Raw genomic sequence first — 50,286 nt, 5'->3', positions numbered from 1 at the left:
GGTAATGACAATAACGAGAATAGAGCATCTACAACCATGGCATTACTGACTGAACACGAGCAGCGCCAAGTCGCCGAAGCGATCGCCCGGGTCGAGAAAACCACCGACGCGGAGTTGGTCACCGTGCTGGCGGCGCGCGCCGACGACTACGCCTACATTCCGTTACTGTGGGCGAGCTTGATCGCGTTGGTGGTGCCGGGCGTGGTGCATTACCTGTCGGGTTACCTGACCATGTACACCTTGCTGGTGGCGCAGTGGGCGACGTTCATTGTGCTGTGCCTGGTGTTCCGCTTGCCCAAGGTCACTACTCGGCTGATCCCGCGTTCGGTACGCCACTGGCGTGCGTCCAACCTGGCGCGGCGGCAGTTTCTGGAGCAGAACCTGCACCACACGGTGGGCAGCACCGGGGTGCTGATTTTTGTCAGTGAGGCTGAGCGTTATGTGGAGATCCTGGTGGATGAGGGGATTTCCAAGCGCCTGGATGACAGCAATTGGGACGCTATTGTCCAGGCGTTTACCCAGCAAGTTAAACAGGGGCAGACGCTGGCCGGGTTCATCGCCTGCGTTGAAGCCTGTGGCGAGTTGCTCAAGGTGCATGTGCCCGTTACCCAAACCCGCAACGAACTGCCCAATCGCCTGGTCGTACTCGAATAACTGCTTTTTTGTAGGAGCGAGCTTGCTCGCGAAAAACTCATCGACGCCGCGTTCATTCAGGACACCCGCGTTATCGTTGACGTTTTTCGCGAGCAAGCTCGCTCCTACACAAGGCAGCATCCTTATTCGGGTTGATTGACCGTTGATCAAATAACCCCGTGCCCTGAACCCCCATCCCGCCTAAAATGCCCGGCATTCTTTACCCGAGGCGTTTTTGTTCATGTCCGTCACCGCTCAACCTGCCCGCCCTGCGCCGGATCATCATGCCCAGTTCACCGAACTGTTGAGCGCAAGCTTGGCCCAGAACGCTTTTATCAAGCTGGTGCTGGCCAAGTACGTCGGTGAGGAAGCCGAGTTGCAGCGGCTGATCATCAAGCCGGTGGTGGTCAAGGAGCAGCCTTGCCTGTCGTTCGTCTATCGCTACAAGACCCGCGACATCACCAAGAACTTCCCCTTGGCCGACGGCGTGGCGGCGATCGCCGAGCTGTTGCCCAGCTCGTTCAAGAACGCGCACTTGCTGGCGCTGACCGACGAAGCCCAGTTGGAATACAGCAAGAAGAACAAAAGCTCGCTGTTCAAAAGCAAACCGCAGCAACTGCGCGAAGCGCCTTCAGCCGAGCATAACCGTGAAAAAAATCGCTTCCTCGACCTGAGCCGGCCGTTTCTCTCCGACCTGGGCGTGACCGACGCCAAGCAGGCGCTGATCCCCTCGATGTCGCGCAAGTGGAAGCAGATCAACAAGTTCATCGAAGTGTTCAGCCATGCGCTGACGTCGTCGCCGTTGCAACTCGACCGCCCGGTGCGTGTCGCCGATTTCGGCTCGGGCAAGGGTTACCTGACCTTCGCTATTCACGATTACCTGCGCAATACCCTCAAGGCCGAGGGCGAGGTCACCGGTGTCGAGTTGCGTGAAGACATGGTCACCCTCTGCAACAGCGCCGCCGCACGCCTGGAGCACCCGGGGCTGGTGTTCAAATGTGGCGATGTACGCAGCGTGGCGCCCAGTGAGCTGGACGTGATGATTGCCTTGCATGCCTGCGACATCGCCACCGACTACGCGATCCACACCGGCATCCGTTCCGGTGCGTCGATCATCATGTGCTCGCCGTGCTGCCACAAACAGATCCGCCTGCAGATCCAGAGCCCGGCGTTGCTCAAGCCGATGCTGCAATACGGCCTGCACCTGGGCCAGCAGGCGGAAATGGTCACCGACAGCCTGCGCGCATTGTTCCTTGAAGCCTGTGGCTATGAGACCAAGGTGTTCGAGTTCATCTCGCTGGAACACACCAACAAGAACAAGATGATCCTGGCGGTCAAACGTGCCGAGCCTGTGGACAACGCGCAGCTATTGGCAAAAATCCAGGAGCTCAAGGCGTTTTATCACATCACCGAACACTGCCTGGAAACCCTGTTGCGCGGGGATGGCTACCTGGCCTGAAATGGGCGCGGTTCCCTGTGGGAGCTTGCTCCCGTGACGGCCCCGGCGGCCAGTGCATATCTACCTGACGCCCCGCGATTCAAATGTGGGAGCTGGCTTGCCTGCGACGGCGGCCTCCCAGCCGACACCTATCCACCTGACACCCCACAATCCAACTGTGGGAGCGGGCTTGCTCGCGAAGGCGGCCCGGCAGTCGACACAGTTGGATTGTGTACATATCCATTCCTGCGGTAACGGCCACTTAGGGTTCCGCTCTGACAGCGGGTCACTTTTGGAAAAGAGCCCCAAAAGTAACCAAAAGGGCTCTTGCCCCACCACTTGGCACCTCGCCTAGGCTCGGTGTGCCCGTAATCCGCCAGTGATTTGGGGGGCCGCCGCCACGCGCCCTCCATGGCGCGGGGCGGCTAAACTGGCATCCCTGCCGGTTTACCCCCCAAATCCCTGTCGAATTCCGGCCAGCGTGGTTTGACGGGGCGCCTGAGATCAAGATCACAAGCAGATCAAGATCAAGAGCGGCTCGCTTCGCATCGTGGTTACCGGTGGCTGCGGCGAACTGCACAGTTGTGTAGATACCTATGGCTATCGCAGGCAAGCCAGCTCCCACATTTGGAATGTGTGTGTGCTTAGAAGAACCGCGTCACGCTGATCTTCGCATCACGCCCTTTCGTGTAGGCACGGTCGCCGCTCAAGGCCGGGCGGAAGTTTTTGTTGAACAGGTTGTCCACCGTGAAGTTCACCTCGGTGCCTTTGAGATATGCCTGCTGCGGCGCCCATTTGGCGAACAGGCCCTGGGTGTTGTAGCGCTTGTTGCCGTACTGGTCGTAGAACACATCGCCGATGCTGGAGCCCGGGCCGCCCGAGTATTTGTCGCTGGGCAGGCGGTCGGTGGCGCCGATGAATTGGCCCATCCAGCCCACCTGGGCATCCCAGGCCGGGATGTGAGTGCCCAGTACCAGCACCCATTTGGTCGGCGGAATATCCCGTGCGGCTACGTCCGGGCCCCAGGGATTGGTGTAGGCGCCTTGGTGCTGGCCCTTGGCATAGGCGAACGACACCGAGCCAAACAGGTAGGTGGAGTTGTAGATCGATTCGAGCTCAACGCCCTTGATGGTCAGGCTGCCGATATTGCGGTAGTTGGACATCGGCCCAGGCGGGCAAGCTGAAGCGATGCTGCCGCCATTGACAGCCTGGTTCTGGCAACCCACGCCTGTGGCCTTGAAGATCTCGTCTTCGACTTTGTTGTGAAACAGGGTGGTGCGCAGTTGCAGGTTGTCGTCCTGGGCGAGCAGGTTATCGAAGCTGGTGATGTTGCCCACGGTGATCGAGGTGATGCGCTCCGGGTCCAGGTCGACGCTGGTGGCGGTGCGACTGCCCACGCCCTGCACTTCGTATTGTTCGTCGATCACCGGGGCGCGCCAGGTCTGGCTCCAGTTGGCGAACAGCCCCACATTCGGCGTCACGGTCCAGAATAGCGCCAGGCGTGGCGACCAGCCGGTGTAGGTGCGGTCGCTGTAGTCGTGACCCACTGCCGGGTTGGGGTTGTTGTAGTAGGGCGCATCGTTGCCTTCGCCGCGGTTGCGCACATGGTCGTAGCGCAGCGACGGCGTGATCGTCACGTCGCCCAACGTCACCGCGTCCTGGATAAAGAAGCTGTTGGTATCGACTTTGCCGTGGGGCATGAAGCCCGGCTGAAAGTGCCCGTAGTTGTAGCGCGGCGTGTTGTAGGTGGCGCCGGGCATCCACATCTCGGTTTCGCGGGTGTGCTTGCGGATTTGCCCGCCGACCGTCACGGCATGCTGCAAGGGGCCGGTGTCAAACAGGCTGACGTTACGGATATCCAGGAGCTTGTCGGTGTAGGCGGTGTCCATCTTGCGCCCGCCGGTGGCCAACTGGAAAAACGCCGTGGCGTCACGCTCATCGGTCTGTTCGGTGTTGGACTGGGAATACTTGATGGTCAAGTCCACCAGCGGGTTGTCCAGCGGCTGGTATTCATACTTGCCCGACCAGGTGGTGTCGACCGTGTCACGGTGGGCGAGGAAGCGCTTCAACGCGCCTTCGTAGCCGTAGCGGTCGATGTTGAACTGGGTCGGTGGCGTGGGGTAGCTGGCGGCGGAAAACGGGGTCCAGCGGTTGCTGTGGGAGCGCGAGTACGACAGCCCGACACTGTGCTCATCGGTAAAGTGCGCGTTGACCTTGAACAGCTTGCCGTCCACATCCTGGGCGCTGTTGGGCAGGCGCTGGGGGTTGATCGGGTACTCATTGTTGTCGTTGGGCAATTTGGCGGCCACCTTCATATCGCCGCCGTCGCGTTGGGTCAGGTAGGCCAGCGCATCGAAACGGCCGTCGTCGGTACGGCCATAGACGGCACTGCTGTAGACCTGTTCATGGTCGTTGCTGGAGTAGCCATATTTGAGCATCGCACCGCTGTTGCGGCCGTCCTTGAGCAGGTCCGGAGCGTCCTTGGTGACCATGTTGACCGTGCCGCCGAAGCCGCCATTACCGGTGAACGGCGAGTTGGGGCCTTTTTCCACTTCAATGCGCTTGATCAGCTCGGGCTCGATAAACACCGTGCCTTGCTGGTAACGCTCAAAGCCTGTCTTGGTGGCACCGTCAACGGTCAGCGGCACGTCTTCGGCATCGCCGAAACCACGGATGTTGATGGTCTGGCCGCCGGGCTTCAGCGAGCCGCCCTGGCTGACACCGGGCAAGGTCTGCAACAGGCTGGGAATGTTATTGGACTGGTAACGGTCGATGTCGGCCTGGGTCAGGGTGGAGCGGTTGACGGTGCTGGCGTTTACCTCATTGCCGGTACCGATCACGCTCAGGGTGTCCAACTGGATTGCACCACCGGTGGTGGTTTTGCCCTCGTCGGGGCGCACCACATAGGTACTGCCGACCTTGATCAGGTTGAGCTCACCGTTTTTGAGCAGGGAACGGATGGCCACTTCCGGGGTGTAGTCACCGTCAAGCGCTGGGGCCTGCACGTTCTTGAGCAGGGTTTCATCGAACAGCAGCTGGATTTTCGCTTGCTGGGCCACCAGGCTCAGGGACGTGGCCAGCGACTGGGCCGGCAGGTGCAGCTTGAACGACTCGGCTTCGGCGCTGAGGCTCAAGGCCAGGCACGTAGCCATGAGTGTCGGTCGAAGAAACAGGTGCGAAGCGTGGCAAGGCGCGCGAAACATGAAATCCCCCGGAGCGGCTAAATAGCCAAAAAGGTGTGCGTATCAAACACAGACAGGAGGAAGACGGGGCAGGCAAAAAAAACCACACATGCGAATGAAAAATATTCTCATGTGTGGTTTCTGCCGTTTATTTGCTCGGCTCGATTCTCATGATGCCATCCGCCGAGAGCACGGTTTTCACTGGCAACAGCGCGGGCAAGGCGTTGAGCAGGGCGTCCGGGTCGCTCACATCAAGGTTGCCCGACACCTTGAGCTGCGCGACGGCCTTGCTGACCTGCAACGGCGTCTGTGGACGGTAGAGGCTAAGTTCGTCGATCAGGCTGGCCAGCTCTCGATTGCGAAACGACAAATGCCCGTTGCGCCAATCGGCGATCTCTTCGGCGCTGAGGCTTTGCGATTGCACGGTGCCTTTGGCGTAGTTGTATGAGGCCCGTTGCTGGGCGTCGAGCAGGGTGACCGGGCTATTGCCATTTGGCGCGAAAGCGACCTGGCCATGGGCAACGCTGACCACCAATTGCTGCTGCCCACGGCGCACATCGAAAGCCGTGCCCACCACCCGTACGCTCGACTCGCCGGCCTGCACGTAGAGGGGGCGTTCCTTGTCGGCGGCCACTTCGATGTACAGCTGGCCTTTGTCCAGGTGCAGCACCCGTTGATGGGCGCTGAAGTCCACGCGGATATGGGTGTTGGCATTCACATACATGGTACTGCCATCTGGCAGATTCAAAGTGCGCATGCCCTTGGCATGGGTGGCAACCTGGTTGTGATACAGCTCGCGCGGTGCGCCGATAGAGGTCGCCAGCACGGCGCAGAGCAGAGCAGCCGCCATCGCCAGGGCAGGGCGCCAAAGGCTGGGCTTGCGCTTGGGCAGTGCCAACGGTTTGTTCAGTTGTTGCAACTGGGCGAGGTCGGCCCACAGCTGTTCGAATTCGGCATAGGCGCGCGCATGCGCGGGCACCGCCTGCCAGTCGGCAAAGGCTTTACGGTCGGCGCGGCTTGCTTCGTTGCGGTTGCGTGCAAACCAACTGGCGGCTTGGGCGTCGATGCAATCGCTCGCTTGGCTGTCCAGCGCGTCTGTGTCGCTCGGGCGGTTCATTCTGGCTGCTCCGTGCCGGGGGCGGGTTGAAGGCGGCGCTTGCAGTGCAGCAGGGCAAAGGCGATGTGCTTTTCCACCATGCTGGTGGAGATGCCCATGCGCGTTGCTATCTGCGCCTGGCTCAAGCCTTCGAAGCGGTGCAGCATAAGGGCTTCTCGTCGGCGCGGCGAGAGTTCGGCAAGGACTTCTTTCAACTGTTCCAGGCGTTGCAGGCGAAGGGCGGCGGCCATGGGGTCGTTGTGCTCGTCGGTGACCGGCTCGGCATCCATTTCGGCGTGATCAGGGTGGACGGTTTGCCGTACCTTCTGTTTGCGCCAGTGATCGCGCAGCAGGTTGCGCGCCATCTGGAACAGAAACGCCCGTGGCTGCTCGACCTTGGCACGGTCGCGGTAGCCCAGCCATTGGGTAAACACATCCTGGGCCATGTCCGCAGCGTCGCTGGCGTTGTCCGTGCGTTTACGCAGGAAATACAGAATGTCTGCATAAAACCCGCGACAGGCATCGGCCGCCGACGGGTCGGGCTGGGGACGAGACATGGATACCCTTCTTGACGAAGTACGACGTGGAAAAGTCGCGAATGATATCGAGAATTATTGTCATTTGTCTCCAGCTAAATAGATCTCCCGTGTTTGGCTGGAAAAAATTGGGGCATGGCCTTTAATCCTACAAGTTTGGGAGCGATATCCCACTCAAAGGAGAAAGTCATGGCTGGATGGTATGAGTTGAGTAAAAGCAGTAACGGGCAGTTTCGTTTCGTGCTTAAGGCGGCGAACGCAGAAACCATATTGACCAGCGAGCTTTACACCACCCGCGGTGCCACTGAAGCCGGCATTGCTTCAGTGCAGACAAACAGCCCACATGATGAACGTTATGAGAAAAAAGTGGCCAGCAACGGCCAACCCTTCTTCAACCTCAAGGCGGCCAATCATCAAGTAATCGGCAGCAGTGAGCAGTACACCTCTACAGCCGCACGAGACAATGGCATTGCCAGCGTCAAGACCAATGGTCCCAGTGTCACTATCAAGGACAAGACCTGACAGTTGTGCAAGAAGACCTGCACCCGGCTCGCGAGAGCCGGGCGTTTTTTTTATACCGATGACAGCAACGCTTTGAGCTGTCCGATCCCTGCCTCACCCAACGGGAACACCGGCAAGCGCGGATTACCCACCTCCAGCCCGGTCAAGCGCAACCCGGCCTTGATCGTCGCCGGCAGCCCGCCTTTGAGGATGAATTGCAGCAAGGGCAACTGTCGGTAGAACAGCTCCCGCGCCTTGTTCAAATCATCGGCCAGTACGGCCTGATACAAGCTCAGGTTCAGTTGCGGGATCAGGTTCGGCGCCGCGGTGCACCAGCCTTTGGCGCCAGCCGCGAAGGCTTCCAGCGCCAGCGGGTTGCAACCGTTGTAGAACGGCACGTCACTTTGCAGTTTCAACTGGTGCATGCGCTGGATGTCGCCAGTGCTCTCCTTGACCATGGTCACGTTCTCGACCTGCTTGAGGATACGCAGGATCAGCTCCACCGACATGTCGGTGCCGCTGGTGGCCGGGTTGTTGTAAAGCATGATCGGCACGCCGATGCTGTCGCCGATGGCGGCGTAGTGAGCGAGGATTTCCGCGTCACTGAGTTTCCAGTACGAGGCCGGCAGCACCATGACCACATCGGCGCCGTGCTCTTCGGCGTAGCGGGCGCGGCGCACGGCCTTGGCGGTGGTCAGGTCGGACACGCTGACAATGGTCGGCACGCGCTTGGCGACTTTCTTGATGCTGTAGGCGCTGACTTCATCCCACTCGGCATCGCTCAGGTAAGCGCCTTCGCCCGTGCTGCCCAAGGGCGCAATGGCGTGGACGCCGCTGTTGATCAAGCGGTCGATGGAGCGCCCGAGGGCGTCGAGGTCAACGCGCTGGCCGTCGGCGCTGAAGGGCGTGATGGTGTAGCCGATGATGCCGTGAATGGTTGGGTTGGACATGGGGGAAACTCCGGTCGAAAAGGGGGGCAATCAGTTCAAGCAATCGGCGTGCTTGCGCAGGTTTTGCCGGGCGTAATAGTTGAACGCGGCGCCGTGGCGTTTGGGCTTGGAGATCCAGTCGTGGGCCTCGCGCCCCAGCTCCGGCAGGATCGGTTTGACGGTACCAGCAGACATCGCCAGCAACTGCAACTTGGCAGCCCGTTCGATCAACTGCGCAATCACGCAGGCTTCTTCGATGCTGGCCCCGGTGGACAACTGGCCGTGGTGCGAGAGCAGAATGGCGCGCTTGTCGCCCAGGGCCGCGGTGATGATTTCCCCTTCTTCATTGCCCACCGGCACGCCGGGCCAGGCCTCCAGGAACGCGCAATCTTCGTACAGCGGGCAAAGGTCCATGTGCGACACCTGCAACGGCACTTCCAGCATCGACAGCGCGGCAATGTGCGTGGGGTGTGTGTGGATGATGCAGTTTACATCCGGGCGGCCGCGGTACACCCAGGTGTGAAAACGGTTGGCGGGGTTGGGAATGCCATGGCCTTCCAGTACTTCGAGGTCTTCGTTGACCAGCAACAGATTGCTGGCCGTGATTTCGTCAAAACCCAGGCCCAGTTGCTGGGTGTAGTAGGTGCCGGGCGTCGGCCCACGTGCGGTGATCTGCCCGGCCAGGCCGGAGTCGTGGCCGTACTCGAACAGGATTCGGCAGGTCAGCGCCAGCTTTTGCCGGTCGGTCCACGTATTATCTGCCAGGCTGTTTTGCATCTGGCTCAGTGCTTGCTTGACCAGTTGGTCTTTTGGGAGTGCTAATGTCTTGGCCATATCGGTGTCCTTTGGGTGGTTCAATGGACGTCGGATTTGCTGGTCGCCCGCTGCTCGCAAGGTCGTTGGGTGAATGCAAATGACACTAAAGATGCTATATGACACTTTGTGTCATTGGCAAGCCTGTCTCATCGCTTTCTGCAGGGATTAACCGCAGCACATGTCTATCCGCTTGAAAATATTAAGAAAAAAACTTGGCGTGACCCTGGAGGCCTTGGCCGAAAAATCCGGGATGACCAAGAGTTACCTGTCGAAAGTCGAACGCGGGCTTAATACGCCATCCATCGCTGCGGCGTTGAAACTTGCCAAAGCGTTGAACGTGAAGGTCGAAGAACTGTTCAGCGAAGACAACGTCAGCCTCGACAGCTACAGCCTGGTGCGTAGCCATGAGCGGCCCGACACATCGCCGGGTTATGCGGTGCTGGCCCACCAAGTCAGCGAGCGCAGCCTGCTGCCGTTCATCATTTATCCGCCGGCGGAGTTCACCGACAAGACCTTCAAGGAGCACCTGGGGGAGGAGTTTTTATTCGTGCATGAAGGCCAGGTTGAGGTGGATTTCATGAACGAGCGCGTGCTGTTGGCGCGCGGTGATGCGCTGCATTTCAACGCGCAGAAACCCCACCGGATTCGCTCGGTGGGAGAGGTGCAGGCGCAGTTGCTGGTGGTGGTGCACAGCGCTGAGGAGTGAGACTGAGCCCGACTTGAAATGCATTCAATGTGGGAGCTGGCTTGCCTGCGATAGCGGTTTATCGGTGCCCAATCTGTCGCTGACCCACCGCCATCGCAGGCAAGCCAGCTCCCACATTTTGCTCAGCGTTCTACAGGGACGGACAATGCCGGATTGCCCAGTGGGTGCGTACGCGCGGTAAAGAACCTCAGTTCCACATTAGAGCCCTCGAACAGCTCCATATACCGCCGCTTCTGCTGACGAACAAACCCATCACTGCGCCCCGACACCGAGATCGCCAGGGTGCTGATGCTGGCCTGGCCGATAGCATCCACCAGGTGTTTATCCTGCGGCCCCAAGTCATGGCCGAAGATGCACAGCGCGCCTTCATGGCTCAACAGCTGTTCATAACAGAACGACAGATAATCCGAACTGCGGATACTTTTGAGTTTCTCCTGCACCTTGCCTTCACTGACAAACAGCGGCACATCGTCGAGGGTCTTGATCGTGTTGTTGATGGCAAAACTGCTGAGCAGGGTGCTGTCGGTGGACGGCAATTTGCGCGCCGTGCCGTCGAGGTTGCGCACCAGGTGCAGGCCTCCGTGCAGGTACAGGATGCGGGTGATGTCGGTGCGCGTATTGCGCAGGTCGAAGCTTGAGTCGGCGCTGCGAAACAGGTCGTCGATACCCGGTGCGTGCAGGGTCGCCCAGTAGTTGAGCAAATCGTAGTTACTGGTGAAGACGGTGGCGTAGGTGGTCAGCTCCGCGTTGATCGTCGCCAGCGTCGACGGTTGCACCAGGCGCCAGGGAATGTGCACGGCATGGATGGTGTTGATCAGTGCTTCCTTGATCGCGTAGTAACGGTTACGCGGCGCCGCCGAGCTGACCGCCAGGGCCTTGTTGACCCGGCTGGTGGTTTTCAAGGCGCCCAGGGCTTGCTCGAAACTGCGGGTCTGCAAGGCATCGAACACGCTGAGTTCGGAGGGGCTCAGGGGTTTTTCTTCGACGGTACGGGCGTTTTCGAACAGCGAGTCGTAGGCAAAGTCTTCCCAAATCGTACGGCTGGCGCCGTTGCCGATCAGAATCCCGCTGAAGTCGACGGCAGCGCGCAGGGCGCTCCAGTCTTCAAGGTGGGCGTCAATATCCTGGAAATCCTTCATTGCGGCGGGTCTACTCGAAATCGGCTGGGGGGTGACTTTATCACGAGCCGGCATTGATCCTGATCAAGATGCGCCACGCGGTACAGGTTGATTCTGTCGGCATAAAGCCTTTGAGGATTGATCATGAGCAGCACGTTCTTCATCCCCGCCGTCAACATCATGGGCATCGATTGCCTCGACGAAGCGATGACCGCCATCCGCAACTACGGCTTTGGCAAGGCGTTGATCGTCACCGACGTCGGCCTGGCCAAAGCCGGTGTGGCCGGCATGATCGCCGAGAAGCTGGCGATGCAGGATATCGACTCGGTGATCTACGACGGCGCCAAGCCCAACCCCAGCGTGGAAAACGTCGAAAAAGGCCTGGCGTTACTGCAACAGAGTGCCTGCGATTTCGTCGTGTCCCTGGGCGGCGGGTCGCCCCATGACTGCGCCAAGGGCATTGCCCTGTGCGCCACCAACGGTGGGCGTATCGGCGACTATGAAGGCGTCGACCGATCGAGCAAGCCACAACTGCCGCTGGTTGCCATCAACACCACCGCTGGCACGGCCAGCGAGATGACGCGTTTTTGCATCATCACCGACGAAAGCCGCCACGTAAAAATGGCCATCGTTGATCGCAATGTCACGCCGTTGCTGTCGGTCAACGACCCGTCGCTGATGGTCGGCATGCCCAAGGGCCTCACCGCCGCCACGGGCATGGATGCGCTGACCCACGCCATCGAAGCCTACGTGTCCACCGCCGCGACACCGATCACCGACGCCTGCGCGATCAAGGCCATCGAGTTGATCAGCGCCAACCTGCGCCTGGCGGTCCGCGACGGCACTGACAAGGCCGCACGGGAAAACATGGCCTATGCGCAGTTCCTCGCCGGCATGGCCTTCAACAATGCGTCCCTGGGTTTCGTGCATGCCATGGCTCACCAATTGGGCGGCTTGTACGACCTGCCCCACGGCGTGTGCAACGCCGTGCTATTGCCCCATGTACAAAGCTTCAACGCCAGCGTCTGCGCCAAACGCCTGAGCGACGTGGGCCGCGCCCTTGGTGCGGATATCAAGGGCATCACCGCCGAGGAGGGCGCCCAGGCTGCCATCGCGGCGATTCGTCGGTTGTCACAGGACGTGGAAATCCCTGCGGGCTTGCGTGAGCTTGGCGCTAAGTTGCAGGACATTCCGTTGCTGGCCAGCAATGCGTTGAAAGATGCCTGCGGGCTGACCAACCCGCGGCGGGCGGACCAGCGTCAGATTGAGGAGATCTTTCGTAGCGCTTTTTGATAGGGGCAGCCTTTGGCAGCACGCGGTAAGCTACACGCTCAATGCATTCAAGCATCACGCGTGCGGCGTGCCGCTGAGGTCCCTTCATGAGAGTTCTGTTATTCGGCGCCACCGGCATGGTGGGCCAGGGTGTGCTGCGCGAGTGCCTGCTGGCGGCCGATGTGCAGGAAGTGGTAGCCGTCGGCCGCACGCCCCTGACTCAGGAGCACGGCAAGCTGCATCAGGTATTGCACAACGACATGCTGGATTTCCAACCCCTGGAAAACCTGCTGCAGGGTTTTGATGCCTGTTTCTTCTGCCTGGGTGTTTCGTCGGCGGGCATGAAGGAGGCGCGCTATACCCACCTCACCTATGACCTGACCCTCGTGGCGGCCAGCACCCTGGCGCGGCTCAATCCGCAGATGACCTTTATCTATGTGTCCGGCGCCGGCACGGACAGTTCCGAAGCCGGCCAGTCGATGTGGGCGCGGGTCAAGGGCAAGACCGAAAATGCCTTGCTGCGCTTGCCGTTCAAGGCGGTGTATCTGTTCCGCCCGGGGATCATCCAGCCGTTGCACGGTGTGCGTTCGAAGACGCCGTTGTACCAATCCTTCTATAGCGTGCTCGGGCCGGTGCTTTCGTTTGTGCGGCGACTGAAACCGGATTGGGTGGTGAGCACCGAGACCGTCGGCCGTGCGATGTTGCAGGCGGCCAGCCAAGGCGCGCCGCAGCCCGTGGTGGAGCAGGCCCAGATCAATCGCCTGGCGGCTGAGCGCCGCTGAACTGAATCAGCACAACGCCGCTGATCAGCAGTAACGCGCCTGACGCCCGGGAGGTTGTCAACTGACGTTCCACCAGGCCGAACAGGCCGAAATGGTCCAGCAGCAATGACGCGAGAACCTGCCCGGCCATGGCCAGCGCAATGAAGCCCGATGCGCCGAGCTTGGGCAGCAGCATCAGCGCCAATGAAATAAAACACACGCCAAAGGCACCGCCGGCCCACATCCACAACGGTGCCTTGCTGATAAAGGCCAGGCTCGGCAGGGGTAAACGCATCGCCACAATCACCGGCAGCAGCACGATGATGCTCACCAGTAACGACGCCAGGGTGGCCTACAACGGATGGCCGAGCCCGCGCCCGAGGTTGGCGTTGATCGCACTCTGAAACGGCACTACCGCGCCGGCTAACACCGCCAGCGCTAACAAACCTACCCAATGCAACACAGTCATCTCGACGCTCCCAAAGGTTTTGCTGGACTCTAGGGTATTCGTCGCGCAAATTTAAATTCCAAATTCTTATGCTGGACATGCAGTTGATGAATGATCTGCGCCGCGTCGACCTTAACCTACTGGTGATCCTCGACGCCTTGCTCAGCGAGCAACACGTCACCCGCGCCGCCGAGCGCCTGCACCTGAGCCAGCCGGCGGTCAGCCATGCGTTGGCACGGCTGCGCGATATGCTGGGCGACCCGCTGTTGATGCGTCAGGGCGGCACACTGGTGCCAACCGCCCGCGCCCTGGAATTGGCGGCGCCATTGACCGAAGCTCTGGCCCAGGTGCAGGCATTACTGGCGCCGAATCGTTTTGATCCCGCCTCGGCCAAGCGCCGCTTTCGCGTGGCGATGTCGGACTACAGCGCGGCGATATTCCTGCCCGGCCTGGTTCGTGTCCTACGCCATGAAGCGCCCGGTATCGACTTGCAGATCATCCAGGCCAGCCGCGAAGGCATGGTTGAGGGTGTGCTCAATGGCGATCTCGATCTGGCTGCGGGCGTATTCCCCGACATGCCCGCCGAACTGCGGACTACGCCGCTGTTCGAAGAGCATTACACCTGCCTGGTCGACCCCACCAGCCTTGCGCCCAACGGAGTGCTGGACCTGCCGACATATCTGTCACGCCCCCATGTGCTGCTGGAGATGCGCGGCAGCGGCACGCCAGAAATCGAACGGGCGCTGACGGCCATTCGTGAACGCCGCCATGTAGCTATAAGCCTACCGCACTGGGGTGTGGCGCCGCAGTTGATCCAGGGCACGGACCTGATTTTGACGGTGTCGTCCCGGGGTTTGATGAATATTGACGCTCGGCAATTGCTGGCCGTGCCACCGCCGTTTCATATTCCGTCGTTTGCCTTTGAGCTGGCCTGGCATACGCGGCGGGGTGGGGATGTGGGTTTGCAGTGGTTGATTGGCAGGGTGGTGGGTGTATTGTCCGCAGACCCACGATAACGCGAGAACACCTAGATGCTCAGCGGTTTCAACCACCTGACCCTGGCCGTCACCGATGTGCCGCGCAGCGTCAGTTTCTATCACGACCTGCTGCGCCTGCAGCTCGACGCAACCTGGGATAACGGTGCCTATCTCTCATTGCCTGGGCTTTGGCTGTGCCTGTCGCTGGACCCGTTGCGCTCGGCTGCTCCGGCGATGGATTACACCCACTATGCCTTCACTGTCGATGCTGCTGATTTCACTGCCTTGGTCGAACGCCTGCGCGCCGCCGGCGTACAGGAGTGGCGAGACAACCGCAGTGAAGGCGCATCGTTTTATTTTCTCGACCCTGACGGCCATAAGCTGGAGGCCCATGTCGGCGATCTGGCCTCGCGGCTGCAAGCCTGTCGTGCCAAGCCCTATGCTGGAATGAAGTTTTACCCACCGCGCTGAAACATGCAGAATCGTTCACCCTCAAGCGTCTGTCGGAGCGTCTACCATGACCCCATCCTTGCTGTTCGCCGTGCTGGCGTCGGGTTTTATCTACGGCATTACCCCAGGCCCCGGTGTCCTGGCCGTATTCGGCATCGGTGCGGCCCGTGGCCGGCGTGCCGGGGCAGGATTCTTGTGCGGTCATTTGCTCGGCGATGTGGTGTGGTGCAGCACGGCGCTGATTGCCATCGTTGGTGCGCGGGAAGTCGGCAGCAGTGCCTTTGACGTACTCGGTGTACTCAGTGGAATGTATTTGTTCTGGCTCGGCTGGCGTGCGATCCGTACCCAACGCCGCAACAGCGACGCTCCTCAGGGCGCGGCGCGCCATCCGTTCTGGCACGGTATTCTGTTTGGCTTGACCAACCCCAAGGCCTACCCGGTTGCCGTGGCGACGTTCACCGCGTTGCTGTCCAGCCGGGCCGAGTTGTTGACTTGGTCGATGCTGCCGACCTTGATCCTGCTGAGCTTTATCGGTGGTTTGCTGGCCTACGCGATCCTGATTGGCGTGGTGGGTGCCCAACGGGTGCGCACGCTGTATCAACGCCATGAAATCCTGATCACCAAGCTCTGCGGCGTGATGTTTATCGGCTTCGCCCTCAATGCCCTGGCGCACGCATTGCCGGGCCTGTTCGGCAGCAAAGCGGCCTGAGGCGACGACGACCGTTCGTCGCCCAGGTAAGTTTTTTCTAAACCTTTACCGTCCTGAAAATTCGAATTCAGGGCGGGTTGTATGCTCCCGCGCCTATTTTTGCCCTGGAGGAACCCATCATGAGCCGCATGGCTATCCGGTTACGCACCGCCAGTTTCGCGATGCTGCTGGGCCTCGGCGCCAGCAATGCTTTCGCCCAGTCGCCTGCAGAATTCATCGAGCAGGCTTCGGCCAAAGGCATGGCCGATATCGAAACCAGTCGCATGGCCCACGCCAAGACCTCGTCCCAGGAAATCAAGGACTACACCATTGAGGTCATCAACGAGCGCACGCTGGCCAACCAGCACTTGGCGGCGATCGCCAAGAAGCTTGATTTGCCAGTGGCCCCACGGGAGAAGATCGTTGATAAAGCCGAAACCCTGATGCCTGAACTCAAGGACGGCGATTCCTTTGACGCTGCCTATACCGCGCAGCAGGTCAAGGAAAACGAAGACGCCATCGCCCTGTTCCAGAAAGAAGGCGCGGCGTCGGATGTGCCAGAGATAAAGGCACTGGTGGATGAGACGCTACCCAAGCTTGAAGAGCGCTTGCAAAAAGCCCGGGCCCTGGCGTCGACCTACGGTAAGGGCCATCAAGGCGACGGTTGAGGCCGCTGCCCGATCTGAAAAACGGCGGTGGGAGGGGACTCCCACCGCCGTTTTCATGCCGGGTTTCAGACGGGGTATGGGTCAATGCCGCCTATAACGCCAGTTCCGTCTGGCCTGTGCCTTCAAGTGCGAGTAAATACCGCTTGGCTGCCAACCCGCCCGCGAACCCGGTCAGTCCGCCGGAGGCGCCGATCACCCGGTGACATGGCGCAATGATTGAAATGGGGTTGCGCCCATTCGCGGCGCCGACGGCGCGCACGGCTTTGGGGTTGCCGATCTGCTGTGCGATCTGGCTATAGCTGCGGGTTTCGCCGAAGGGAATGGTCAGCAGTGCTTGCCAGACTTGCTTCTGGAAGTCAGTGCCGGTGAAGTCCAGTTCCAGTTCGAAGTGGTTACGCTTTCCGGTGAAGTATTCCTGCAATTGGCGCTCGGTTTCCAAGAGCACTGGGCTGTCGTCGGCTTCGATCAATTCACCCAGGCGCACGCGATTGGCACGTTCTACTTCCCAGAGGATGGCGTTGAGTTTGCCATCCCGTGCCACCAGGGTGAGTTCACCGACAGGGGAAGGCATGAGCTTGTACTGGTAGTCCATGAGCAGTTTCCTTGAAGGGCGTTGATGGGGACCACGCCACTGTAGTTCCACCAAGGGGGTTGGGAACTACGTTTCTTGCGGTCAAATTCTTGTCCAACTAGACATTCCAGTAAACCCAGCTGGAATAATGGGGGGACCAGTAGAGCCAGGCGATAATGTAAAGGGCCTTGAGTACTGACGCTGTACCTAACATGACCATAGAAATGACGTTGAGCAGGGTGACAAACAAAGCGAACACAGCCACGCGTGGGGTTGCGTGACGCCAGGCAAACCTCACGCCATACGCTGAGGAGGCAATCACTCCTGACTCCAGCAATAATCCGAGGGGGAAGGGCAGCCGTACAAACGAGACCAGCAGCGGCAAAACCAACACCCAGCCGGCTACTTGGCACAGGATGATTTTGGGTGTGGCTTTTTTGGTGTCCAGCATTGCCATGTTTCCGAACTCTGGGCCGATGAGCCTACATTATCGTGAGGTGTTGCCGGTCTTCCTGTAAGACTTTGCTTAGGCGTACCTATCGCTCCTGCTGTAATACTTTTCGCGCTGCGAATGCCAGAAACCCCGAGCAGCTTTTTCCTGTGGATGATTCAACACGTATTCAACGATGCGATTCAACAGATAGCCGAGCAGCAGATGAGTGCTGGAGACTAAATTTTAGGCATAAAAAAACCGGTCACCAAGGACCGGTTTTTTGTGCAGCCTCCGCCAGAAACCCCCTGACGCAAGTGCAAATCTGAGTGGAGCGGGTAGAGGGAATCGAACCCTCAACTAAAGCTTGGGAAGCTTTCGTTTTGCCACTAAACTATACCCGCTCAGAGCGGCTGACTTTGTACCAGATGTTCAGCTGGATTTGAAGTTTTTCTTTGAAAAATGTGAGAGTTGCGTGTGGCGACAGAGCTTGCTCACCACAGTGTCGGGCCTGATTTCAAAGCGTCCATGCATGCTGCGCCTGGCCCTGGCTATACCGTAACGGGCTTGCGGGCCGCTGCCCTTTCAAGAAGCCCACCACGGCCTCACGGCTGTCGCGGCACGCGGCTTTATGTTCCATGTCCAGGAAGTGTCCCGTTGCCTGAATGGTGCTGAAGCTGCTCTTGGCCACATGCTGGCCAAACAGCTTGGCGTCGTCTGCACTGGTGTATTCGTCCCATTCGCCGTTCAAGAACAGCACTGGAATATCGATCTGCCTGGCTGCCTTGAGGTAGCACTGCCGGTCGCTGTTGAGCACGTGGCTGATGTGAAAGTGCATCTGCCCGTATTCGTGTGCGGCCAGGTTGCTGACATGGCGGTAGTTGAAGCGTTTGAACAGCGAAGGCAGGTGCTTGCCGATGGTGCTGTTGACCAGATGGCCGACGCGGTCGCGGTCGAGGTTGCCCAAGTAGTCGACGCCGCGTTCGAGGTAGTCACGCATCGGCGCATTGATCACCGGCGAGAATGAGCTGATCACGGCTTTTTCTACCCGACGGGGGCGCTGTGCGAGGGCAACCAACGTGGCGGCCCCGCCCCAGGAGAAGGACAATACGTGTTCAGCGGCGAAGTGGTCGAGCAGTTCAAGGAGGATCTGGCCTTCGACTTCCTTGGTAAGCATCTGCTCATGACGGTTATGGATTTTGGAACGGCCAGCGTAGGGCTGGTCGTACAACACCACATTGAATTGCGGGTACAGGCTTTTCACGGTTTGAGCGAAGGACGCTGTGGTCGCCATTGAGCCGTTGACCAGGACGATGGTCTTTGCCGCCGCGTCCGCGCGATAGAACTCCGTGTACACCCGATACTGACCCTGTATATCCAACACAGCGATTTCTGGCCTCATGTCGTAAGACTCCTGGCAAGCGGGTAGTGCGCGCAGATCACTCTGCACGAGCTTTATGACAGGTAGGCATACGCCTGGAAAATGAGGGCCCATGTCGGTCCGATGACGGCTGGCCGGCGGGTGTTGTTATGGCGGGCGGTTTGCCGGGAAGACCCATGGATCAAGCGCGGGCGAGGCAAGGTGTTTCTTGGAGGTTATAGGCGACTCATCAGTCATTATCTGGCTGAAGCCCTGATTCAAGCAGTACGGAACGCATGTCGCAAGGCGAGCGGCTGGTTTTTTGCCATCATCGGCTGAACGGTCGTCAGACTTTTAGGATCTCTTCGTCAGTCAGTGGTCGATACTGACCCGGCGCAAGCGACGCATCGAGCACTAAGGGCCCCATTCGCTCGCGGTGCAGGCCGATCACCTTGTTATCAAAATGACCGAACATGCGTTTGACCTGGTGATATCGGCCTTCGATGATGCTCAACCGCGCTGTCCTGGGACCCAGCAGTTCAAGTTCGGCAGGTTGGGTAGTGAGATCTTCGAAAGCGAAATACACGCCCGCCGCGAACGTCACCGCGTACTGCGGGCCGATGTCCTGTTCGGTTTGCACCTGGTACACCTTGGGCAACTTGGTCTGCGGTTGCGTGAGGCGCCGCGACCATTGGCCGTCGTTGGTGATCAGCATCAGGCCGGTGGTGTTGAAATCCAGGCGCCCGGCGATATGCAGTTCGGCTTTGTCGGGTTCGTCCAGCAGGTCAAGGACCGTGGAGTGTTGCGGGTCCGACGTGGCGCTGACGCAACCCCGGGGTTTGTGCAGCATGAAATAGCGCGCCGGCTTGCCCGCTTGCAGGATTTCACCGTCAACGCAGACCTGGCTGAATTCACGTACGTCATGGTGAGGATCGCTGACCGCAACCCCTTCAACGGTCACCCGGCGTTCCACCAGCAACAGGCGCACTTGCTTGCGATTGAAGTGTGGCAGGTTGCTGAGGAAACGATCAACGCGCATTGCGGTTACGCAACTGTTCGTCCACCTGGGCGCAGCGTGGGCACAGGCAGGCTTTATCACGCAACTCATCCGGCAGGGCTTCAAGTACCGCCGGGTCGATGATGACGCCGTAGCACCAGCAGGCTTGATCGGCAGTGCGCGGATCGGCTAGGGAGCAGTCGTTGCGGGCACCACAGGCGGGGCAAAGGGTCGGTGTGGTCATGGGTCGGTTCAGAAGGAAATCGGGTAGGGCGCGTTAGTTGTTGCACGATACAGCGCGGCGGCGCGGCATTCCATCATCATGGCGTTTTGACGGGCTTTCACTTCGTCTGAAACAGGTGTTTCCACTTGTGTCACGAACGCACCAGATTCGGTTTTTGATGTCAGATGTTTCGTCATTCAGTGAAAGCTGAATGCCGCTCGCCAGCGTCGCTGGAGGAGCTCTTCCGCGGTCCAGGAGGCCGCCATGTATCGACGACTGCTGCTCATCGCTTTGCTCGGCCTGACCCTTTCAGCCTGCGTGCCCTATTACGATGGAGGCGCTTCCTACTATCGCTCCGAGGTCTACACCGCGCCGGCGCCAGCCTATTACTACGGCGGCCCGCGTTATTACCCTTCTGGGCGCAGCTATTACGCGCCAGCGCCTCGCTACTATGCGCCACAGCCTCGCTACTATTCGGCGCCGCGCTACTACCAACCGGCCCCGCGCTATTACCCCCGCGCCGGGTACCGGCCCTACCCAAACCAGGGGTGGGGCGACCGCTGGGGCAATGGCGGGCGTGGACGCGGTTCCGACCACGGAGGTGGCCGCGGCGGTCACCGTTAAATATCTTGAAAAACAAGCGGCGCATCATGCGCCGTTTTTTATAGGTACCGTACGTCCGTACTGTCAGATTTAACAGCTATCTTTGAATTGCTAGCTGTACTTCACTAGCGCAAAGCCTGTGCTTTTGCGTGGTGAGACTGAACAGATGGAATCCCTATGTTCAAACAATTGATTTGCGTGCTCCTGCTGATGAGCTGCTTCATTGCATCGGCAAGAGCGGAGCAAGGCTGTCCTTATCCGTCGCAGGTCGCGTACGCCGACGGCCATTATCGCGCCAAGGACAATGGCCTGCGCTGGCAAAGCCCGAAGGTTGCGTCTCGTGGTGTTATCGACGGGTTCATTGGTGCAGTCTTTATGCCGGGCGAGGGCGAGGAGAGAGGAAACGGCTACATGGACAAGTGCATCTACCGCACCAGTTGGAACGGGGTGGTAGCGTTGAGGCCAAGCAGCGGCAATGAGGTTATCAACATGTCGTTGACCAGCACCTTGTATTGGAGGCTGCAGCCCGATGCGTTCGAGTTGCCGGTGTATACGTGCGTGGACAGCCAGCCGGACAACTGCGCTTTCAAGGTCAACGAAAAGCGTACAGACCTGTCAGTAATCAGATAAATCTGCCAGAGGATTCCTACCTTCCCAGGCTTTGTCAAAGTGCGCCTGCACCACCGTTTCCGGGAGTGTGTTGATATCCGGCCAGTGCCAATGAGGCGCCTGGTCTTTGTCGATCAGGCGCGCCCGAACCCCTTCGGCGAATTCCGGATGACGGCAGCAGTTGAGGCTCAGGGTGTATTCCATCTCGAACACCTGGGCCAATGAGAGGTGACGGGCACGCTGGAGCTGTTCCCACACCAGGTGCGCCGTCAGTGGGCAGCCCTCACTGAGGGTTTTGCCGGCCCGGCTCAATAGCGGGTCGCTGTGGTCGCGCAGCAGGCTCAAGGCGCGCCAGGCACACCGCACATCTCCTACATCCAGCCATTCGTCGATCTGTGCGCGGCGCGGTAGCCATTGCGTTTCGGGTTGATCACTGATTGCCTCCTGCGCCAGGGCCTTGAGCAAGCTGTTGAGTTGCATCGCCCTCTGTTCCTGCCAATTCAGCTGCAGCAGGCCATCGAGCAGATCGTCTTGCTGGTCATCACGCAGGAAACGGTCGGCCAGGCCCAAGTCCAGCGCGTCGCGACCGTTGATATGGGCGCCGGTGAGGCCCAGGAACAGGCCGAGCTTGCCCGGCAAGCGGGACAAGAACCAACTGGCCCCCACATCCGGGTACAAGCCAATGCTGATCTCGGGCATGGCCAAACGACTGCTTGGCGTAACGATACGCACGGCGGCGCTTTGCAACAGGCCCATGCCGCCGCCCAAGACATAACCGTGGCCCCAGCAGATCAACGGCTTCGGGTAGGTGTGCAGGCGGTAGTCAAGACGATATTCGGCGGCAAAAAACTGCGCGGCCAGGGTCGGAACTTCGCCCGGCTGTTCACGGCAAGCCTGAGCCAGGCTGCGCACTTCGCCACCGGCGCAAAAGGCTTTGGGGCCGTTGCCGCGCAGCAGCACGCAGACGATCTGCGGGTCTTTGGCCCAAGCCTCCATGCGCTCATCCAGGGCTACAATCATCGGCAGGGAGAGGGCGTTAAGGGACTTTGGCGCGTCCAGGCTGGCGATACCGATGCGAGCGCCGCCATTGCCGGTCAGTTCTTCGAAATGCAGGTTCATCGTGGCCTCAATCGAGAAGGTGAAGGATGAGTATGATCCCTTCGTGAGAAAGTGCCGGTGCTGTGTCAGATCAATTGACAAGCGGGGTCGGCTTTCCTAGGGTTCGCCTCATTCTTTTTTACAAGACAATTCAACTATGACCGATGGCGACCGTATCAAACTCGAACCCAGCTGGAAACACGCCCTGCGGGAGGAGTTCGAGAAGCCCTATATGGCGCAATTGCGCGAATTTCTGCGCCAGGAACATGCCGCTGGCAAAGAGATCTACCCGCCCGGCCCGTTGATTTTCAACGCGCTCAATTCAACGCCGCTGGACAAGGTCAAGGTCGTGATCCTCGGACAAGACCCGTACCACGGCCCTGGCCAGGCTCACGGCCTGTGCTTCTCGGTACAACCGGGCGTGCCGGCGCCGCCATCGCTGGTCAATATCTATAAAGAGCTCAAGCGCGACCTGAACATCGACATCCCCAACCACGGCTACCTGCAAAGCTGGGCCGACCAGGGCGTGCTGATGCTCAACACCACCATGACCGTGGAGCGCGCCAACGCCAATGCCCATGCCGGCAAGGGCTGGCAGTTCTTCACCGATCGGATTATCGAAGTGGTCAGCGAGCATCAGCCGCACCTGGTGTTCCTGCTGTGGGGCGCTCATGCTCAAAGCAAGCAGAAGCTCATTGATGCCACCAAGCATCTGGTGCTGACCTCGGTGCATCCGTCGCCGTTGTCGGCGTATCGCGGGTTTCTGGGCTGCGGGCATTTCAGCCGGGCCAACAAGTTTCTCGAGCAGAATGGCGAGGCCCCCATCGAGTGGCGTTTGCCACCGGTGTGAGGCCTGGCACATTCAACATGTGGGAGGTTTTAGAGGGGGGCTGGCTGACGGTTCCAGTGCCGAAACAAAGGCTCGGCAAAAAACAGCACGAACAACAAGCGCATCACCTGCATCGCCGTCACCAAGGGCACCGACAGCTGCAGGGTTTCAGCTGTCAGACTCATTTCAGCGATACCGCCTGGCATCATGCCCAGGGTCAGTGATCGCAGGTCGAGGTGAGTGAGGGCGCTCAAGCCCACCGCCGCTAACGTCGCCAGCAGCATGGTCAATGCCGTGCCAATCAAGGTGCGGCCCATGAACGATGGCGCGCGACGGAAGAACTGCCGATTGAAGTGGCAGCCCAAACCGCTGCCGATCAACCATTGGCCGATCTGACTGCCGCCGTCTGGCAGGCCGATGTGTAAATCCCAGGTCACACTGGCGATCGCGCTCACCAGCAATGGCCCGAACAGCCAAGGGTTGGGTTGGCGCAAGCGTTGCCAGCCCCAGGCAACCAGCGCACCCACCGGAAACAGCAGGGCCAGCCAGGCCCAGTCCACGGGCGCCGGATGGAACTGCGGCGTGCCGCCTCCGAGCAAATACTTGAAGATCGCCGGCACACACAGCACCACCACCAGCACACGCAGGCTTTGCCCTGCCGCCACTCGGCTAAGTATTGCGCCATTGCGGGCGCCGAGGTTGACCATCTCCCCGGAACCGCCCGGCATGCTGGAGAAAAACGCCGTGGCGCGGTCTTCACCGCTGCGGCGCATCAACCACACGCCCACCACGCTCGACAAGCTGGTGACCAGTGCACCGAAGAAAATCAGGCCGAAGTGGCTCATCACCTGCTCGATCACCACCGGGGTGAAGTGCAGGCCGATGCCGATGCCCACCACCCATTGGCCGCATTTGCGCCCGCCGGGAATCTCTGCCAATTGCCAGGGCGTCAGGCAGCGCACCAGGATGATCGCCAGCAACGAGCCGACCATGTACGGCAAAGGCCAGCCGACCAGGCTGGCCAGGTAACCGCCGGCCAGGCCGACCAGCGGTGTTCCCCACCAATGTTTAAAGGTGACCTCAGACATCGGCCAGGGCACGACGCTGTTGCACGCGTTTACGCCAGATACGCAGCAGCGGTACAAGCAGCATGATTGCGGTCAGCACCCAGACGCCAAAGGTGATCGGGCTCGACCACAGGATTTCCAGCGCACCGTTGGAGATCGACAGCGCACGGCGCAGGTTCTGCTCCATCAGGCCGCCGAGGATAAAGCCCAGCAGCAGCGGCGACAGCGGGAAGTCCAGCTTGCGCAGGATGTAGCCGAAGATGCCGATGGCGATCATCAGGAACAGATCGAAGGTGGTGGCATGCACGGCGTACACGCCAATCGCGGTAATGATGGCGATCACCGGCACCAGCGCCCAGTTCGGCACGGCGAGGATACGGGTGAAGATGCGGATCATCGGGATGTTGAGCACGACCAGCATGATGTTGGCAATGAACAACGACGCGATCAGGCCCCAGACAATGTCCGGTTGCTGTTGGAACAGCAGTGGGCCGGGGGTGATGTTGTACAGCGACAGGGCGCCGATCATCACCGCCGTGGTGCCCGAGCCAGGAACGCCGAGGGTCAGCATGGGTACCATGGCGCCGCAGACCGATGCGCCGATCGCGGTTTCTGGGGCGGCCAGGCCGCGCATGTCGCCCTGACCGAATTTGCCGCTAGCGCCTGCGATGCGTTTCTCGGTCATGTAGGCAACGGCCGAGGCCATGGTTGCACCAGCGCCCGGCAACACGCCGATGATAAAGCCCGACACGCCGCAACGAAGATTCACAGTGAGCACCGACAAGGCTTCCTTGGCGTTGAACATCATGCGCCCGGTGGCTTTCACTGCTTCCTGGCCACGGTGGGTTTTTTCCAGCAGCAGCAGGATCTCGCTGATGGAGAACAGGCCGAGTACCAGCACCACGAACTGGATGCCGTCGGTCAGGTGAATATTGTCGCCGGTAAAGCGGTATACACCGCTGTTGGCGTCGATGCCCACGCAGGAAAGGAACAAGCCGATCAGCGCGGCAACAAACGTCTTCAGCGGTTTGTCACCGGCCATGCCGCCCAGGCAGACAATCGCAAACACCATCAGGACGAAATATTCCGCCGGGCCGAACGCAATTGCCCACTTGGCCAGCAGCGGGGCGAACAGCACCATGCCGCAGGTGGCGATAAACGCACCGATGAACGAACTCCAGGCCGATAACGACAGTGCCACGCCGGCCAAGCCTTTGCGGGCCATCGGGTAGCCGTCGAGGGTGGTCATCACGGTGGAGGCTTCGCCCGGGATGTTCAGCAGAATCGAACTGATGCGGCCACCGTATTCGCAGCCCAGGTACACGGCTGCCAGCAGGATCAGCGCCGACTCCGGCGGCAAGCCCAGGGCGAAGGCGATGGGGATCAGCAGTGCCACGCCGTTGATCGGGCCCAGGCCCGGCAACAGGCCGACCACGGTGCCAATCAGGGTGCCGCACAACGCGGTCACCAGGTTATAGGGGCTCAGCGCAACGCCGAAACCCTGGCCCAAATAGCCAAAAGTATCCATATCAGTTCTCCAGAACGTCGAGCAGGCCGAGGGGCAACGGTACGTCCATGGTTTTATCGAACAGCAGATAAAGACCGACGCTCATCAAGGTGATGATCACCACGCTGGGCAACCAGCGGCCGCCGTACAGCCGTGCCATCGGAATACCGATCAGCATGCTGCTGAGAATGAAACCCAAGGATTCGAATGTGCCTGCAAACACCAGCAGCAGGGCCACACAGATGCCGATCTTGATCAACGTGGGTTGATCCAGCGCGGGTTCATCGTCAGTGTGTTTGGTCGCCTGCGGGCGAATCATCATGTAGATGAGCGCCAGGCCCATCAGCCCGAGCAACAGCAGGGGGAAGGCTCTTGGCCCTACGGGTTCGTAGGAAAAAGCCGCCTGATACGGCCAGGCCATCAGCGCCAGGCCTATACAGGCCAGCAATAGCACGGCAGCGAAAATGCGTTGTAAGAGCATAGAAAACTCCAAGGCCCCTCTTGTAGGAGCGAGCTTGCTCGCGAAAAACGTCAACGATAACGCGTGCTCTCTGGACGCACGTGGATGTCCTTGGGTTCTTCGCGAGCACGCTCGCTCCTACAGGGGCATTACACAAAAGAGGGGCGATTACTGGATCAGGCCGAACTCTTTGGCCAGCACTTTGTAGTCAGCCACCTGTTTCTTCACGTAGGTGTCCAGCTCCTGGCCCGTCATGGCGAACGGGAACAGCTCGCGCTGGTCACGCAGCTTGGCGAACTCCTCGGAAGCCAGCAGTTTGTCGAAGGCGTCTTTCCACCAGGCGTAGTCGGCATCGCTGACCTTTGGCCCCAGGTAGAAGCCACGCACCACCGGCCAGACGATGTCGTAGCCTTGCTCTTTGGCGGTCGGGATATCCTTCATTTCCGGCTCATCCAGGCGTTGCTCAGAGAACACCGCCAGCAGGCGCATATCGCCGCTCTGGATATGCGGCATGGAGTCGGAGATGTCGGTACTGCCCACCTGGATATGCCCCCCCAGCAGAGCCGTAGCGATTTCACCGCCACCCTCAAGGGCGACGTAACGCAGTTCGCGCGGGTTGATCCCGGCGGCCTTGGCGATCAGTGCGGTTTGCATCCAGTCCTGGCTGCCGACGGTGCCGCCGGAGCCGATCACCACGCTGCCTGGGTCTTTCTTCAGGGCTTTGACCAGGTCGTCGAGGGTTTTGTAGGGCGAGTCGCTTTTCACCGCGATGGCGCCATAGCTGGTGCCCACTGCCGCCAACCAGCGCACGGCGCTTTCATCAAAACGGCCGAACTTGCCCTGGGCCAGGTTCAGCAGCGAACCGCTCGACCAGGCGACCAACGTGCCCGCATCCGCAGGGCGCTGGGCGACGACCGCGTTGTAGGCTACCGCGCCCACGCCGCCTGGCATGTAGGTCACACGCATCGGCTTGGTCAGCAGCTTTTGGTTCACCAGCGCGCTTTGCGCCAGTTTGCAAGTCAGGTCAAAACCGCCGCCTGGGGAGGCCGGGGCGATGCATTCCGGACGCTTGGGTTCGTCGGCGGCCAGCAGTTGGCCGGCGAACAGCATGCAGCCAGCGGCGAGGGCAAATTTACGCAGTGAAAGGGTCATGGTGATCTCCATCGTTTTTGTTATGAGGGGGTTACTACCAAAGTGCGACGCTGTAGCTGACCAGCAAGCGCATTTCATCTGCGTCACGGGCCGAATAGTTGGAACGATAGGTGGCGTTACGCAGGCGCACGGCCACATCTTTGAACGTGCCGCTTTGCACCACGTATTTGATCTCGCTGTTGCGTTCCCACTCCTTGCCGGTCTCGCCGTTCTTGAGCTTGATGTTGTCACCCGAGAGGTAACGGCTCATGAAACTCAAGCCAGGAATGCCCAGCTTGGCAAAGTCGTAGTCGTAGCGTGCCTGCCAGGAGCGTTCTTCGGCGCCGGCAAAATCGTTGATCTGCACGAAGTTGACCAGGTACGGGTCGCTGCCATCCACATACGGGAAGGCGCTGTCGCCGGACATGTGCTGGTAGCCGGCGCTGAGCTTATGGCCATTGAGGGCATAGCTGAACAGGCCGTTGAGGGACGTGTTGTCGATATTGCCGCCGCGGGCCGAGCCGGTGTCATCGCTGATTGCCAGTCGCAGGTCGGCGGCGAAAGTGCCAGGGCCCATCGGGCGTGAGGCGACCATGCCGAGGAAGTGTTGGCGATACACGTCGTCGAGTTGGGCGAAGTGGTAGCTGCCGGTGATCTTGTCGGCGAACTTGTAGTCGACGCCACCGAAGTTGAAGTGCTTGCCGGTGGCACCGCTGAGGAAGCGGCTGTTCTTGTTATTGAGCGCGATGTCTTCGTAGTTGGTGTCGTCGCGGTCCTTGGCTTTGTCCAGGCGACCACCCGTGAATACCAGGTTCTTGAGTTCCTTGGAGGTGATCAAGCCACCGTTGAAGGTCTGCGGCAGGATGCGCCCGTCGTTGGGCTTGAGGATCGGCAGTTCGGGGATCAGCGAGCCGATCTTCAACTCGGTGGCGGAGATTTTCACTTTGCCGGTCAGGCCCAGCTTGGAGTACTCGTTGGCGGCGCGCCCGTCATCGTGGGTCGGCAGCAGGCCGGTGCCGGTGCGGTCGGGGCTGGAGTCGAGCTTGACGCCGAGCATGCCCAGCGCATCAACGCCAAAGCCGACGGTGCCGTCGGTGTAGCCCGATTGCACGTTGAGCATGAAGCCCTGGGCCCATTCGTCGCGCTTGGATTGCTGGGCACTGGTACCGTCGCGAAAGTCGCGGTTGAAGTACATGTTGCGGGTTTCCAGGGTCGCGCTACTGTCTTCGAAGAAGGCAGCCTGGCTGAGCGGCGAAAAGCCGGCAAGGGCAGCGGCACTGGCGAGGGCGGTGTGGGTCAGGCGGGAAGAACGAACAGGCGGGCAAGCCTGTGGCTGGGTCGACAGCATCGTGGTGTACTCCGTTATTGTTCTTATTCTGGCGAAAACGCTTCGAGGCGTTTTTCGGGCGCTACGGGTCAGGCAACTCGGCGGGCATAGACCACCGTGGTTGGATGCTAAAGGGCGAAGCTTTCACTAACCTTTCAATCGCCTTTCAATGTTTTCGGGCTTCACAGGCCAGGTTGCGGCTGTAAACTGCCGGGCAAAGCGTGGCGTCGACCACCCCTGAACGAGGTAGAAATCCATGCGTGTCCTCCTGGTTGAAGACCATTTGCAGCTCGCCGAAAGCGTGGCCCAAGCGCTCAAGAGCATGGGTTTGACCGTTGATGTGTTGCATGACGGCGTGGCGGCGGACCTGGCCTTGAGCAGCGAGGAATACGCCGCGGTGATCCTGGACGTAGGGTTGCCGCGCCTGGATGGTTTCGAGGTGCTCGCACGTTTGCGGGCACGTGGAAAAAACCTGCCGGTGCTGATGCTGACTGCTCGCAGTGATGTAAAAGACCGCGTGCACGGCCTGAACCTGGGCGCCGATGACTACCTGGCCAAACCGTTTGAACTCACGGAACTCGAAGCACGGGTCAAGGCACTGTTGCGGCGCAGCGTGCTGGGCGGCGAGCGTCAGCAAACCTGCGGTGTGCTGGTGTACGACCTCGACACCCGGCGCTTCACGGTCGCAGGCGAGCTGATGACCTTGACCTCCCGAGAACAAGCGGTGCTCGAAGCGTTGATCGCCCGGCCGGGGCGCGTGATGAGCAAGGAACAATTGGCGTCCCAGGTATTCGGCCTGGACGAGGAGGCCAGCCCCGACGCCATCGAAATCTACGTGCATCGCCTGCGCAAGAAGCTCGATGGCCAACCCATCGCCATCGTCACCTTCCGCGGCCTTGGCTATTTGCTGGAAGCCCGTGATGCATAAGCCCAGCAGCCTGCGCTGGCGCTTGCTGTGCAACCTTGCGTTATTGCTGGTGTTGTTGATGCTCGCTAGCGGCATGAGCGCTTATTGGAACGGTCGCGAAGCCGCCGACACCGCTTATGACCGCACGCTGCTGGCCTCGGCACGCACCATTGCCGCCGGCTTGACCCAGGTGGACGGCACCCTCAGCGCCAATGTGCCCTATGTGGCCTTGGACACTTTTGCCTACGACAGTGCCGGGCGCATTTATTACCAAGTCAATGATATTGATCAGAAACTGATTTCCGGTTACGAAAACCTGCCTGGCCCGCCGCCCGGCACGCCCCGCACCGACGATTATCCAGCCTTGGCGCGGTTCTATAACGCCATGTACCTGGGCCAGCATGTTCGCGTGGTGAGCCTGCTCAAGGCCGTCTCGGAACCGAACATGAACGGCATGGCCGAAATTCGTGTTGCGGAGACCGACGAAGCCCGGGTGGCCATGGCCCGCAGCCTGATGGCCGATACACTGCTGCGTCTGGGCATGCTCGCCATCGGTGCGTTATTGCTGGTGTGGTTCGCGGTGAGCGCCGCACTGCGCCCGCTGGAACGCCTGCGTACGGCGGTGGAAGAGCGCCAGCCTGATGACCTGCGGCCTCTGCCATTAGTGGAGGTTCAGGATGAGTTCGGCCCACTGGTGCGCTCGCTCAACCATTTCACCGAACGTTTGCGCGGGCAGTTCGAGCGCCAGGCGCAGTTTATTGCCGACGCTGCCCACGAGCTGCGCACCCCCCTGGCGGCGCTTAAGGCCAGGCTGGAACTGGGCTTGCGTGCCGAAGAACCCGCCACCTGGCGCAACACCCTGGAAACGGCCGCCCAGGGCACCGACCGGCTGACGCACCTGGCAAATCAATTGTTGTCCCTGGCCCGCATCGAAAACGGTGCCCGCGCCATTGCCGAAGGCGGTGCGCAACTGCTCGATTTGAGCCAATTGGCCCGTGAGCTCGGTATGGCCATGGCGCCGCTGGCCCACGCGCGGGGCGTGGCCCTGGCGCTGGAGGCCGACGAGCCGGTATGGCTGCGCGGCGAACCAACGCTGTTGAATGAGCTGCTCAGCAACCTGGTGGATAACGCCTTGGCCCATACCCCGCCTGGCGGCAATGTGATTTTGCGAGTGACGGCCCCGGCGGTGCTGGAAGTCGAGGATGACGGCCCTGGCATCCCACTGGATGAGCGGGACCGGGTGTTTGAACGCTTTTATCGACGCAGCCAGCAGGGCATGGGGTCGGGCTTGGGGCTGGCGATTGTCGGGGAGATTTGCCGTGCGCACCTGGCGCAGATCAGCCTGCATGATGGCGAGCTGGCGGGGCTTAAGGTGCGCGTGAGTTTTATCGCGGGTTGATCAGTAAAACATCGACCGCGCTTCGTCCAGTTCGCTGCGCAGGGCGTCGCTGTGCAGGTCTATGCGCAACTTCATGAGGGCCGGCAAGGCGGTAATCGGCACGGTTCCCAGGGGGTGGTCGGTGCCGCGGTGGCAGTACAGCGCGGCGACCTGCACCAGGTCGACGTAGTCCAGGCTTGCAGAGTCGCGTGTCAGGTCCAGGTATTGGCCCGGCACGTTCACCAGCATCTCAGGGAAGTCCCAGACCCGCAGCAGCTTGTCCCCCAGCACCGGGTGGATGCTGTCGATGACGTGGTTGAGGCTGACGGGGTCGGCCAGCAGCTCATAGTGATCCTCGGCATACGTGAGGATCGGCAGCACGCCGATCTGATGCACCAGGCCACCCAGCGCCGCCTGGTCTGGCTTGAGCTGGCTGTGGCGACGGCACAAGGCGTAGCTCACGCCTGCCACCTCCAGGCTGCGGCGCCACACGTCGCGCATTTTCTGTTCGACCACCTCGGAGCGGGCGTGGAAGATCTGCTCCATCACCAGGCCGATAGCCAGGTTGCTGCTGTAGTTGGTACCGAGCCGGGTGATGGCGGTGTGCAGGTCGGTGACTTCCTGGCTGGCCCGTAGCAACGGGCTGTTGACCACTTTGATCAGGCGCGCCGACAGGGCCGTGTCACGACTGATCACTTTGCTCAGGTGGCTGATGCTGATGTCCGGGTCTTCGGCGGCCTGGCGAATTTTCAGGGCCACCTCCGGCAATGTCGGCAGAACCAGGTCATCGTTGTCGATGGCCGTTACCAACGCTTGTTGGACTTTTTCCGCCAGCTTGTTCATTCATGCTCTCTAGGGTGCTGCAAAAAGTACGGCGATTAACGCTGGATCTCGCGGTCACGGTCCAGTTGGTAGGGTAGGTCAAGCAGATTCAAGCCCGGGCCCTCGAGGGTGCCCAAGCGCACGTCGCCACTGTCGGCAGCTTCGGCTTGCAGCACGGCGAGAAGTTCAATCGACTGGTCGGCTTTTGCTGCGATGACCACTTCGCCGATCGCGCTGTTATGGCTCGGGGAAAATAACGGAGTGCCTGGCTCGGGAAGCTCGTTGGCCTCCAGGCCCAGGCGATACAGGCGCCGCTTGAGTTTGCCCAGGTACTGCATGCGCGCGACGATTTCCTGGCCGGTGTAGCAGCCTTTCTTGAAGCTGACGCCGCCCACAGCCTGCAGGTTGAGCATCTGCGGAATGAACAGCTCGCGCGTCTGGGGCATCACCTGGCCGATACCGGCACGGATCTGACCAAGCAACCAGGCATTCAAGTCAGCCTGTTGCAACTGCGCGGCCAATTGGCTGCGCACGGCGTCGGCGTGTTCGGCAGGTACCCAGAGTTCGGCCCGGCCCGGGGAAACGCGGACGGCAATCGATGCCTCGTTGCGCGCCACGCTATCGGTCTCGACCGGCAGCGCGAGGCCCAGGGCGCTCAGGGCCGCGTCTGCGTTCGCCAGGCCGAAGCGCGCCCAGGCAGCGCTTTCGTCGGTGAGCTTGGATTTGGAGAACACCGCGTACTTTTTCAAATCCGCCAACTGCGGCTCAAGCAACTCGGTGGCCATGGCCAGGAGCACGCCATCACCCTGCAGCAGGATGCGGAAGCTCGACTGCATCCGGCCTTTTTGCGTGCAGCGCGCGCCCAGGCTGGCCTGGGTATCACTCAGGTAATTGAGGTTGCAGGTCAGTTGGCCCTGCAGGAACTTGGCAGCATCAGAGCCGCGGACGGCGAGAACGCCTTCGTGGGACAGGGGGCAGAAAAAAGCGGAGTCAGCCATGGGTCATCGCAGGTCAAAAAGTCATGGGTGCATCATAGAGGGGCGTCCGGCAAATGCATAGTTTCCATATAGGGCGACCAAAGCCGACTGTTCCAGTGTCGTCGGGGCTGTATACTTGCGCTCTATTTTAGGAGGGCTCCATGGTCGAAGATGTAGAAATCAATCGCCTCTACTGGCACAGCCGTCGCGGCATGCTGGAGCTGGATGTGTTGCTGGTGCCTTTCACCAAGGAGGTGTACGCGACGCTCAATCAGGTGGACCGCGACCTCTACGTCAGGTTGCTCGAGTGCGAAGACCAGGACATGTTTGGCTGGTTCATGGAGCGCGCCGAATCCGAAGACCCGGAGCTGCAGCGCATGGTTCGGATGATCCTGGATCGTGTCCAGCCAAAGTAATCGTTTCGAATGCCGCTGGCAGGCCTCGCGGCTGTTGCTGGCGGCCTATGTGCTTGCCCAGCTGGTCGCGCTGAGCAGCCTGCTGGCTCTCGACCTGCCTTATTCAAGCCTTGGCATCCTGCTATGCCTGGCTCATTGTGCCTGGGTATTGCCGCGGCAAATCCTGCTCACTCACCGTTCGTCGATTCGTGGCCTGCGCCGTGACGACGATGGTTGGCAATTATGGAGCGCCGCACGCGGGTGGCACCCAGTGCAGCTGCGGCCCGACAGCCTGGCGTTGCCGCTGATCGTGGTGTTGCGTTACCGAGTGCAGGGTGAGTGGCGGGTGCGGTCCATCTGCGTGCCAAAGGATGCGCAGGCGGCCGATGTGCACCGGCGCCTGCGGGTACGCCTGAAGTTCAGCCGCCGTAGGTGGTTGGCACCAGGATAGTGTCCCGGGCTTCGGGCAGCATCTGTGGGTAGTCGAGGGTGTAATGCAGGCCGCGGCTTTCCTTGCGCTCCATGGCCGACCGGATCATCAGCTCGGCCACTTGGGCCAGGTTGCGCAATTCGATCAGGTCGCGGCTGACCTTATAGTTGCTATAGAACTCGTCGATCTCATCCAGCAGCAAGCGCACCCGATGTTGCGCCCGTTGCAGGCGTTTGTTGGTGCGCACGATGCCCACATAGTCCCACATGAAGCGCCGCAGCTCGTCCCAGTTGTGGGCGATGATCACATCCTCGTCCGAATCGGTGACCTGGCTCGCGTCCCAGCGAGGCAGGGCGGCGGGTACCGGGATGCGCGCCAGTTGTTCAAGAATGTCCGCTGCCGCCGAGCGCGCATACACGAAGCATTCGAGCAATGAATTGCTGGCCATGCGGTTAGCGCCGTGCAGGCCGGTGAAGCTGGTTTCGCCGATGGCATACAGGCCCGGTACGTCGGTGCGGCCATGCTGATCGACCATCACGCCACCGCAGGTGTAGTGCGCGGCCGGTACCACGGGGATCGGGCCCTTGGTGATGTCGATATTGAAGGTCAGGCAGCGTTCGTAGACGGTCGGGAAGTGGGTCTTGATGAAGGCTTCGGGCTTGTGGCTGATGTCCAGGTACACGCAGTCGATACCCAGGCGCTTCATTTCGTGGTCGATGGCGCGGGCGACGATATCGCGTGGTGCCAGTTCGGCGCGTGGGTCGAAGCGCTGCATGAAGCGTTCGCCATTGGGCAGCTTCAAATGTGCGCCTTCGCCGCGCAGGGCTTCGGTGATCAGGAAGCTCTTGGCCTGCGGGTGATACAGGCACGTGGGGTGGAATTGGTTGAACTCCAGGTTGGCGACCCGGCAGCCCGAGCGCCAGGCCATCGCTATGCCGTCGCCGCAGGCACCGTCGGGGTTGCTGGTATAGAGGTAGACCTTGGCGGCGCCGCCCGAGGCGAGAATGGTGAAGCGTGCGCCATAGGTATCGACTTCACCGCTGGTGCGGTTGAGTACGTAGGCGCCCAGGCAGCGTTCGCCCGGCAGGCCCAAGCGTTTTTCGGTGATCAGGTCGACGGCGACGCGCTGCTCCAGCAATTGGATATTTGGACGTTGGCGGGCCTGGTCGAGCAGGGTCTTGAAAATCGCGGCCCCGGTGGCATCGGCAGCGTGAATGATTCGGCGATGGCTGTGGCCGCCTTCGCGGGTCAGGTGGAACTCAAAGCCACCGTCGTCGCTGCCGGCATGTTCATCGCGGGTGAAGGGTACACCTTGGTCGATCAACCATTGGATGGCTTCCCGGCTGTGCTCGACGGTGAAGCGCACGGCGTCTTCGTTGCACAGGCCACCGCCGGCGTTAAGGGTGTCTTCGACGTGGGATTGCACGGTGTCTGTGTCGTCCAGCACCGCAGCAACGCCGCCCTGGGCCCAGAAGGTCGAGCCGTTGGCCAGGTCGCCTTTGCTCAAAACCGCTATACGCAAATGGCTGGGCAGGGTCAGGGCCAGGCTCAAGCCGGCGGCGCCGCTGCCGATTACGAGGACATCGTGTTGAAACTGTTGGCTCATTTGACGGATTCCGCAAAAAGCGATCCAAAGGGGGGCGCAAACAGGACGCCTGGATCGGCGAATCAAAGGGTCACACGGGCCACTAGTATATAGAGGGGTGGAGCGGCACAATAGCCACGCCTTCGTGGCATTGTGAGATTATGCTGCGCAGCTTTGGGAAACGGCCGGTTGGCGGGACGGGAACTTTTTGCATAAGCCCCGACTCAATAGCAGGTTGCCCGAAAGCTGGGAAAACGTTGAGTTTATTGGCCCGTCGGGAGCATTGGACGCGTCACGAAACCGGCGACAAGATTATTCGCGCAGCCGGCACCGACCGTGCTGCGTTTTTCGTGTGTGCCAAATCAGTGCATGCCGGAAACTTGCTTGAAGGGGGAGAACTTTTGCGAAAAGCCCGAGTCTATGTTTGCAAGCCTGATCGTTTAGTTATGCAAGCCTCCTTCAAGTACAACGAGGAGTGTTCATGCTAACCCAGGAAGAGGATCAGCAGCTGGTCGAGCGCGTACAGCGCGGTGATAAGCGAGCATTTGATCTGCTAGTGCTGAAATACCAGCACAAAATTCTCGGGTTGATCGTGCGGTTTGTGCACGACACCCATGAAGCGCAGGACGTTGCGCAGGAAGCCTTTATCAAGGCTTACCGTGCACTTGGAAATTTCCGCGGTGATAGTGCGTTTTACACGTGGCTATACCGCATCGCCATCAACACGGCGAAAAACTATCTGGTGTCACGCGGTCGCCGCCCACCAGACAGTGATGTCAGTTCAGAAGATGCTGAATTCTATGATGGTGATCACGGCCTCAAAGATCTCGAGTCGCCGGAGCGTGCATTGCTGCGCGACGAGATCGAAGGCACCGTCCATCGCACTATTCAGCAACTGCCAGAAGATTTGCGTACGGCGTTAACTTTACGTGAATTCGATGGTCTGAGTTACGAAGACATTGCGAGCGTCATGCAATGTCCGGTGGGGACTGTGAGGTCGCGGATTTTCCGGGCCCGGGAAGCCATCGACAAAGCCTTGCAACCGTTGTTGCAGGAAAACTAAAGACAGCGGCGACAGCCAAGAGAGGAACCGCCATGAGTCGTGATGCCCTGCAGGAATCGCTGTCCGCAGTGATGGATAACGAAGCGGATGAACTGGAACTTCGTCGAGTGCTCAACGCATTTGATGACGCCGAAACCCGTGATACCTGGTCTCGTTACCAAGTCGCTCGGGCGGTGATGCACAAGGATCTCCTAATCCCTCGTCTGGATATTGCTGCGGCCGTTTCTGCTGCACTGGCTGATGAAGCCGTTCCGGCAAAAGCCTCGCGTGGTCCGTGGCGCAGCCTGGGTCGTCTGGCAGTGGCCGCTTCGGTGACCGTTGCTGTGTTGGCAGGTGTTCGCCTGTACAACCAGGACGAGATCGCAGGCAACGAGCTGGCCCAACAGACTCAGCAACCGGTCATGGCCGGTCCGCAAGTCAAAGGTCCGGCCGTGCTGGCTGGCTACAAGGAAAGCACTGATACCACCGGCCCTATGGCTAATGGTGTACTTCAGGGGCAATCCGGCTGGCAGGATCAGCGCCTTCCAGGCTACCTGCGTCAACATGCGCAGGAATCGGCTGCCAAAGGCACTGACAGCGCTCTGCCATACGCTCGTGCAGCAAGCCAGGAAAACCGCTGATTCGCTAAGGAGCCCTATGCGCGCCATACCGCTCCTTACGCTTTTGCTCAGTAGTTGGTTTGCACTATCCGCCCATGCCGATGAAGCCCAAGACTGGCTGACTCGACTTGGGCGTGCAGAGCAGCAGCAAAGCTTTGAAGGTACGTTTGTCTACGAACGTAACGGCAGTTTTTCTACCCATGACATCTGGCACCGTGTCCAGAATGGTCATGTCCGTGAACGCTTGTTGCAACTTGACGGCTCCGCCCAGGAAGCGGTCAGGGTTGATGGTCGGGCACAATGTGTCAGTGGCACGTTGGCGGTTGGTCTCGGTCAGTCACCTGAGGCACCCTCGCGTATTCTTGATCCAAAAAAACTCACTTCATTCTATGACCTGGCCGTTATTGGCAAATCGCGCGTGGCCGGTCGTCATGCGGTGATTGTGTCGATCAGCCCGCGTGATCCCTACCGTTATGGGTTTGAATTACACCTGGACCGTGAAACTGCGCTGCCGCTTAAATCCTTGCTGCTGAATGACCAAGGGCAGTTGTTGGAGCGTTTTCAGTTCACCCGTCTGGATGCTTCGGCCATTCCTTCTGACCAGGACTTGCAGCCCAGCGGCGACTGTTCGCCGGTAACGATGTCCGCCGCTAAAGCACCTGAGCTGTCTGCCACGCAAAAGTGGCATCTGGACTGGCTACCGCCTGGTTTCCAACAGATCAGCAGCGCTACGCGCAAAGATGCCCAAACGAAATCTACCGTCGACAGCCTGATGTATGACGATGGGCTCGCGCGTTTTTCGGTGTTTCTTGAGTCAGCCAACGGCGCCGATGTGAATGAAACCCGCGCTCAGCTTGGGCCGACCGTGGCAGTATCCCGGCGTTTGAATACGGTAGATGGCGAAATGATGGTCACGGTGGTGGGCGAAATTCCCATTGGCACTGCTGAGCGCATCGCGTTGTCGGTGCGTGGTGAAAAGGCCGCCGCCAAGCCCTGAGATTGTTAATCTTATGTTCATCCTGGTCTATCAATCTGGGCCCGAATTTCGTTGGGTGCTGGGCGTATGAAATCTCTGGATCAGCATTTTCACTTGCAAAAACTTCCCATGTTTTTTATAGGTCAGGGTTTGATGGCTCTGGCCTTGTTTGTTCGCGGAACAAAAATGCCGCTCGCAGTATCCGGCGTTTATTGAACCCTGTCGCTTAACCCTGCTCGTCGTAACGGGAGCTGTATGTCGATACCACGTTTGAAGTCTTACTTATCCATAGTCGCCACAGTGCTGGTGCTGGGCCAGGCCTTACCTGCGCAAGCGGTCGAGCTGCCTGACTTCACCCAACTGGTGGAGCAGGCCTCGCCTGCCGTGGTGAACATCAGTACCACGCAGAAGCTGCCGGATCGCAAAGTCTCGAACCAGCAGATGCCCGACCTGGAAGGCTTGCCGCCCATGTTGCGCGAGTTCTTCGAACGCGGGATGCCGCAACCTCGCTCTCCTCGTGGCGGCGGTGGTCAGCGCGAAGCCCAGTCCCTGGGCTCCGGCTTCATCATTTCGCCTGACGGCTACATCCTCACCAACAACCACGTGATTGCCGATGCCGACGAGATTCTCGTGCGCCTGGCCGACCGCAGTGAACTCAAGGCCAAGTTGATTGGTACCGATCCACGTTCCGACGTGGCTTTGCTCAAAATCGATGGCAAGGACTTGCCGGTGCTTAAACTGGGCAAGTCCCAGGACCTGAAGGCCGGTCAGTGGGTGGTCGCGATCGGTTCACCGTTCGGCTTTGACCATACCGTTACCCAAGGCATTGTCAGCGCCATTGGTCGCAGCCTGCCAAACGAAAACTACGTGCCGTTCATCCAGACCGACGTGCCGATCAACCCGGGCAACTCCGGTGGCCCGCTGTTCAACCTGGCCGGCGAAGTGGTGGGGATCAACTCGCAGATCTACACCCGCTCCGGTGGCTTCATGGGCGTGTCCTTCGCGATCCCGATCGATGTGGCCATGGACGTCTCCAATCAGCTCAAAAGCGGCGGCAAGGTCAGCCGCGGCTGGTTGGGCGTGGTAATCCAGGAAGTGAACAAGGACCTGGCTGAGTCCTTCGGTCTCGACAAGCCGGCCGGTGCCCTGGTTGCGCAGATTCAGGACAATGGCCCTGCGGCCAAAGGCGGCCTGAAAGTCGGTGACGTCATCCTGAGCATGAACGGCCAGCCGATCATCATGTCGGCGGACTTGCCTCACTTGGTCGGCGCGCTCAAGGCCGGCGGCAAAGCCAAGCTGGAAGTGATTCGTGATGGCAAGCGCCAGAACGTCGAACTGACCGTTGGGGCAATTCCGGAAGAAGGCGCGACCCTGGACGCCCTGGGCAACGCCAAGCCAGGCGCCGAGCGCAGCAGTAACCGCTTGGGTATCGCCGTCGTTGAACTGACCGCCGAGCAGAAGAAAACCTTCGACCTGCAAAGCGGTGTCGTGATCAAGGAAGTGCAGGACGGCCCAGCCGCCTTGATCGGCCTGCAACCGGGTGACGTGATCACCCACTTGAACAACCAGGCAATCGATACCACCAAGGAATTCGCCGACATCGCCAAGGCGTTGCCGAAGAATCGCTCGGTGTCGATGCGCGTCCTGCGTCAAGGCCGTGCCAGCTTCATCACCTTCAAACTGGCCGAGTAATCCGCTAGACCTATAAAAAAGCCCCGCTGCCGGTTAACGGCAGCGGGGCTTTTTTGTGGGCGGCGGGTTCAGCTCATCATGCCTTTCACCAAGCGCTCCTGTTCGATCAGCTCACGCTGACGGGCGTCGATGCGTGAGGACAACGGGAAGTTATTGCCGGCGCGCCGCTTGGCAAAGTCCAACTGCTGGATGGCTTGCTGGAAATCCCCCACCAATGCGAAATATTCGGCGCGAGCCTGATGCAGGCCAATGATGTTGCCGGACAAGCCGCGAGTCTCGGCGACCTGATACCACACGTCCGGATCGTCCGGTCGCGACTTGAGCAGCCCATCCAGTGCCTTTTCTGCATCGGCGGTACGGTTCTGTTTAAGCAGCAGGTCTACCCGCACCTGGTTCAGCGGATAGTTGCTGGGGTACTGGGTGAGCATGCGGTCGGTACGTTGCTGCGCATCCGGCATGCGGTTGCTGGTGATGTCCAGTTCGATTTGGGCCAGGTTGTAGGTAATGTCGTTGGGCGCCTTGGCCAGCAGCGGCGCCAGGCTTTCCCGCGCTTCCTTGAGTTGAGTACCCTTGATCTGAGCGATGGCCAGGCCATAACGCGCAACGTCATTTTTAGGGTTCTCATCCAGCTGGGCCTGGAAGCGCTTGGCGGCCAGACCTGGTGTGTCTTCGTACTTGAGCTGCACCCGTGCGCGAATCAGTTGATAGCGCAGGCTGTCTTCCTTGCCGCCAGGTTTGGCTTGTTCGGCGCGGTTGCGGGTGTCGGCGATACGCGATTCGGTTACCGGGTGAGTCAGCAGGAACTCCGGTGGCTTGGCGTCGAAGCGGTATTGGCGCATCAGCCGTTCGAACATCGTGGGCATGGAGCGCGGGTCGTAGCCGGCTTTCTCCAGGTTGAGGATGCCGATGCGGTCGGCCTCTTGCTCGTTCTGGCGAGAGAAGCGGCGCTGTTCCTGGATCGCGGCGGCTTGTGAGCCGGCAATCGCGGCGATACCGGCATCGCCGGCACCCGCAGCGGCGGCGATAATGCCGCCAAGCAGGGCCGCCATCATCGGCAGTTGCATGCGTGATTGCGCTTCTACGCCTCGGGCGAAGTGACGCTGGGACAAGTGCGCCAGTTCGTGGGCCAGTACCGACGCGTATTCACCTTCGGTCTGTGCATTGAGAAACAGGCCGCCGTTGACCCCGACGATCCCACCGGGAGCCGCAAAGGCGTTGAGCTGTGGGCTGTTGATCAGGATGAATTCCAGGCGCCGGTCATTGACCTGGCTGGTCTCCACCAACTTGTACACGCTGGTTTCAACGTAATCCTTGAGTTGCGGATCATTGAGTTGCGAAACCTGGCCGCGCAGGTAGGCCAGCCAGGCGCGGCCCAATTGGTATTCCTGTTGCGGCGAGACTATGGCAGAGCTGGCGTCACCAAGTGACGGCAGGTCGTCAGCAAAGGCCGGGGAGGCCAGCAGGCAGGCCAGCGTCAGCAGGGTAGGGCGCAAAAAAGTCATGCACAAAGCCTTTCGACAAAGAGCTTACTGTAGCCGGACACTGAGCTTGGGACCAGATATTCTAAGCGGCCCGAATGTTTGCCTGGAGTAGCACCATGACCGACGCTGTAGCCTGTGACGCCGAACTCGACGCCAGCGGTCTTAACTGCCCTTTGCCGTTGCTCAAGGCCAAGCTGGAGCTCAATAAAATGGCCAGCGGTGCCGTGCTCAAGGTGACTGCCACCGACGCCGGCTCCCAGCGTGATTTTCGCACCTTTGCCAAGCTGGCCGGCCACACCCTGGAGCATGAAGACGCCGCCGAGGGTGTGTACCGTTATTGGTTGCGCAAGGCCTGAGGGCCTTTTCGACGCAGGATCAGGCCTTATTCAGCGCCTGCGCTGCCGCCAACACGGCATCAACATGCCCCGGCACTTTCACTCCGCGCCATTGCTGACGCAGCACGCCTTGGCTGTCGATCAGGAATGTGCTGCGCTCCACACCCAGGTATTCCTTGCCATACAGCTTCTTCAACTTGATCACATCAAACAGCTGGCAGACCGCTTCGTCCTTATCGCTGATCAGCTCGAAAGGAAATGCCTGTTTGCCCTTGAAGTTCTCGTGGGACTTCACGCTGTCACGCGACACGCCGAACACTTCGGTATTGGCGGCCTTGAATGCGGCGTACTGGTCACGAAAGCCTTGGCCTTCGGTAGTGCAGCCTGGGGTGCTGTCCTTCGGGTAAAAGTAGATCACCACTTGCTTGCCCTTGAGGGCCGCGAGGCTGAAGGTCTGGCCGCTGGTGGCCTGGGCCTCGAAATCGGCCACGGATGTGTCGATGGCTACCGGCATAGAGAGGTACTTCCTTACATGGGGTTCTGTGGGCGCCATGGTTCGATCAAGGCGTCGAGGTTCAGGGCATCGGCGAAATCGAGGAACTGGTCGCGCAGCCAACTGATCTGTACGCCGGCCGGCAAGGTCACGGTAAAGGTGGCATTGAGCATGGTGCCGCCGGTTTGTGGCGCCTGGTAGGTGTCACAGGTCAGGTTTTCCAGCTCGACGTTATGGTCGATAAAGAACTGGCACAGCTCGTTGACGATGTCCGAACGGTAGGCCGAGCTGACGTAGGCCACGTAAGGCAAAGCCTGTGGGCGATTTTCCAGGGCGGCGCTGCGTACCACGTTGACGGTAAAGTCGTGCTTTTTGGCCAGGCCCGGCAGGCCGGTTTCAAGGCGTGCCAAGGCATCCCAGGAGCCAGAAATCTGCAGGACCAGCGCACTGCACTCGCCGTGGCGGGTCAGGCGGGAGGTCACGACGGCGCAGCGGTTCTCATGGCTGGCGCGGCACAGGACGTTGGTCAGCTCCATGGGGTTGGCGCCGAGGGCACTGATAACAAGGAATTGTTCGCGAACTGTGGGGGTGGACATGCAGCCTTCCTAAAGCGATGAGCGGTCGATACCGTGTGGGCTGTATCGATCAAAGGATCAAGGGTAGCGAAAAGCGTCGCCAAGGGCTAGGAGGTGGCGTTTTCATTGCGTGATCAGCCGGCTTCGGGCGGTGCTTTGGCCCGATGATGTCATTGCCCGACGTTTAGTTGCGCCAGAACGCATCCTCACGCGGTACTTCGCTTGTACAAGCATCTTGGCGCCAGTACCATTACGGCTCTCTTTTTCCGGCAGGAGCGGTTGCATGATTGCGGGCAGTATGGTGGCACTGGTCACACCCATGGATGCACAAGGTCGTCTCGACTGGGACAGCCTGGGCAAACTGGTGGACTTCCACCTGCAAGAGGGCACCAACGCCATTGTGGCGGTCGGCACCACAGGTGAATCGGCCACCCTCGATGTGGAAGAGCACATCCAGGTGATCGAGTTCGTGGTCAAGCGCGTTGCGGGCCGCATTGCCGTGATCGCCGGTACGGGCGCCAACTCGACGCGTGAAGCGATCGAGCTGACCAGGAACGCCAAGAAGGCTGGCGCCGACGCTTGCCTGCTGGTAACCCCGTACTACAACAAGCCGACCCAGGAAGGCTTGTACCAGCACTTCAAAGCCATCGCCGAAGCCGTGCAGATCCCGCAGATCCTCTACAACGTACCGGGTCGCACCGCGTGCGACATGAAGGCCGAGACCGTGATCCGCCTGTCCACCGTGCCGAACATCATCGGCATCAAGGAAGCCACTGGCGACCTGCAACGCGCCAAGGACATCCTGGCCGGCGTGAGCAGCGACTTCCTGGTGTATTCCGGTGACGACGCCACCGCTGTCGAGCTGATCCTGCTGGGTGGCAAGGGCAATATCTCCGTGACCGCCAACGTGGCCCCGCGCGCCATGAGCGATATGTGTGCCGCCGCCATCGCGGGCGATGCAGCCACCGCTCGCGCCATCCACGAAAAGCTGATGCCGCTCAACAAGACACTGTTTATCGAATCCAATCCTATTCCCGTGAAGTGGGCGCTGTTTGAGATGGGCCTGATGCCGGACGGTATCCGTCTGCCGCTCACCCCCCTCAGCGAAGCCTATCACGAACCGCTGCGACAGGCCCTGCGCCAGTCCGGCGTCCTGGTTTAATTGAGGAAGCACTACGCATGAAGCGATTGGCCGGACTTTCCGCACTTGCCTTGATTATCTCCAGCACCAGTGGCTGCGGTTGGGTATGGGGCCCGGAAGGCTACTTCCGTGACCGCGGCAGCGATTACCTGGAAGCGCAAGCAACCAAACCGATGCAACTGCCGCCTGATGTCAATGTCGCCAAGCGCCTTGACCCATTGTTGCCGATTCCACGCAACGTCGCCGACGACACGGTCAAGGGTGAGTACGTAGTGCCACGCCCACAGCCGATTATGGCCGTGGCCGATGCCAGCGACTACAGCCTGCAGAAAAGCGGCGACAACCGCTGGATCGTGGCTCAGCGTCCGCCTGCCGAAGTCTGGCCGGTGGCGGTGCAGTTCTTCCAGGACAACGGTTTCCGCCTCGACCAGCAACGCCCGCAGACCGGTGAGTTCACCACCGCATGGCAGCAAGGTCGCGAGCTGTCCGCCAACATGGCCCAGCGCCTGCTGGCGGGCGGTGTAGCCGCCGACAGCGAAGCCCGTGTGCGTGTGCGCATCGAGCCCGGCGTGCAGCGCAATACCAGCGAAGTCTATGTCGTCAGCGCCGAGCGGCCTGCCGGCAGCACGGCTGACGTCGACTTCACGCCGCGCTCGGTTAACACCGGCGTCGACGCCGCGCTGGTCGACGAGATGCTGGCCAGCATGAGCCGTATCTCCGAGAAGGGCGGTTCCGTATCCTTACTCGCCGCCCGTGATTACGACACCCCTAGCCGCGTCAGCCTCACCGAAGACGGCAGCGGCAACGTCGTGCTGAACCTGGGTGAAGACCTCGACCGCGCCTGGGCTAGTGTTGGCCGCGCGTTGGAGCAGGGCCCTTGGCGCGTTGAAGACATCAACCGCAGCCTGGGCCTGTACTACATCAACGTGGCTGAAAAGGCCGAGAAGAAAGACGACGAGCCAGGTTTCTTCGGCAAATTGTTCGGCAGCGCGCCGACCAAGGAAGAGATCGAAACCCGCGCCGAGCGTTACCAGGTTCGTTTGAGCAAGGTGGGCGAAAGCGTGCAAGTCACCGTCGAGAAGAACATCAACACCGTCGCGCCAGCTGAAACAGCGCGCAAAGTGTTGGGCGTGATTCAAGACAACCTGGGCTGATCCGATGCGTTTTGCCGTTCTCGGCAGCGGTAGCCAAGGGAACGGTACGCTGGTCGCCCATGATGACACGTACGTGCTGGTCGATTGTGGTTTCTCCTTGCGGGAAACCGAGCGGCGCCTGTTGCGCCTGGGGGTTCACCCCACGCAACTGAGCGCGATTCTGGTAACCCACGAACATGCCGACCATGTGCATGGCGTGGGTTTGCTGTCTCGGCGCTACAATCTGCCGGTGTACTTGAGTCGTGGCACGTTGCGCGGGATGCGCAAACCCGTTGAGCCGGCAGGTTTTCTGGCCGGTGGCGAGCAACTGCAAATCGGTGCCCTAAGCATCAATGTCGTCGCGGTTGCCCACGATGCCCAGGAGCCCACGCAATACGTATTCAGTGACGGCCAGCGGCGTTTCGGCGTGCTGACCGACCTGGGTTCCTACTGCGCCAGGGTGCTGGACGGTTACCGGGACCTCGATGCCTTGATGATCGAGTCCAACCACTGCAGGGATCTACTGGCACGCGGTCACTACCCTTACTTTCTCAAGCAACGGGTGGGCGGCGAGCTGGGACATTTGAACAACCACCAGGCCGCATACCTGGTGTATGAGTTGGGCTGGCAAGACCTGCAACACCTGGTCCTGGCTCACCTCAGCAGCAAGAACAACCTGCCGACGCTTGCCCGGCAATGTTTTGTCGACACCCTCGGGTGCGACCCGGACTGGCTGCAACTGGCCGATCAAGATTCAGGGCTCGACTGGCGACACATCGCCTAGCCCACCTTACTCAAAGCGGAGCCCATCATGGAAAAACGTGAAGAACTCTACCGCGGCAAAGCCAAGTCGGTGTACAAGACCGACGACGCCAACCGCCTGATCCTGCTGTTTCGCAACGACACCTCGGCGTTCGACGGCAAGCGCATCGAACAGTTGGATCGCAAAGGCATGGTGAACAACAAGTTCAACGCCTTCATCATGCAGAAGCTCGAAGCGGCCGGTATCCCGACCCAATTCGACAAACTGCTGGGCGACAACGAGTGCCTGGTCAAGAAGCTCGACATGATCCCGGTGGAATGCGTCGTGCGTAACTACGCCGCCGGCAGCCTGGTCAAGCGTCTGGGCGTGGAAGAGGGCCTCAAGCTCAACCCTTACACGTTCGAACTGTTCCTGAAGGACGACGCCAAGGGCGACCCGTTCATCAACGAATCCCACGTCGTGGCGTTCGGCTGGGGTACCGCTGAGCAACTGGCGCGCATGAAGGAGTTGTCCCTCAAGGTCAACGACGTGCTGACCAAGCTGTTCGACGACGCCGGCCTGTTGCTGGTGGACTTCAAGCTCGAATTCGGCGTATTCCACGACGGCTCCATCGTCCTGGGCGACGAGTTCAGCCCGGATGGCTGCCGCCTGTGGGACAAGGACACCAAGAAGAAGATGGACAAAGACCGCTTCCGCCAGGGCCTCGGTGACGTGATCGAAGCTTACGAAGAAGTCGCCAATCGTCTCGGCGTACCGCTGTAATCGACGCAAGCGTCTGATAGCACGGAAAAAAATCGCTTCTGCGCTTTGCATCCATCAATCATGCTGTTATGATGCGCGCCGTTGGAGAGATGCCAGAGTGGCCGAATGGGACGGATTCGAAATCCGTTGTACCTTCACCGGTACCTAGGGTTCGAATCCCTATCTCTCCGCCATTACATAGAAAAAGCCCCGTAGCTGAATAAGCTGCGGGGCTTTTTCGTTTCCAGCCGTTATTAACGGCTGCTTCAGGGATTTATTGTAGTCCCGCCTAGCGCTGTTCAAGGCGCTCAGACGCTTTGCGATAAGCTTGATCACGCTCACGTTTATCAACGGCGACCACGAACACCGTAATTTCCTGATCGATCACTTGATACACCAGCCTGTACCCGCTACTACGCAGTTTGATCTTGTAGCAGTCAGGCAGGCTATGGAGGCGATTAGCTTCAATACGTGGGTTGTTCAGAATTTCGACTAGCTTCTTTTTGAGTTGCTGACGGAGGGTGTCTCCGAGTTTTTGCCATTCCTTCAATGCACGCGCATCAAAATCAAGGCTATAGGTCATCCAAAGAAACCCTCACGCGTTGAGGCGATGCAAGACGCTCACGTACGGTCGCCATCAAGGCTTCATCCTCTTCAGTCATCAGCACAGGCTTAAATGGCAACTGGCCGCGCTCGGCAACATATTGCAGCGCCTGGCGTATTAGTTCGGAAGGGGTGACACCGAGCTTCTCCAGCTCCAGGTAGGCGCGAGTTTTCAGGTCGTCATCGATACGGATGTTGATAGATGCCAAGGGATAGCTCCTTGTGTAATGACGTTGGTCATTACATTGGAGCAATCGGGTTTCATTGGCAAGTCTGTCTGGACATACGGCAGTCGCTCTCATCTGTTAATCCTACTTCTTGGCCGTCGGCTTTGCCGGGCGCTTTTTATCGGTTTCCTTCACCGTTTCCCTTGGTCTTCTCTTCGCCTCTTGCTCTGTTACGTATTCACCAGTGACCGCATCGCGATATCTCGTTGGCATATCAGCACCCTTGACAGTATGTCGCCACGGCGGCGACCTTTTGAGGCTAGCTTGCAGGCTTATGCACACAAGGTTCCTGGTGGGGTTCTGGTTACCAAGCTTTTCCGAAACAGGTGCTTACGTTGTGCAGGTTCGGCAGTTTTCGTGCAGGGTTGCGTTGGCTGGGGTTACATCATGAATAAGATCACCGCTGATTCTACCGAAGGGCATGCACGCAAAATCTTTTGCGTAGCCGATGATGTCGGCACCGAAGAAACCCTTATAAACGCCACCGAAACCCTCTCATCCGCCCTTCAATCCGCCTACCAATGCGCCGAAGATCCAGTCAGCACGAAGTCGCCCGTGATCATGGCCCTGGCTCAATTGATCGAGAACGCGCAAGCCTTGGTGGACGCTGTCTTGGAGCGTGATTTCCCCACGGCCAAATAAATACCTGCTCCCTGAAACGAAAAAAGCCTGCTGAACTCAACGCTCAGCAGGCTTTTTTGCGCCTACAACTCGGTCAGGCAGGCTGCGCCACCAAGCTGTTGCTCACCTTGCGGCCCAACACCAGCACGGTCGCAAACCCCAACCCCACCAACACAGTGGCCAGGCTCAACAACACCGCGCTGCCCATTTGGTCGACGATCCGTCCACCAAAGAACGAGCCCAGGGCAATGATCACCTGAAACAGCGCCACGAACAGCGGCATGCCTCGTTCCACATCCTTGGGCGCCACCACGAACATCCAGATGCTGGCGCAGGCCGGGAAAGCGCCAAAGGCAAAGCCCCAGAGCGCGATCAGCACCACGGCGCCTGTCATACCGGTGGCGAAGTAGGGGAACAGTGCAGTGCTGGTACCGATCATCAGCGCGACCAGCAGCAGGGTGTTGCGTACGCTGCGGTTGGCGGCGAAGCCGGCGAACACATTGCCCAGCACGCCCGCCACGCCATACAGCAGCAACAATGAGCCAATCGTTGGCCCGTCGAAGCCGGAGCTGTGTTTAAAGAACGGCGCGACATAGGTATACGCAGCAAAGTGCGCCAGGCCGATCAGCAGTACGGCGATCAACCCGACCCGCGCTTGTGGGTTGATAAACAAAGCTGGCAGGTCACGGATCTGAATGGCTTTCTCAGGGGTGAGTCGCGGCAGCAGGAAGATTTGCGCCAACAGCACCGGAATGCCCACCAACGCCGTGACCAGGAAGGTCATCCGCCAGCCCATCAGGCCGCTGAGCCAAGTACCCACAGGCACGCCCAGAACGGTGGCCAGGGTCACGCCCATCATGATGATCGAGGTGGCCTTTGCTACGCCCACGCCCTTGGGCGCCAGCCGCCCGCTGAGGGCAATGGCCGTGGCCCAGAAGCCGCCGATGCTGATGCCGAGCAATACGCGGCCGAACAGCAGCAGGCTGAAATCATTAGCGAAGGCCACCACCAAGTTGGCGATGATCATTACCAATGTCAGGCCGATCAGCAAGTAACGACGGTCCATGGCGCCAATGCTGACCGACAGAAACGGCGCGGCGAGGGCAGCCATGATGCCGGGCAATGTCACCATCAATCCGGCGTGACCGGCACTGATGCCCAGATCGCTGGCGACGTCGTTGAGTACGCCCACCGGTAGGAATTCACTGGTCACCAGGGCAAAGGCACCCACGGCGACCGAAAGAATCGCCAACCACTGCTGTTTGACGCTTTGTTGATTATGTTCAGGATGCCCGCTAGGGGCCTGGCTCGCGCTTGGCATGGGATTGGGTTCCGGGAGGAATGTCGCCTGAAGCCAGGCGAGGAGGGAATGTGGGGCGATTATAGGAATCAGTGTCGGCAATCGTTCAGGCGCTCGTTTCGATAGTAATCATCAGTGCTATCGATGTGAGCAATCATTTTTCGGCCAACCGTTCCAGAAGGCACTCAATAAACACCCCCTCCGCCCGACTCAACTTCTGCTCCCGGTTCCACAACAGATGAATATCCACATCCGCAATCCCCTCATCCGGCGGCAACCGCCACAGCAGCCCGCGCTCCACATCGTCCGCCACCACATGAGTGGGTAAGCAGCCCAAGCCAAACCCGGCAATGACCAATCGCCGCACTTCTTCCAGGCTGGAGGATGACGCCACGATCCGCCCGCCAAACCCTTGCTGATCACGGAAAATAGTCAGCGGCGACAACATGCCGCCAATCTGGTCGCTGGTAAAACTCACGAAATTCTCCGATTGCAGATCCCCTTCGACTAACCCTGTGCGTCCGAACAATGGGTGGTGTTTTCCACAAAAGAACGCATAACGCTGACGCAGAAACAGATGCTGTTCCAGGCGCGGTTGTGGCCGGCGATTGAGGCTGAGCCCCAGGGTCGCGGTTTTTTCAAGCAGCGCGGCGACAATGTCGGAGCTGCGCATCACTTCGACTTCCAGATCGACCCGTGGATGTTCGCGATGAAAACCCGCGAGAAAGTCATCGAAAGTGTCGGAATTAATCCGGCTGATCATCAGCAAGCGCACTTTGCCGATCACTTCATCACCCGGCTTTTGCAGGGCGTTGCTCATCTGCGAGACCTGGCCGTACATCTCTCCGGCAATGGCGAAGATCTGCTCACCGGCTTCGGTGAGCACGAAGCGCGGGCCTCGGCGCAGGATGAGCTGGCAATCCAGCTGTTCTTCCAGGCGCTTGAGCGCCTGGCTGATGGCCGGTTGCGTCAGATGCAGGCGGGCGGCGGCGCGGCTGATGCTCAGTTCCTGGCCGATCACGCGGAAGGTGCGCAGCAGGTTCCAGTCCAGGCGGTCATTGAGCAGAGGGTGAATATCGCGGCGGAATTCGGGCATGGCGGCGCTCGATAATAAGCAGTTCTTATAATCAAGATAATAAATAGAAAATTGACTAATCATAGCCCCTGGCCGAAAAATCGGGTTTAACGAGCGCCACCAGAGCGCACCGGTTTGACTTTCTCCTGCCAAAAAAATAAACAAAGGAGCCAGCCCCATGAAGCCTTCCGCTTCGCCGCAGCCTCGCCGTGCTGCGGCCGCCGCCTTTATCGGCACCATGATCGAGTGGTACGACTTTTACATCTATGCCACCGCTGCAGCGCTGGTGTTCGGTCAACTGTTCTTCCCCTCCGACGATAAATTGTTCAGCACCATGGCCGCGTTCGGCACCTTCGCCGTCGGCTTTTTTGCGCGGCCGTTGGGCGGCATCGTGTTCGGTCATATCGGCGACCGCATCGGCCGCAAGAAATCCCTGGTGATTACCCTCGTGATGATGGGCGTGGTCACGGTGTGCATCGGCCTGTTACCGACCTATGCCCAGATCGGCGCTGCCGCACCGGTGCTGTTGATCCTGTTGCGGGT

The 50,286-nt window shown here is 59.9% G+C and carries 56 protein-coding genes, 2 tRNA genes and 2 pseudogenes (1 of these 60 cut by a window edge); 29 read left to right on the top strand and 31 right to left on the bottom strand.

Annotated features, from left to right (window positions below):
- Positions 1-36: 36 nt before the first annotated feature.
- Both GIV26_RS18360 and GIV26_RS18355 read left to right on the top strand, forming a co-directional pair.
- On the top strand, positions 37-654 hold the full coding sequence (locus GIV26_RS18360; RefSeq protein ID WP_044272726.1) for a TPM domain-containing protein: 618 nt from the start codon (positions 37-39) through the stop codon (positions 652-654).
- A gap of 220 nt (positions 655-874) precedes the next feature.
- A complete protein-coding gene (locus GIV26_RS18355) occupies positions 875-2,092 on the top strand; it encodes a class I SAM-dependent methyltransferase (RefSeq protein ID WP_198863296.1) in 1,218 nt (405 codons plus the stop codon).
- A gap of 623 nt (positions 2,093-2,715) precedes the next feature.
- Here the strand turns inward: GIV26_RS18355 and GIV26_RS18350 are convergent.
- From GIV26_RS18350 to GIV26_RS18340, 3 genes are all read right to left on the bottom strand, one after another.
- Complete coding sequence (locus tag GIV26_RS18350; RefSeq protein WP_329610244.1) at positions 2,716-5,274, bottom strand: TonB-dependent receptor; 2,559 nt, start codon at positions 5,272-5,274, stop codon at positions 2,716-2,718.
- A gap of 127 nt (positions 5,275-5,401) precedes the next feature.
- Positions 5,402-6,370, bottom strand: a complete 969-nt coding sequence (locus GIV26_RS18345; protein WP_236281758.1) for a FecR family protein — start codon at positions 6,368-6,370, stop codon at positions 5,402-5,404.
- Positions 6,367-6,906, bottom strand: coding sequence for an RNA polymerase sigma factor (locus tag GIV26_RS18340; RefSeq protein ID WP_034126541.1), 540 nt, complete (start codon positions 6,904-6,906; stop codon positions 6,367-6,369). Before GIV26_RS18340 ends, GIV26_RS18345 begins: the two co-directional genes overlap by 4 nt.
- Positions 6,907-7,074: 168 nt before the next feature.
- Here GIV26_RS18340 and GIV26_RS18335 point away from each other — a divergent pair, with 168 nt between their 5' ends.
- Positions 7,075-7,407, top strand: coding sequence for a YegP family protein (locus GIV26_RS18335; RefSeq protein WP_034126542.1), 333 nt, complete (start codon positions 7,075-7,077; stop codon positions 7,405-7,407).
- A gap of 50 nt (positions 7,408-7,457) precedes the next feature.
- On the opposite strand, the gene GIV26_RS18330 is transcribed toward GIV26_RS18335, so the two are convergent.
- The gene (locus GIV26_RS18330; protein ID WP_034126543.1) at positions 7,458-8,336 is read right to left on the bottom strand and encodes a dihydrodipicolinate synthase family protein; all 879 of its coding nucleotides are present in this window, start codon (positions 8,334-8,336) and stop codon (positions 7,458-7,460) included.
- 30 nt (positions 8,337-8,366) lie between these two features.
- Positions 8,367-9,149, bottom strand: coding sequence for an aldolase (locus GIV26_RS18325; protein WP_034126544.1), 783 nt, complete (start codon positions 9,147-9,149; stop codon positions 8,367-8,369).
- 160 nt (positions 9,150-9,309) lie between these two features.
- Here GIV26_RS18325 and GIV26_RS18320 point away from each other — a divergent pair, with 160 nt between their 5' ends.
- Positions 9,310-9,837 carry a helix-turn-helix domain-containing protein gene (locus tag GIV26_RS18320; RefSeq protein WP_054898731.1) on the top strand — a complete coding sequence of 176 codons (528 nt, stop codon included), beginning with the start codon at positions 9,310-9,312 and terminating at the stop codon, positions 9,835-9,837.
- Between the two features lie 122 nt (positions 9,838-9,959).
- Here GIV26_RS18320 and GIV26_RS18315 read toward each other — a convergent pair whose 3' ends face one another.
- Positions 9,960-10,976, bottom strand: a complete 1,017-nt coding sequence (locus GIV26_RS18315; protein ID WP_236281757.1) for a DUF4917 family protein — start codon at positions 10,974-10,976, stop codon at positions 9,960-9,962.
- A gap of 123 nt (positions 10,977-11,099) precedes the next feature.
- On the opposite strand from GIV26_RS18315, the gene yiaY reads away from it, so the two are divergent.
- Positions 11,100-12,248: an L-threonine dehydrogenase gene (yiaY, locus tag GIV26_RS18310; RefSeq protein WP_236281756.1), complete on the top strand. Its 1,149-nt coding sequence runs from the start codon at positions 11,100-11,102 to the stop codon at positions 12,246-12,248.
- 86 nt (positions 12,249-12,334) lie between these two features.
- Positions 12,335-13,009 carry an NAD(P)H-binding protein gene (locus tag GIV26_RS18305; RefSeq protein WP_236281754.1) on the top strand — a complete coding sequence of 225 codons (675 nt, stop codon included), beginning with the start codon at positions 12,335-12,337 and terminating at the stop codon, positions 13,007-13,009.
- On the opposite strand, the pseudogene GIV26_RS18300 reads toward GIV26_RS18305, so the two are convergent.
- Positions 12,981-13,457 (bottom strand): annotated as a pseudogene (locus GIV26_RS18300) (DMT family transporter). The gene GIV26_RS18305 and the pseudogene GIV26_RS18300 sit on opposite strands and share 29 nt — an antisense overlap.
- Before the next feature lie 77 nt (positions 13,458-13,534).
- On the opposite strand from GIV26_RS18300, the gene GIV26_RS18295 reads away from it, so the two are divergent.
- The 4 genes from GIV26_RS18295 (at position 13,535) to GIV26_RS18280 (ending at position 16,219) form a co-directional block, all read left to right on the top strand.
- Positions 13,535-14,452, top strand: coding sequence for a LysR family transcriptional regulator (locus GIV26_RS18295; protein ID WP_390897744.1), 918 nt, complete (start codon positions 13,535-13,537; stop codon positions 14,450-14,452).
- A gap of 15 nt (positions 14,453-14,467) precedes the next feature.
- Positions 14,468-14,884 (top strand): fosfomycin resistance glutathione transferase, encoded by a 417-nt coding sequence (fos, locus tag GIV26_RS18290; protein ID WP_054898736.1) that lies wholly within the window; start codon positions 14,468-14,470, stop codon positions 14,882-14,884.
- A gap of 46 nt (positions 14,885-14,930) precedes the next feature.
- Positions 14,931-15,572 carry a LysE family translocator gene (locus GIV26_RS18285; protein ID WP_105226095.1) on the top strand — a complete coding sequence of 214 codons (642 nt, stop codon included), beginning with the start codon at positions 14,931-14,933 and terminating at the stop codon, positions 15,570-15,572.
- Between the two features lie 119 nt (positions 15,573-15,691).
- On the top strand, positions 15,692-16,219 hold the full coding sequence (locus GIV26_RS18280) for a DUF4142 domain-containing protein (protein WP_003189402.1): 528 nt from the start codon (positions 15,692-15,694) through the stop codon (positions 16,217-16,219).
- Between the two features lie 91 nt (positions 16,220-16,310).
- Here the strand turns inward: GIV26_RS18280 and GIV26_RS18275 are convergent, their stop codons facing one another.
- From GIV26_RS18275 to GIV26_RS18240, 8 genes and pseudogenes are all read right to left on the bottom strand, one after another.
- On the bottom strand, positions 16,311-16,811 hold the full coding sequence (locus GIV26_RS18275) for a methylated-DNA--[protein]-cysteine S-methyltransferase (RefSeq protein WP_236281752.1): 501 nt from the start codon (positions 16,809-16,811) through the stop codon (positions 16,311-16,313).
- A gap of 97 nt (positions 16,812-16,908) precedes the next feature.
- Positions 16,909-17,241 carry a hypothetical protein gene (locus GIV26_RS18270; RefSeq protein WP_236281751.1) on the bottom strand — a complete coding sequence of 111 codons (333 nt, stop codon included), beginning with the start codon at positions 17,239-17,241 and terminating at the stop codon, positions 16,909-16,911.
- An 85-nt stretch (positions 17,242-17,326) separates the two neighbouring features.
- Positions 17,327-17,442 (bottom strand): annotated as a pseudogene (locus tag GIV26_RS18265) (type II toxin-antitoxin system HicB family antitoxin); the annotation flags it as partial.
- Between the two features lie 108 nt (positions 17,443-17,550).
- A tRNA-Gly gene (locus GIV26_RS18260) sits at positions 17,551-17,624 on the bottom strand.
- A gap of 113 nt (positions 17,625-17,737) precedes the next feature.
- A complete protein-coding gene (locus tag GIV26_RS18255) occupies positions 17,738-18,622 on the bottom strand; it encodes an alpha/beta fold hydrolase (protein WP_236281750.1) in 885 nt (294 codons plus the stop codon).
- 304 nt (positions 18,623-18,926) lie between these two features.
- Entirely contained in the window at positions 18,927-19,619 is a 693-nt protein-coding gene (locus tag GIV26_RS18250; protein ID WP_236281748.1) for a pseudouridine synthase, read from the bottom strand.
- Positions 19,609-19,821: a cysteine-rich CWC family protein gene (locus tag GIV26_RS18245; protein WP_197900781.1), complete on the bottom strand. Its 213-nt coding sequence runs from the start codon at positions 19,819-19,821 to the stop codon at positions 19,609-19,611. Before GIV26_RS18245 ends, GIV26_RS18250 begins: the two co-directional genes overlap by 11 nt.
- Positions 19,822-19,829: 8 nt before the next feature.
- Positions 19,830-19,997 carry a hypothetical protein gene (locus GIV26_RS18240; RefSeq protein ID WP_155718216.1) on the bottom strand — a complete coding sequence of 56 codons (168 nt, stop codon included), beginning with the start codon at positions 19,995-19,997 and terminating at the stop codon, positions 19,830-19,832.
- 67 nt (positions 19,998-20,064) lie between these two features.
- Between GIV26_RS18240 and GIV26_RS18235 the strand changes: the two genes are divergently transcribed.
- Both GIV26_RS18235 and GIV26_RS18230 read left to right on the top strand, forming a co-directional pair.
- Positions 20,065-20,424 carry a hypothetical protein gene (locus tag GIV26_RS18235; protein WP_054897619.1) on the top strand — a complete coding sequence of 120 codons (360 nt, stop codon included), beginning with the start codon at positions 20,065-20,067 and terminating at the stop codon, positions 20,422-20,424.
- Between the two features lie 156 nt (positions 20,425-20,580).
- Positions 20,581-21,033: a DUF3757 domain-containing protein gene (locus GIV26_RS18230; RefSeq protein WP_236281746.1), complete on the top strand. Its 453-nt coding sequence runs from the start codon at positions 20,581-20,583 to the stop codon at positions 21,031-21,033.
- On the opposite strand, the gene GIV26_RS18225 is transcribed toward GIV26_RS18230, so the two are convergent.
- Positions 21,019-22,131 (bottom strand): enoyl-CoA hydratase/isomerase family protein, encoded by a 1,113-nt coding sequence (locus GIV26_RS18225; RefSeq protein WP_236281744.1) that lies wholly within the window; start codon positions 22,129-22,131, stop codon positions 21,019-21,021. The genes GIV26_RS18230 and GIV26_RS18225 overlap by 15 nt on opposite strands.
- Before the next feature lie 136 nt (positions 22,132-22,267).
- Here GIV26_RS18225 and ung point away from each other — a divergent pair, with 136 nt between their 5' ends.
- On the top strand, positions 22,268-22,960 hold the full coding sequence (gene ung, locus GIV26_RS18220; protein ID WP_020301023.1) for a uracil-DNA glycosylase: 693 nt from the start codon (positions 22,268-22,270) through the stop codon (positions 22,958-22,960).
- A gap of 29 nt (positions 22,961-22,989) precedes the next feature.
- Here the strand turns inward: ung and GIV26_RS18215 are convergent, their stop codons facing one another.
- The 5 genes from GIV26_RS18215 to GIV26_RS18195 form a co-directional block, all read right to left on the bottom strand.
- A complete protein-coding gene (locus tag GIV26_RS18215) occupies positions 22,990-24,027 on the bottom strand; it encodes an AbrB family transcriptional regulator (protein ID WP_236281742.1) in 1,038 nt (345 codons plus the stop codon).
- Positions 24,020-25,534 carry a tripartite tricarboxylate transporter permease gene (locus GIV26_RS18210; RefSeq protein WP_003189428.1) on the bottom strand — a complete coding sequence of 505 codons (1,515 nt, stop codon included), beginning with the start codon at positions 25,532-25,534 and terminating at the stop codon, positions 24,020-24,022. The genes GIV26_RS18215 and GIV26_RS18210 overlap by 8 nt, the downstream gene beginning before the upstream one ends.
- 1 nt (position 25,535) lies before the next feature.
- Entirely contained in the window at positions 25,536-25,994 is a 459-nt protein-coding gene (locus GIV26_RS18205) for a tripartite tricarboxylate transporter TctB family protein (RefSeq protein ID WP_003189430.1), read from the bottom strand.
- A 147-nt stretch (positions 25,995-26,141) separates the two neighbouring features.
- Entirely contained in the window at positions 26,142-27,131 is a 990-nt protein-coding gene (locus GIV26_RS18200) for a Bug family tripartite tricarboxylate transporter substrate binding protein (RefSeq protein ID WP_161793218.1), read from the bottom strand.
- Positions 27,132-27,159: 28 nt separating this feature from the next.
- Positions 27,160-28,452, bottom strand: a complete 1,293-nt coding sequence (locus GIV26_RS18195) for an OprD family porin (protein WP_054897614.1) — start codon at positions 28,450-28,452, stop codon at positions 27,160-27,162.
- A 235-nt stretch (positions 28,453-28,687) separates the two neighbouring features.
- Here GIV26_RS18195 and GIV26_RS18190 point away from each other — a divergent pair, with 235 nt between their 5' ends.
- The gene (locus GIV26_RS18190) at positions 28,688-29,359 is read left to right on the top strand and encodes a response regulator (protein ID WP_014717358.1); all 672 of its coding nucleotides are present in this window, start codon (positions 28,688-28,690) and stop codon (positions 29,357-29,359) included.
- On the top strand, positions 29,352-30,737 hold the full coding sequence (locus tag GIV26_RS18185) for a sensor histidine kinase (RefSeq protein WP_054917630.1): 1,386 nt from the start codon (positions 29,352-29,354) through the stop codon (positions 30,735-30,737). Before GIV26_RS18190 ends, GIV26_RS18185 begins: the two co-directional genes overlap by 8 nt.
- Here the strand turns inward: GIV26_RS18185 and GIV26_RS18180 are convergent, their stop codons facing one another.
- The gene (locus GIV26_RS18180; protein ID WP_034126564.1) at positions 30,738-31,559 is read right to left on the bottom strand and encodes an HDOD domain-containing protein; all 822 of its coding nucleotides are present in this window, start codon (positions 31,557-31,559) and stop codon (positions 30,738-30,740) included.
- Positions 31,560-31,594: 35 nt separating this feature from the next.
- Positions 31,595-32,536, bottom strand: a complete 942-nt coding sequence (ygfZ, locus tag GIV26_RS18175; RefSeq protein WP_236281740.1) for a CAF17-like 4Fe-4S cluster assembly/insertion protein YgfZ — start codon at positions 32,534-32,536, stop codon at positions 31,595-31,597.
- A 140-nt stretch (positions 32,537-32,676) separates the two neighbouring features.
- On the opposite strand from ygfZ, the gene GIV26_RS18170 reads away from it, so the two are divergent.
- On the top strand, positions 32,677-32,931 hold the full coding sequence (locus GIV26_RS18170) for an FAD assembly factor SdhE (RefSeq protein WP_003189444.1): 255 nt from the start codon (positions 32,677-32,679) through the stop codon (positions 32,929-32,931).
- The gene (locus tag GIV26_RS18165) at positions 32,915-33,361 is read left to right on the top strand and encodes a protein YgfX (RefSeq protein WP_236281738.1); all 447 of its coding nucleotides are present in this window, start codon (positions 32,915-32,917) and stop codon (positions 33,359-33,361) included. Before GIV26_RS18170 ends, GIV26_RS18165 begins: the two co-directional genes overlap by 17 nt.
- Here GIV26_RS18165 and nadB read toward each other — a convergent pair.
- Positions 33,330-34,946: an L-aspartate oxidase gene (nadB, locus tag GIV26_RS18160; protein WP_057975663.1), complete on the bottom strand. Its 1,617-nt coding sequence runs from the start codon at positions 34,944-34,946 to the stop codon at positions 33,330-33,332. The genes GIV26_RS18165 and nadB overlap by 32 nt on opposite strands.
- Before the next feature lie 460 nt (positions 34,947-35,406).
- On the opposite strand from nadB, the gene rpoE reads away from it, so the two are divergent.
- From rpoE to GIV26_RS18140, 4 genes are all read left to right on the top strand, one after another.
- Positions 35,407-35,988: an RNA polymerase sigma factor RpoE gene (gene rpoE, locus GIV26_RS18155; protein ID WP_003172477.1), complete on the top strand. Its 582-nt coding sequence runs from the start codon at positions 35,407-35,409 to the stop codon at positions 35,986-35,988.
- Between the two features lie 32 nt (positions 35,989-36,020).
- Positions 36,021-36,608, top strand: coding sequence for a sigma-E factor negative regulatory protein (locus tag GIV26_RS18150; protein ID WP_034126575.1), 588 nt, complete (start codon positions 36,021-36,023; stop codon positions 36,606-36,608).
- A 16-nt stretch (positions 36,609-36,624) separates the two neighbouring features.
- Positions 36,625-37,584: a MucB/RseB C-terminal domain-containing protein gene (locus GIV26_RS18145; protein WP_236281736.1), complete on the top strand. Its 960-nt coding sequence runs from the start codon at positions 36,625-36,627 to the stop codon at positions 37,582-37,584.
- Positions 37,585-37,818: 234 nt separating this feature from the next.
- On the top strand, positions 37,819-39,255 hold the full coding sequence (locus GIV26_RS18140; RefSeq protein ID WP_014717365.1) for a DegQ family serine endoprotease: 1,437 nt from the start codon (positions 37,819-37,821) through the stop codon (positions 39,253-39,255).
- 68 nt (positions 39,256-39,323) lie between these two features.
- Here GIV26_RS18140 and GIV26_RS18135 read toward each other — a convergent pair whose 3' ends face one another.
- Positions 39,324-40,757, bottom strand: coding sequence for a M48 family metalloprotease (locus GIV26_RS18135; protein ID WP_003189458.1), 1,434 nt, complete (start codon positions 40,755-40,757; stop codon positions 39,324-39,326).
- Positions 40,758-40,852: 95 nt separating this feature from the next.
- Between GIV26_RS18135 and GIV26_RS18130 the strand changes: the two genes are divergently transcribed.
- The gene (locus tag GIV26_RS18130; protein WP_014717366.1) at positions 40,853-41,092 is read left to right on the top strand and encodes a sulfurtransferase TusA family protein; all 240 of its coding nucleotides are present in this window, start codon (positions 40,853-40,855) and stop codon (positions 41,090-41,092) included.
- Positions 41,093-41,111: 19 nt separating this feature from the next.
- Here GIV26_RS18130 and GIV26_RS18125 read toward each other — a convergent pair whose 3' ends face one another.
- Together GIV26_RS18125 and GIV26_RS18120 are read right to left on the bottom strand one after the other, a co-directional pair.
- Positions 41,112-41,585, bottom strand: a complete 474-nt coding sequence (locus GIV26_RS18125; RefSeq protein ID WP_236281734.1) for a peroxiredoxin — start codon at positions 41,583-41,585, stop codon at positions 41,112-41,114.
- Between the two features lie 14 nt (positions 41,586-41,599).
- Positions 41,600-42,160 (bottom strand): glycine cleavage system protein R, encoded by a 561-nt coding sequence (locus GIV26_RS18120; RefSeq protein WP_003189463.1) that lies wholly within the window; start codon positions 42,158-42,160, stop codon positions 41,600-41,602.
- 262 nt (positions 42,161-42,422) lie between these two features.
- On the opposite strand from GIV26_RS18120, the gene dapA reads away from it, so the two are divergent.
- From dapA to GIV26_RS18095, 5 genes are all read left to right on the top strand, one after another.
- Positions 42,423-43,301: a 4-hydroxy-tetrahydrodipicolinate synthase gene (gene dapA / locus GIV26_RS18115; protein WP_236281732.1), complete on the top strand. Its 879-nt coding sequence runs from the start codon at positions 42,423-42,425 to the stop codon at positions 43,299-43,301.
- Positions 43,302-43,318: 17 nt separating this feature from the next.
- A complete protein-coding gene (bamC, locus tag GIV26_RS18110; RefSeq protein WP_032892980.1) occupies positions 43,319-44,434 on the top strand; it encodes an outer membrane protein assembly factor BamC in 1,116 nt (371 codons plus the stop codon).
- A 4-nt stretch (positions 44,435-44,438) separates the two neighbouring features.
- Positions 44,439-45,197: an MBL fold metallo-hydrolase gene (locus GIV26_RS18105; RefSeq protein WP_060764420.1), complete on the top strand. Its 759-nt coding sequence runs from the start codon at positions 44,439-44,441 to the stop codon at positions 45,195-45,197.
- A 27-nt stretch (positions 45,198-45,224) separates the two neighbouring features.
- Positions 45,225-45,938, top strand: coding sequence for a phosphoribosylaminoimidazolesuccinocarboxamide synthase (purC, locus tag GIV26_RS18100; RefSeq protein WP_005786030.1), 714 nt, complete (start codon positions 45,225-45,227; stop codon positions 45,936-45,938).
- Between the two features lie 83 nt (positions 45,939-46,021).
- Positions 46,022-46,111, top strand: a tRNA-Ser gene (locus tag GIV26_RS18095).
- A gap of 95 nt (positions 46,112-46,206) precedes the next feature.
- Here the strand turns inward: GIV26_RS18095 and GIV26_RS18090 are convergent.
- Both GIV26_RS18090 and GIV26_RS18085 read right to left on the bottom strand, forming a co-directional pair.
- Complete coding sequence (locus GIV26_RS18090; protein WP_032892910.1) at positions 46,207-46,500, bottom strand: type II toxin-antitoxin system RelE family toxin; 294 nt, start codon at positions 46,498-46,500, stop codon at positions 46,207-46,209.
- Positions 46,490-46,729, bottom strand: coding sequence for a type II toxin-antitoxin system RelB/DinJ family antitoxin (locus GIV26_RS18085; protein WP_020301039.1), 240 nt, complete (start codon positions 46,727-46,729; stop codon positions 46,490-46,492). Before GIV26_RS18085 ends, GIV26_RS18090 begins: the two co-directional genes overlap by 11 nt.
- Positions 46,730-47,134: 405 nt before the next feature.
- Here GIV26_RS18085 and GIV26_RS18080 point away from each other — a divergent pair, with 405 nt between their 5' ends.
- A complete protein-coding gene (locus GIV26_RS18080) occupies positions 47,135-47,389 on the top strand; it encodes a DUF6124 family protein (RefSeq protein WP_034126588.1) in 255 nt (84 codons plus the stop codon).
- Positions 47,390-47,462: 73 nt separating this feature from the next.
- On the opposite strand, the gene GIV26_RS18075 is transcribed toward GIV26_RS18080, so the two are convergent.
- Together GIV26_RS18075 and GIV26_RS18070 are read right to left on the bottom strand one after the other, a co-directional pair.
- Positions 47,463-48,689, bottom strand: coding sequence for an MFS transporter (locus tag GIV26_RS18075; protein WP_034126589.1), 1,227 nt, complete (start codon positions 48,687-48,689; stop codon positions 47,463-47,465).
- A gap of 133 nt (positions 48,690-48,822) precedes the next feature.
- On the bottom strand, positions 48,823-49,764 hold the full coding sequence (locus tag GIV26_RS18070) for a LysR family transcriptional regulator (protein WP_034126590.1): 942 nt from the start codon (positions 49,762-49,764) through the stop codon (positions 48,823-48,825).
- A 157-nt stretch (positions 49,765-49,921) separates the two neighbouring features.
- On the opposite strand from GIV26_RS18070, the gene GIV26_RS18065 reads away from it, so the two are divergent.
- Positions 49,922-50,286 carry the beginning of an MFS transporter gene (locus GIV26_RS18065; RefSeq protein ID WP_236281730.1) on the top strand. It continues 952 nt past the right edge of the window, so 365 of the gene's 1,317 nt are visible here — the first part of the coding sequence; it begins with the start codon at positions 49,922-49,924; the stop codon falls past the right edge of the window.

The sequence above is a fragment of the Pseudomonas sp. PA-1-3F genome, from assembly GCF_021609665.1.
Taxonomy (GTDB): domain Bacteria; phylum Pseudomonadota; class Gammaproteobacteria; order Pseudomonadales; family Pseudomonadaceae; genus Aquipseudomonas; species Aquipseudomonas paracarnis.
Note: the sequence above shows the minus strand (reverse complement) of the source record. Positions and strands in the feature narration are given on the sequence as shown.

Bases quoted from the DNA above. Each gene is read 5' to 3' on its own strand.
- GIV26_RS18360 (WP_044272726.1), top strand. From the start codon at position 37: ATGGCATTACTGACTGAACACGAGCAGCGCCAAGTCGCCGAAGCGATC.
- GIV26_RS18355 (WP_198863296.1), top strand. From the start codon at position 875: ATGTCCGTCACCGCTCAACCTGCCCGCCCTGCGCCGGATCATCATGCC.
- GIV26_RS18350 (WP_329610244.1), bottom strand. From the start codon at position 5,274: ATGTTTCGCGCGCCTTGCCACGCTTCGCACCTGTTTCTTCGACCGACA.
- GIV26_RS18345 (WP_236281758.1), bottom strand. From the start codon at position 6,370: ATGAACCGCCCGAGCGACACAGACGCGCTGGACAGCCAAGCGAGCGAT.
- GIV26_RS18340 (WP_034126541.1), bottom strand. From the start codon at position 6,906: ATGTCTCGTCCCCAGCCCGACCCGTCGGCGGCCGATGCCTGTCGCGGG.
- GIV26_RS18335 (WP_034126542.1), top strand. From the start codon at position 7,075: ATGGCTGGATGGTATGAGTTGAGTAAAAGCAGTAACGGGCAGTTTCGT.
- GIV26_RS18330 (WP_034126543.1), bottom strand. From the start codon at position 8,336: ATGTCCAACCCAACCATTCACGGCATCATCGGCTACACCATCACGCCC.
- GIV26_RS18325 (WP_034126544.1), bottom strand. From the start codon at position 9,149: ATGGCCAAGACATTAGCACTCCCAAAAGACCAACTGGTCAAGCAAGCA.
- GIV26_RS18320 (WP_054898731.1), top strand. From the start codon at position 9,310: ATGTCTATCCGCTTGAAAATATTAAGAAAAAAACTTGGCGTGACCCTG.
- GIV26_RS18315 (WP_236281757.1), bottom strand. From the start codon at position 10,976: ATGAAGGATTTCCAGGATATTGACGCCCACCTTGAAGACTGGAGCGCC.
- yiaY (WP_236281756.1), top strand. From the start codon at position 11,100: ATGAGCAGCACGTTCTTCATCCCCGCCGTCAACATCATGGGCATCGAT.
- GIV26_RS18305 (WP_236281754.1), top strand. From the start codon at position 12,335: ATGAGAGTTCTGTTATTCGGCGCCACCGGCATGGTGGGCCAGGGTGTG.
- GIV26_RS18295 (WP_390897744.1), top strand. From the start codon at position 13,535: ATGCAGTTGATGAATGATCTGCGCCGCGTCGACCTTAACCTACTGGTG.
- fos (WP_054898736.1), top strand. From the start codon at position 14,468: ATGCTCAGCGGTTTCAACCACCTGACCCTGGCCGTCACCGATGTGCCG.
- GIV26_RS18285 (WP_105226095.1), top strand. From the start codon at position 14,931: ATGACCCCATCCTTGCTGTTCGCCGTGCTGGCGTCGGGTTTTATCTAC.
- GIV26_RS18280 (WP_003189402.1), top strand. From the start codon at position 15,692: ATGAGCCGCATGGCTATCCGGTTACGCACCGCCAGTTTCGCGATGCTG.
- GIV26_RS18275 (WP_236281752.1), bottom strand. From the start codon at position 16,811: ATGGACTACCAGTACAAGCTCATGCCTTCCCCTGTCGGTGAACTCACC.
- GIV26_RS18270 (WP_236281751.1), bottom strand. From the start codon at position 17,241: ATGCTGGACACCAAAAAAGCCACACCCAAAATCATCCTGTGCCAAGTA.
- GIV26_RS18255 (WP_236281750.1), bottom strand. From the start codon at position 18,622: ATGAGGCCAGAAATCGCTGTGTTGGATATACAGGGTCAGTATCGGGTG.
- GIV26_RS18250 (WP_236281748.1), bottom strand. From the start codon at position 19,619: ATGCGCGTTGATCGTTTCCTCAGCAACCTGCCACACTTCAATCGCAAG.
- GIV26_RS18245 (WP_197900781.1), bottom strand. From the start codon at position 19,821: ATGACCACACCGACCCTTTGCCCCGCCTGTGGTGCCCGCAACGACTGC.
- GIV26_RS18240 (WP_155718216.1), bottom strand. From the start codon at position 19,997: ATGACGAAACATCTGACATCAAAAACCGAATCTGGTGCGTTCGTGACA.
- GIV26_RS18235 (WP_054897619.1), top strand. From the start codon at position 20,065: ATGTATCGACGACTGCTGCTCATCGCTTTGCTCGGCCTGACCCTTTCA.
- GIV26_RS18230 (WP_236281746.1), top strand. From the start codon at position 20,581: ATGTTCAAACAATTGATTTGCGTGCTCCTGCTGATGAGCTGCTTCATT.
- GIV26_RS18225 (WP_236281744.1), bottom strand. From the start codon at position 22,131: ATGAACCTGCATTTCGAAGAACTGACCGGCAATGGCGGCGCTCGCATC.
- ung (WP_020301023.1), top strand. From the start codon at position 22,268: ATGACCGATGGCGACCGTATCAAACTCGAACCCAGCTGGAAACACGCC.
- GIV26_RS18215 (WP_236281742.1), bottom strand. From the start codon at position 24,027: ATGTCTGAGGTCACCTTTAAACATTGGTGGGGAACACCGCTGGTCGGC.
- GIV26_RS18210 (WP_003189428.1), bottom strand. From the start codon at position 25,534: ATGGATACTTTTGGCTATTTGGGCCAGGGTTTCGGCGTTGCGCTGAGC.
- GIV26_RS18205 (WP_003189430.1), bottom strand. From the start codon at position 25,994: ATGCTCTTACAACGCATTTTCGCTGCCGTGCTATTGCTGGCCTGTATA.
- GIV26_RS18195 (WP_054897614.1), bottom strand. From the start codon at position 28,452: ATGCTGTCGACCCAGCCACAGGCTTGCCCGCCTGTTCGTTCTTCCCGC.
- GIV26_RS18190 (WP_014717358.1), top strand. From the start codon at position 28,688: ATGCGTGTCCTCCTGGTTGAAGACCATTTGCAGCTCGCCGAAAGCGTG.
- GIV26_RS18185 (WP_054917630.1), top strand. From the start codon at position 29,352: ATGCATAAGCCCAGCAGCCTGCGCTGGCGCTTGCTGTGCAACCTTGCG.
- GIV26_RS18180 (WP_034126564.1), bottom strand. From the start codon at position 31,559: ATGAACAAGCTGGCGGAAAAAGTCCAACAAGCGTTGGTAACGGCCATC.
- ygfZ (WP_236281740.1), bottom strand. From the start codon at position 32,536: ATGGCTGACTCCGCTTTTTTCTGCCCCCTGTCCCACGAAGGCGTTCTC.
- GIV26_RS18170 (WP_003189444.1), top strand. From the start codon at position 32,677: ATGGTCGAAGATGTAGAAATCAATCGCCTCTACTGGCACAGCCGTCGC.
- nadB (WP_057975663.1), bottom strand. From the start codon at position 34,946: ATGAGCCAACAGTTTCAACACGATGTCCTCGTAATCGGCAGCGGCGCC.
- rpoE (WP_003172477.1), top strand. From the start codon at position 35,407: ATGCTAACCCAGGAAGAGGATCAGCAGCTGGTCGAGCGCGTACAGCGC.
- GIV26_RS18150 (WP_034126575.1), top strand. From the start codon at position 36,021: ATGAGTCGTGATGCCCTGCAGGAATCGCTGTCCGCAGTGATGGATAAC.
- GIV26_RS18145 (WP_236281736.1), top strand. From the start codon at position 36,625: ATGCGCGCCATACCGCTCCTTACGCTTTTGCTCAGTAGTTGGTTTGCA.
- GIV26_RS18140 (WP_014717365.1), top strand. From the start codon at position 37,819: ATGTCGATACCACGTTTGAAGTCTTACTTATCCATAGTCGCCACAGTG.
- GIV26_RS18135 (WP_003189458.1), bottom strand. From the start codon at position 40,757: ATGACTTTTTTGCGCCCTACCCTGCTGACGCTGGCCTGCCTGCTGGCC.
- GIV26_RS18130 (WP_014717366.1), top strand. From the start codon at position 40,853: ATGACCGACGCTGTAGCCTGTGACGCCGAACTCGACGCCAGCGGTCTT.
- GIV26_RS18125 (WP_236281734.1), bottom strand. From the start codon at position 41,585: ATGCCGGTAGCCATCGACACATCCGTGGCCGATTTCGAGGCCCAGGCC.
- GIV26_RS18120 (WP_003189463.1), bottom strand. From the start codon at position 42,160: ATGTCCACCCCCACAGTTCGCGAACAATTCCTTGTTATCAGTGCCCTC.
- dapA (WP_236281732.1), top strand. From the start codon at position 42,423: ATGATTGCGGGCAGTATGGTGGCACTGGTCACACCCATGGATGCACAA.
- bamC (WP_032892980.1), top strand. From the start codon at position 43,319: ATGAAGCGATTGGCCGGACTTTCCGCACTTGCCTTGATTATCTCCAGC.
- GIV26_RS18105 (WP_060764420.1), top strand. From the start codon at position 44,439: ATGCGTTTTGCCGTTCTCGGCAGCGGTAGCCAAGGGAACGGTACGCTG.
- purC (WP_005786030.1), top strand. From the start codon at position 45,225: ATGGAAAAACGTGAAGAACTCTACCGCGGCAAAGCCAAGTCGGTGTAC.
- GIV26_RS18090 (WP_032892910.1), bottom strand. From the start codon at position 46,500: ATGACCTATAGCCTTGATTTTGATGCGCGTGCATTGAAGGAATGGCAA.
- GIV26_RS18080 (WP_034126588.1), top strand. From the start codon at position 47,135: ATGAATAAGATCACCGCTGATTCTACCGAAGGGCATGCACGCAAAATC.
- GIV26_RS18075 (WP_034126589.1), bottom strand. From the start codon at position 48,689: ATGCCAAGCGCGAGCCAGGCCCCTAGCGGGCATCCTGAACATAATCAA.
- GIV26_RS18070 (WP_034126590.1), bottom strand. From the start codon at position 49,764: ATGCCCGAATTCCGCCGCGATATTCACCCTCTGCTCAATGACCGCCTG.